Source organism: Gilliamella sp. WF3-4 (assembly GCF_001690275.1).
In the GTDB taxonomy this organism is placed as follows: Bacteria; Pseudomonadota; Gammaproteobacteria; order Enterobacterales; family Orbaceae; genus Gilliamella; species Gilliamella apicola_C.
Genome location: NZ_LZGW01000045.1, coordinates 288,358 through 345,860, shown reverse-complemented (window position 1 = coordinate 345,860; position 57,503 = coordinate 288,358). Strand labels below are relative to the sequence as shown.

The 57,503-nt window shown below is 35.2% G+C and carries 43 protein-coding genes, 1 tRNA gene, 1 other RNA gene and 1 pseudogene (1 of these 46 running past the window's edge); 13 read left to right on the top strand and 33 right to left on the bottom strand.

What is annotated here, in order from left to right; genetic code table 11:
• The 23 genes from A9G47_RS10745 to A9G47_RS10640 form a co-directional block, all read right to left on the bottom strand.
• Window positions 1-389, bottom strand: a 389-nt coding sequence (locus A9G47_RS10745; RefSeq protein WP_141674848.1) for a DUF6708 domain-containing protein, incomplete at its 3' end; no start/stop codon positions are given.
• 112 nt (window positions 390-501) lie between these two features.
• Entirely contained in the window at window positions 502-1,329 is an 828-nt protein-coding gene (locus A9G47_RS10740) for a DUF6708 domain-containing protein (protein WP_065642854.1), read from the bottom strand.
• Window positions 1,330-1,441: 112 nt separating this feature from the next.
• Window positions 1,442-2,281 (bottom strand): DUF6708 domain-containing protein, encoded by an 840-nt coding sequence (locus tag A9G47_RS10735; protein ID WP_065642853.1) that lies wholly within the window; start codon window positions 2,279-2,281, stop codon window positions 1,442-1,444.
• 260 nt (window positions 2,282-2,541) lie between these two features.
• Window positions 2,542-3,366, bottom strand: a complete 825-nt coding sequence (locus A9G47_RS10730) for a DUF6708 domain-containing protein (protein ID WP_065642852.1) — start codon at window positions 3,364-3,366, stop codon at window positions 2,542-2,544.
• Window positions 3,367-3,382: 16 nt separating this feature from the next.
• Entirely contained in the window at window positions 3,383-7,336 is a 3,954-nt protein-coding gene (locus A9G47_RS10725) for a toxin VasX (RefSeq protein WP_065642851.1), read from the bottom strand.
• 29 nt (window positions 7,337-7,365) lie between these two features.
• Window positions 7,366-8,295: a hypothetical protein gene (locus tag A9G47_RS10720; protein ID WP_065642850.1), complete on the bottom strand. Its 930-nt coding sequence runs from the start codon at window positions 8,293-8,295 to the stop codon at window positions 7,366-7,368.
• Window positions 8,296-8,297: 2 nt separating this feature from the next.
• A complete protein-coding gene (locus A9G47_RS10715) occupies window positions 8,298-10,790 on the bottom strand; it encodes a type VI secretion system Vgr family protein (protein ID WP_065642849.1) in 2,493 nt (830 codons plus the stop codon).
• Window positions 10,791-11,674: 884 nt separating this feature from the next.
• A complete protein-coding gene (gene recB / locus A9G47_RS10710) occupies window positions 11,675-15,151 on the bottom strand; it encodes an exodeoxyribonuclease V subunit beta (protein WP_065642848.1) in 3,477 nt (1,158 codons plus the stop codon).
• Complete coding sequence (sixA, locus tag A9G47_RS10705) at window positions 15,130-15,573, bottom strand: phosphohistidine phosphatase SixA (protein WP_218057048.1); 444 nt, start codon at window positions 15,571-15,573, stop codon at window positions 15,130-15,132. Before sixA ends, recB begins: the two co-directional genes overlap by 22 nt.
• A 42-nt stretch (window positions 15,574-15,615) precedes the next feature.
• Window positions 15,616-15,912, bottom strand: a complete 297-nt coding sequence (locus tag A9G47_RS10700; RefSeq protein WP_065567220.1) for a YfcZ/YiiS family protein — start codon at window positions 15,910-15,912, stop codon at window positions 15,616-15,618.
• Window positions 15,913-16,240: 328 nt separating this feature from the next.
• Entirely contained in the window at window positions 16,241-18,007 is a 1,767-nt protein-coding gene (locus A9G47_RS10695; RefSeq protein ID WP_081297840.1) for a DEAD/DEAH family ATP-dependent RNA helicase, read from the bottom strand.
• 354 nt (window positions 18,008-18,361) lie between these two features.
• Window positions 18,362-19,216, bottom strand: a complete 855-nt coding sequence (nlpI, locus tag A9G47_RS10690; protein WP_065567221.1) for a lipoprotein NlpI — start codon at window positions 19,214-19,216, stop codon at window positions 18,362-18,364.
• Between the two features lie 26 nt (window positions 19,217-19,242).
• Window positions 19,243-21,357 carry a polyribonucleotide nucleotidyltransferase gene (pnp, locus tag A9G47_RS10685; RefSeq protein ID WP_065567222.1) on the bottom strand — a complete coding sequence of 705 codons (2,115 nt, stop codon included), beginning with the start codon at window positions 21,355-21,357 and terminating at the stop codon, window positions 19,243-19,245.
• A 313-nt stretch (window positions 21,358-21,670) separates the two neighbouring features.
• The gene (gene rpsO, locus A9G47_RS10680; protein ID WP_065567223.1) at window positions 21,671-21,940 is read right to left on the bottom strand and encodes a 30S ribosomal protein S15; all 270 of its coding nucleotides are present in this window, start codon (window positions 21,938-21,940) and stop codon (window positions 21,671-21,673) included.
• Between the two features lie 159 nt (window positions 21,941-22,099).
• The gene (locus A9G47_RS10675; protein ID WP_065567224.1) at window positions 22,100-23,023 is read right to left on the bottom strand and encodes a LysR family transcriptional regulator; all 924 of its coding nucleotides are present in this window, start codon (window positions 23,021-23,023) and stop codon (window positions 22,100-22,102) included.
• A 276-nt stretch (window positions 23,024-23,299) separates the two neighbouring features.
• The gene (locus A9G47_RS10670; RefSeq protein ID WP_065567225.1) at window positions 23,300-24,052 is read right to left on the bottom strand and encodes a TSUP family transporter; all 753 of its coding nucleotides are present in this window, start codon (window positions 24,050-24,052) and stop codon (window positions 23,300-23,302) included.
• Window positions 24,049-25,122: a chorismate synthase gene (aroC, locus tag A9G47_RS10665; protein ID WP_065567226.1), complete on the bottom strand. Its 1,074-nt coding sequence runs from the start codon at window positions 25,120-25,122 to the stop codon at window positions 24,049-24,051. Before aroC ends, A9G47_RS10670 begins: the two co-directional genes overlap by 4 nt.
• Before the next feature lie 30 nt (window positions 25,123-25,152).
• Window positions 25,153-26,046: a 50S ribosomal protein L3 N(5)-glutamine methyltransferase gene (gene prmB / locus A9G47_RS10660; protein ID WP_065567227.1), complete on the bottom strand. Its 894-nt coding sequence runs from the start codon at window positions 26,044-26,046 to the stop codon at window positions 25,153-25,155.
• A 145-nt stretch (window positions 26,047-26,191) separates the two neighbouring features.
• Window positions 26,192-26,279: transfer RNA gene (locus tag A9G47_RS10655), tRNA-Ser, on the bottom strand.
• Between the two features lie 72 nt (window positions 26,280-26,351).
• A complete protein-coding gene (gene cydH / locus A9G47_RS15030) occupies window positions 26,352-26,441 on the bottom strand; it encodes a cytochrome bd-I oxidase subunit CydH (protein ID WP_141672040.1) in 90 nt (29 codons plus the stop codon).
• Between the two features lie 25 nt (window positions 26,442-26,466).
• Window positions 26,467-28,548: a carboxy terminal-processing peptidase gene (gene prc / locus A9G47_RS10650; protein WP_065642847.1), complete on the bottom strand. Its 2,082-nt coding sequence runs from the start codon at window positions 28,546-28,548 to the stop codon at window positions 26,467-26,469.
• 9 nt (window positions 28,549-28,557) lie between these two features.
• Window positions 28,558-29,106 carry an RNA chaperone ProQ gene (proQ, locus tag A9G47_RS10645; protein WP_065567229.1) on the bottom strand — a complete coding sequence of 183 codons (549 nt, stop codon included), beginning with the start codon at window positions 29,104-29,106 and terminating at the stop codon, window positions 28,558-28,560.
• Window positions 29,107-29,174: 68 nt separating this feature from the next.
• Window positions 29,175-29,531 (bottom strand): DNA-binding protein, encoded by a 357-nt coding sequence (locus A9G47_RS10640; RefSeq protein ID WP_065567230.1) that lies wholly within the window; start codon window positions 29,529-29,531, stop codon window positions 29,175-29,177.
• A 178-nt stretch (window positions 29,532-29,709) separates the two neighbouring features.
• On the opposite strand from A9G47_RS10640, the gene A9G47_RS10635 reads away from it, so the two are divergent.
• From A9G47_RS10635 to A9G47_RS14675, 3 genes and pseudogenes are all read left to right on the top strand, one after another.
• On the top strand, window positions 29,710-29,973 hold the full coding sequence (locus A9G47_RS10635; protein WP_065567231.1) for a helix-turn-helix domain-containing protein: 264 nt from the start codon (window positions 29,710-29,712) through the stop codon (window positions 29,971-29,973).
• Between the two features lie 220 nt (window positions 29,974-30,193).
• Window positions 30,194-30,556, top strand: a complete 363-nt coding sequence (bamE, locus tag A9G47_RS10630; RefSeq protein ID WP_065642846.1) for an outer membrane protein assembly factor BamE domain-containing protein — start codon at window positions 30,194-30,196, stop codon at window positions 30,554-30,556.
• A gap of 84 nt (window positions 30,557-30,640) precedes the next feature.
• Window positions 30,641-30,781, top strand: a pseudogene (locus A9G47_RS14675) (IS256 family transposase); the annotation flags it as partial.
• Between the two features lie 1,108 nt (window positions 30,782-31,889).
• Here A9G47_RS14675 and ssrA read toward each other — a convergent pair.
• Window positions 31,890-32,254, bottom strand: a transfer-messenger RNA (tmRNA) gene (ssrA, locus tag A9G47_RS10625).
• Between the two features lie 634 nt (window positions 32,255-32,888).
• On the opposite strand from ssrA, the gene A9G47_RS10620 reads away from it, so the two are divergent.
• On the top strand, window positions 32,889-33,785 hold the full coding sequence (locus A9G47_RS10620; protein WP_065566943.1) for a DMT family transporter: 897 nt from the start codon (window positions 32,889-32,891) through the stop codon (window positions 33,783-33,785).
• Window positions 33,786-34,058: 273 nt separating this feature from the next.
• Here A9G47_RS10620 and A9G47_RS14315 read toward each other — a convergent pair whose 3' ends face one another.
• Window positions 34,059-34,235: a hypothetical protein gene (locus tag A9G47_RS14315; RefSeq protein ID WP_176700698.1), complete on the bottom strand. Its 177-nt coding sequence runs from the start codon at window positions 34,233-34,235 to the stop codon at window positions 34,059-34,061.
• Window positions 34,236-34,973: 738 nt separating this feature from the next.
• On the opposite strand from A9G47_RS14315, the gene A9G47_RS10610 reads away from it, so the two are divergent.
• The 3 genes from A9G47_RS10610 to A9G47_RS10600 all read left to right on the top strand — a co-directional run bounded on the left by A9G47_RS10610 (window position 34,974) and on the right by A9G47_RS10600 (window position 38,665).
• Window positions 34,974-36,350, top strand: a complete 1,377-nt coding sequence (locus tag A9G47_RS10610) for a hypothetical protein (protein ID WP_065642844.1) — start codon at window positions 34,974-34,976, stop codon at window positions 36,348-36,350.
• Between the two features lie 108 nt (window positions 36,351-36,458).
• Window positions 36,459-37,979, top strand: coding sequence for a hypothetical protein (locus A9G47_RS10605; RefSeq protein ID WP_065642843.1), 1,521 nt, complete (start codon window positions 36,459-36,461; stop codon window positions 37,977-37,979).
• A gap of 17 nt (window positions 37,980-37,996) precedes the next feature.
• Window positions 37,997-38,665: an HD domain-containing protein gene (locus A9G47_RS10600; RefSeq protein WP_065642842.1), complete on the top strand. Its 669-nt coding sequence runs from the start codon at window positions 37,997-37,999 to the stop codon at window positions 38,663-38,665.
• Between the two features lie 139 nt (window positions 38,666-38,804).
• Here A9G47_RS10600 and A9G47_RS10595 read toward each other — a convergent pair whose 3' ends face one another.
• From A9G47_RS10595 to A9G47_RS10565, 7 genes are all read right to left on the bottom strand, one after another.
• A complete protein-coding gene (locus A9G47_RS10595) occupies window positions 38,805-39,728 on the bottom strand; it encodes an AEC family transporter (protein WP_065566946.1) in 924 nt (307 codons plus the stop codon).
• Between the two features lie 20 nt (window positions 39,729-39,748).
• Complete coding sequence (gene glnD / locus A9G47_RS10590; protein ID WP_065642841.1) at window positions 39,749-42,403, bottom strand: bifunctional uridylyltransferase/uridylyl-removing protein GlnD; 2,655 nt, start codon at window positions 42,401-42,403, stop codon at window positions 39,749-39,751.
• Window positions 42,404-42,582: 179 nt separating this feature from the next.
• Window positions 42,583-43,713, bottom strand: coding sequence for a class Ia ribonucleoside-diphosphate reductase subunit beta (nrdB, locus tag A9G47_RS10585; protein WP_065567545.1), 1,131 nt, complete (start codon window positions 43,711-43,713; stop codon window positions 42,583-42,585).
• A 121-nt stretch (window positions 43,714-43,834) separates the two neighbouring features.
• A complete protein-coding gene (gene nrdA, locus A9G47_RS10580; protein WP_065567543.1) occupies window positions 43,835-46,120 on the bottom strand; it encodes a class 1a ribonucleoside-diphosphate reductase subunit alpha in 2,286 nt (761 codons plus the stop codon).
• Window positions 46,121-47,110: 990 nt separating this feature from the next.
• A complete protein-coding gene (locus A9G47_RS10575; RefSeq protein ID WP_065567542.1) occupies window positions 47,111-48,466 on the bottom strand; it encodes a hypothetical protein in 1,356 nt (451 codons plus the stop codon).
• Window positions 48,467-48,841: 375 nt separating this feature from the next.
• Window positions 48,842-50,230, bottom strand: a complete 1,389-nt coding sequence (locus A9G47_RS10570; protein ID WP_065642840.1) for a hypothetical protein — start codon at window positions 50,228-50,230, stop codon at window positions 48,842-48,844.
• A gap of 265 nt (window positions 50,231-50,495) precedes the next feature.
• Entirely contained in the window at window positions 50,496-51,830 is a 1,335-nt protein-coding gene (locus tag A9G47_RS10565; RefSeq protein ID WP_141673706.1) for a replication-associated recombination protein A, read from the bottom strand.
• Window positions 51,831-52,019: 189 nt separating this feature from the next.
• Between A9G47_RS10565 and lolA the strand changes: the two genes are divergently transcribed.
• From lolA to A9G47_RS10545, 4 genes are all read left to right on the top strand, one after another.
• A complete protein-coding gene (gene lolA, locus A9G47_RS10560; RefSeq protein ID WP_065642839.1) occupies window positions 52,020-52,616 on the top strand; it encodes an outer membrane lipoprotein chaperone LolA in 597 nt (198 codons plus the stop codon).
• A 328-nt stretch (window positions 52,617-52,944) separates the two neighbouring features.
• Window positions 52,945-54,189 (top strand): oligosaccharide MFS transporter, encoded by a 1,245-nt coding sequence (locus A9G47_RS10555; RefSeq protein WP_065579607.1) that lies wholly within the window; start codon window positions 52,945-52,947, stop codon window positions 54,187-54,189.
• A gap of 52 nt (window positions 54,190-54,241) precedes the next feature.
• Window positions 54,242-55,360 carry a glycoside hydrolase family 172 protein gene (locus A9G47_RS10550; RefSeq protein WP_065567605.1) on the top strand — a complete coding sequence of 373 codons (1,119 nt, stop codon included), beginning with the start codon at window positions 54,242-54,244 and terminating at the stop codon, window positions 55,358-55,360.
• 20 nt (window positions 55,361-55,380) lie between these two features.
• Window positions 55,381-56,379, top strand: a complete 999-nt coding sequence (locus A9G47_RS10545) for a substrate-binding domain-containing protein (protein ID WP_065567606.1) — start codon at window positions 55,381-55,383, stop codon at window positions 56,377-56,379.
• A gap of 16 nt (window positions 56,380-56,395) precedes the next feature.
• On the opposite strand, the gene smpB is transcribed toward A9G47_RS10545, so the two are convergent.
• Window positions 56,396-56,878, bottom strand: coding sequence for an SsrA-binding protein SmpB (smpB, locus tag A9G47_RS10540; RefSeq protein WP_065567607.1), 483 nt, complete (start codon window positions 56,876-56,878; stop codon window positions 56,396-56,398).
• Window positions 56,879-56,945: 67 nt separating this feature from the next.
• Between smpB and A9G47_RS10535 the strand changes: the two genes are divergently transcribed.
• The gene (locus A9G47_RS10535) at window positions 56,946-57,374 is read left to right on the top strand and encodes a type II toxin-antitoxin system RatA family toxin (RefSeq protein WP_065567608.1); all 429 of its coding nucleotides are present in this window, start codon (window positions 56,946-56,948) and stop codon (window positions 57,372-57,374) included.
• 1 nt (window position 57,375) lies between these two features.
• On the top strand, window positions 57,376-57,503 hold the start of the coding sequence (locus A9G47_RS10530; protein ID WP_065567609.1) for an RnfH family protein. 175 nt of this gene lie beyond the right edge of the window; 128 of the gene's 303 nt are visible here — the first part of the coding sequence; it begins with the start codon at window positions 57,376-57,378; the stop codon falls past the right edge of the window.

Sequence of the window (57,503 nt, the reverse complement as noted above, 5' to 3'; positions counted from 1 at the left end):
TAGCTTTCATTGATATACACTTTACCTGTTTTGCGGTTAAAAATAATGGGGCTTCCTCGGCGTGTAAAAAGGTTTTGATAAAATTCCGGAATCATTAAATATTCGAGAATAATATAACAAAATAAACCAGGAGTTAAAAGATAGACAAGTGTATCACTATTGCACGTTATAATAGAATATATCAAAGATGGAATTAAAAAGATCCCCGAAATTGAGAAAAAAAAACCCATACATAAATAGAGTAACTGATCAGATTTTGTTTTACGAATAAAAGCACAGTAGTTATCATTGGCATAGAGCAAGCGATCATCGGCATCGGTTAGAGAGTTGCCGCCTTTTACTAAATCGCCTATCCAACCAAAAATTTGGGGTTGATATTGTGATGGCATTGTTCTGCTCCTTATTTTAAATTTTATTGTTTTTAGTCACAATTAATGGCACGCCTTCACGGTTATTGTAAAGTCGGCGGTGTTATCCTTTCCCGCCTTAAGCTATTGAAATTTATTGTTTTATATGATACCGTTGTTTAATTTCAGCGAGCTCTTCTTGCGATGTGGCATTAAATGCTTCTACCATCCATTCTGGCCAGCCTTGTCCTTTAATAATTTTGTCTTTAAATTGGGTTTCTTGTTCCCATTTGTATTTGCCGTCGTTTAGGCCGGCTAATTTGTTCGCGCACATAAAGTTATTGACCCAACCCCAAACCAGATAACTACCTATGCCGACACGTAATGGGTCTAATAATATATGGTCGATTGTTTTATGGCTATGGGGCTTGCATACCATTAAAATAGTGGTGTTGAGTGAGTAGCGTGAAAAGTTATGCACCACCACCCCTTGTAAATGGGCCCAATCATATTCTTTAATGCGTTTTTTATTGGGGTGCAAAAAGGTTAGTGGATTGCGTAAGACTTTAAAATTAAAAAAATAGCTTTCATTGATATACACTTTACCCGTTTTGCGATTAAAAATAATGGGGCTACCTCGGCGTGTAAACAGGTTTTGATAGAATTCAGGGATAATAAATATATATAAAGCAACTAAAGAAGCAATTAATATCACGATGAAATTAATCATCAAGAAAGTTTCTTTTCTTAATGCTAATTCTAAAATTAAATTTATAGATACGTAGATTAATGGTATTGAAAGGACAAAAAGAACAAAAAGCATGGATAAGTAAAATATTTGATCAGATGATATTTTGCGTATAAAAGCACAGTAGTTATCATTAGCATAGAGCAAGCGATCATCGGCACCCGTTAAATAGTTACCGCCTTTGTCTAAATCGCCTATCCAACCAAAAATTTGGGGTTGATATTGTGATGGCATTGTTTTGCTCCTTATTTTAAATTTTATTGTTTTTAGTCACAATTAATGGCACGACTTTACGGTTATTGTAAAGTAGGCGGTTTTATCCTTTCCCGCCTTGAGCTATTGAAATTTATTGTTTTATATGATGCCGTTGTTTAATTTCAGCGAGCTCCTCTTGCGATGTGGCATTAAACGCTTCTACCATCCATTCGGGCCAGCCTTGCCCTTTAATAATTTTGTCTTTAAATTGGGTTTCTTGTTCCCATTTGTATTTGCCATCGTTTAGGCCGGCTAATTTGTTCGCGCACATAAAGTTATTGACCCAACCCCAAACCAGATAACTACCTATGCCGACACGTAATGGATCTAATAATATATGGTCGATTGTTTTATGGCTATGGGGCTTGCATACCATTAAAATAGTGGTGTTGAGTGAGTAGCGGGAAAAGTTATGCACCACCACCCCTTGTAAATGGGCCCAATCATATTCTTTAATGCGTTTTTTATTAGGGTGCAAAAAGGTTAACGGATTGCGTAACACTTTAAAATTAAAAAAATAGCTTTCATTGATATACACTTTACCCGTTTTACGGTTAAAAATAATGGGGCTTCCTCGGCGTGTAAATAAGTTTTGATATAAACCTGGAACAACTGTTGAGTACATTGCAAAAATGCAAAGTATTGCACCTATTGCTATAATAATTAGCATAAACTCATCTTCTTTGTCTTTTAATTCTGAAAAAATAAGAATGCATAAATCAATACTAGCAATAGCTCCTACACTTCCAAGAAACATAGATATAATAAAAATAAATGAATAAAAAATCTGATCAGATTTTGTTTTACGAATAAAAGCACAGTAGTTATCATTGGCATAGAGCAAGCGATCATCGGCACCCGTTAAATAGTTCCCGCCTTTGTCTAAATCGCTTATCCAACCAAAAATTTGTGGACGGTATTTTGATGGCATTTTATTCTCCTTTTATTTATTCTTCCTGCTTCGGTTAATGATGAGCGGAATTTCGCCATCATCTTGTCCATTAGGGCAGATATTGATTTGATAGTTATTTATTAGATCATAAGCAAAGGTGCCCGCTACCCAGGTTATCAGCGTTAGATCACTATCTGGCTGGTTAGAATCAGTTTTTTTACTTCAATTTTTTCAATACCGGTAAAATTAGATTGCTATACCACTTTGCCCATGCTTGCCAAACTGCAACGGCTTTTGGGCTATTGCGTTATATTGTGCCGTTGTTTAATTTTAGCGAGCTCTTCTAATGATGTAGCATTAAATGCTTCTACCATCCATTCGGGCCAGCCTTGGCCGTCAATCCTATGTGCTTTAAATTCCGCCTCTTGATCTGACTTATATTCACCGTCATCAATATTGGCTGATTTATAATACACCATAAAACTATTAATCCATCCCCAAACAAATGTACTACCAGCGCCTGCTCGGGCAGGATCTAGCATAATATGATCAATCACTTGATGCGTACCGGGTTGGCATACCATTAACACGGTCGAGCTTAAAGCATTACGCGACATATTATGGATAATAACACCATGCAAATCATCCCAATCATACTCTTTTATTCGGCGTTTTTTGGGTTGTAAAAATACTACGGGATGGCGTAAAAACTTAAAGTTAAAAAAATCACTTTCATTAACATAGACTTTACTCGTTTTACGATTAAATATAATAGGGCTGCCACGATGGGAAAATAGATTATGATAGATTTCTGGAATAACAAAATACATAGCAATAAAGCATAAAATAACACCACTTAACGCAGCTAAAAACATGTTAGTTTCTAAAATTGGATCACATAAATAAGTCAATATAGATAATATAACCACTGCAGAGCATAAAAGAATAACAGCAATGATGTAAATACATAAATAAAAAACTTGATCAGAAGGAATCTTACGAATAAAGGCACAATAGTTATTATTGGCATAACTTAAGCGACGATCATGCAGGGGCACACTATAAGGACCTTTATCTAGATCACCAAACCAACCAAAAATTTGTGGACGGTATTTTGATGGCATTTTATTCTCCTTTTATTTATTCTTCATGAAATTGGTTACTGATTCGGTTAATGATGAGCGGAATTTCGCCATCATCTTGTCCATTAGGGCTGATATTGATTTGATAGTTATTTATTAGATCATAAGCAAAGGTGCCCGCTACCCAGGTTATCAGCGTTAGATCACTACCTGGCTGGTTAGAATCGGTTTGTTTTACTTCAATTTTTTCAATATCGGTAAAATTAGATTGCCATACCGCTTTACCCTGAGTGAGAGTTTTAAACGTTTTCGTTTCATAGCGGTTGATAAAGTAGTTTTTATCGGTGGTGACATACTCTGTGATTTTTAGGGTTTCTTTGGCTTTATCTTCGTTTAGGTGAATTGGGGGTTGCGCCTCTCCTGCGTTGTGATTTACCCCTGTTGAAAGGATATTAAAGCGAGATTCAATCATATCCTCATCACTTTGCCCATTTTTGCCAAATAATTTAACTGAAACCTGTAACGGCTTTTGGGTAATAGCAGCGCAGTTGGGGTATGTTAAATAAAAATAGAGGTGGCGATGATATAGCTTCATCCCACTAAATGAACTCGGTTTTTTAAAGATGATAAAAGTTTCAATACCTGACAAGGCAACTAAATAATCATTCACAGAATGACCAAAACCGACAAATGCCTCTTGCTCTTCGTGATAAGCATCGTACCCCAAATAGGCAAACTCTTTGTGCACCCCAAAATAACAGCGATTTAACCAGTGATCGATAGGGGTAAAATTATCATACTCTTTACTCAAAGCAATTAGGTATAACCCCACTAATGAGAATATAACGCCGAAGACTATCACAAAACCTGAACTGGCTAATAAAAATATAGCGCTAGCTCCTAATAATACAGCTCCACCAACTCTAGCCATGAAATATTTTTTATCCTCCATATCCCACATCCCCAAGGCACTTTTTAACTCACCTAAGGCGTCAAAAAGAGTTATGGCAGCAAAAGCTTTGGCTACGGTTTTAGAAATCAAAGTATTTAATGTCAGTTTCGCTTCGATTTCAGGTACTAATGTCGTTGCAACACGCGATCGCATGGCTTTAACTAATTGCATTTTTAATTTTATGTCACGGTATATGGCAACGCTATCAACACTTAATAATGCTAACGAACCTAAGTCGATCGCCAGTTGGCGCATTTTTTTAGCTTGGCTTTCGCCTTCTTTAACGGTGTTCCACTCTTTTAGGTTATCGTAAATATTTAACAGGGTGACAACGCCCGATATTGCATTAGCACCATAGCTAAGCTTAGCCGCTTTTGCACTTTGGCGGGTTGTTTTTACTTGTTCATGAGTTGATAGCTTTTCATCAATTTTCGCTTTTTCCATTTCGCGTTGATTCATTGCTTCGGTTTCACGGTTTATCTCGCGCTCTTTGATTTTATCTTCTCTTTTCTTTTCGTTCGATTCGTTAATCGCTTCGTCATTGCTGGATTTTTGTTGATTAACTTTGTCAATTTTGTCTTGTAATACGGTAGTACGGTTGATTAACGTGACATAATCCGCCATGTTGCTGGTTAAGAAGTTTTTAAAATCATTGGGATTGAGTATCTGTTTATTTTTTAGAAAATTGACAACTAGCGATTTACTTGCCTCGTCGGGAAAGCAAAGTGTAAATTTAAGCTTTTGGGTTGTTGGTTTTTTTGAGCCAACGTCATATTTTGGATCGGTGACATCAAATTTTGCTAAAAACGCTATTTCTTGGCTGGTTAAACTATTTTCACGAGAAAAACTCCCTTGTAATTGGGTTAATAGTGCATAAACCTGTCGAATTTTATCTTGCCTAACTTGCATAGAGAACTCAACGGGATGCCCACCTAAATCTCCCAAATAAGATAACGTATCAAGCATTTTTAAACGTGGTTTAATCGGTTGGTGTTGTTTATTGGTTTTTAATACGGTGTATTTTTTAAGTGCAAGTTGATGCAAGTATCGATTTTTGTCGACATGGGTCACAGCACTGGGGGTATTTGCCATTTCAGCAAGTTTGCGGTCAATCGATGCCAAAAACGATTTTAATTGGTTGAGCTCTTTAATTTTTTGATCTCTTATTTTTTGTAGCTTGCTATGCTCTTGTGGGTTATGTTGTCGATTTTTGTTTAACTCCTCTTGTTTGGCATTAATCTCTTGCTGTTTTTTTTCAATATCTAGCTCAACACGCTCTTTTTCTTTTTGCAGTTCTTTTTCTTTATCGGTTTGCTTGTTTTGGTTTTTTTGCTCTTGATGCGTATTATAAGCAGAAGCAAAACCCGTTGATTTGTCGATAATATCACGCCATTTTACTAGAGTATCGGTGTCTAAATCGATAAATGCCAGCGCATCAAGATCAATCCCTTGGTTATTTTTATGTTCTATTACATAAAAAATACTGGCAGGATTACTTAGTAGCTCGTCCCATAGGGCGTTATCTTCGTCAAGACGCACTTCTGCATGGGTTGAATCAATCAAGATTTGGATAATTTCTTTTATATGAATAAGCGAGCTTGTATCGTTTGAAAAATCAAACTCTCTTTGCCAAAAATGATTTTGATTAAAAGAAGTCGGTTTTATTTTGCTATATTGCGAGACAAATTTTGTATCGCCAAATAACCAACGAACATAGGTAAAATAGTCTTGCGACCACTCTTCATAATATCGAGTTATTTCTTTAAATTCGGTTTCTAATTCATTTTTAAATTTCTTAACTTCACCATGATTAATATGCTGGTTTATTTTTTCAATTTTTTTGGCTTTTTCTGACTCAGTGTCTTTAATCTCATTTTCTACTTTTCGTAAAAAGTCATCACCCGAATCATAGGCAGCATTAATATCTTTTAGGTATTCATAGTGTTCTTGTAACCGGGCAATTTCGGTGTCATAAGCGTCTTCAATTGAAGTTCGATAATTCTCTATCAACTGTAAAATTGTGCGTTTTTTAAACATATCAGGTTGATAATATTTAAACAGATTTTTCAACCGAGGATTAACACGGTTATACATCTGTTCACCACGCTGTTGATAGGCTTTGGTTTCGTCACCATTAAAAGGCAATAATGGTTCGGCTTGTTTTGGCGCATCACTACAAAAGATATGTAACTCTGATACCCGTTGTGAATTGAGCTCTTCAGCAATACCTAAGGTGTCTTCTAGCACTACGCCACACGATATTGGCCCACACCTCAGATAGAGAATATTTGCGTAATTTGCAAATTTTTGCCTTTGTTTTTTTAAACTGATAAAAGGATGTGCCGATTTAAAATTATCCAGACCTTGGTCACCAAAACGAAACTCTAGGACTTTGCTTTTATTATTATCATCATGTTCATGACTATAACCAAAAATATCTTTAAACGGCACCGCTCGCTTGCCCGTTGCATCAGACGGTGAGTCTTTGAGGTTTTGTATATCAATTTTGGTAAAACGCGATAACACTTGGCTATCTTGTTCTTTTAGGTAATCGTCGAGAGTCTTTTTGGGCCAAGGCTGTGAAGAATAAGCCACCCATGCTTGAGTAAAGTCCCTATTATTAAGGTTAATAAACGATGCAGGAATGTTGTGGCAAGCATTTTTACACGCTTTTGATATCGGTCTTGGCTCGGTATTAGTTAGTTCAAGGAAGTTTTTTAATCTTAGTGCGCCATCAATGCATTCATACACATGAAGTATTCGGCTCTCAATATTCTCACCTTGTTGTTGCATCACATAAACATAGCCGTTACGCAAAGTGCGAAGTACATAGTCATAATATTCTAATTCTTCATCTGGCATGCGGTGTTTAAAATCTAATGTTTTAGTATAATTCGCCAGTTCTTGATAAGTGGGGTTAACCTGTTCAATTTTATTGAATTTTGTTTTTATCACGGCTTGACGCAGTAAAAAGACGGGTAATCCTACTCGTTCACAGGCAAGGCAACTACCTGAAGCTTCATTTTTATTTTCTATCGCAATGTTTGCTGTTTTTTTCATCTTATGCTCTTTAATGCTTGTCTTATTTGTTATTCGTAAATAGAAAGTGATGGGCTTTCAAGCTGAATCTGGGCGTCAATAACGTGTTTTGAGAATGTGCCCGGCTCTTTTCGCGCTTTGGCAATTTGTTCAAGCACGTTAGGATGCTGAGTAAAAGCAGTTTGGTACCTTAAGCCATTTAATCCCCAAAATAAGATATCGGTAGCCTCAGTTAAACCTAATTGATACGCTTGCTCAACCAGTTGCGTTGAGTGCAAAATCACTTGGTTATGGAGTGGTAGTGATTTTTGATCATCAAATTGTGTTCGATTATTGGCCCATGCCTTAACAAGGGTTCGAATCATTTTGAAATGTTTTAAGCGTTGGCAATAATGGTGGCTCCAGCGGTCTTGCGTTTCAAGTTCACTATCGGCCGTAAAATGAATAAACTGCCCAGCATGAATTGATGGATAGTAATAGTTTTCAATTTGGGCAAATTGCGATTTTAGCCATGCGCTGTCTTCGTTGGAAGCCACTTCTTGCAAAAATTGCATGCGAAACGGTTCAAAGAAAGGATAATAAGGCTGTTGCAATATTTTAGCGATGTTATTACCAATAGTTATCAGCTGCTTTGCCAATATCGACGGTTTAAGGGGGCTAACAATATAAGCACAAATATAACGCTTTGACCAAAAACATTCGATTTCAGCTTGCTCACTGATGTCACCAAGGATCGGGCTGTCTAAAAATTCATTGGGCTCTGCCAGTTTAATCAGTGTTGGGCATATACTTGGATCATAATCTAAATCAGTGCGTAATACCTGAGTGAGTTTCTGTTCGCCAAATAGTTTATCTTCACCAAATTGATCCACTAATGAGTCGTGTGATAATGGGTTTATTGAATTAAGTGCCACTAAATTATCGACTAATAAATAGCGATATTTGTTAAAGTTATCTTGATTATTCAATTTAGTAATCATTTTCAATCCGTTTCTGCGCAGCGTTTTACATTCAGTTCACTTGAGTTTAATCTAATTGTTTGAGATTGGCTTGCTGGTCCCATCTTCTGCATGACATTACACTTAAAATAGGTATTATCTTGCGTGCCCAGTTCAATGCCTGCACTGCTGATTTTGATGTACGAACCGCCACAGATAAGCTTGATTTCATCGCTCGCGGTGATAGTGACCTCACCATCCACGCTATCCACTTTGATATCTTGCTTGGCTGCCATATTGAGGTTGGTATTTTGGGCTTGCACCTCAATATCGCTTTGGTTAGCAAATAGCTTCATACCTAATTTTTGGGCAAATAAGCCAATCGCTTCAGCCGACGATACGGTGATGTTTTTTAATGCGGTGATATCGGTTTGATTTTCGCTGGTTAGGGTTAAGCTGTTGTTTGTTGTCAATTGGATGTTTTCTGGGCTGGTTAAGGCAATGCCTTCTTGCGCATAGGCCAGTAGGCCACTTTGGGTTAGCTCGCTTAAGTTGGCTTTAAGTTGGTCTTGACTGTCGGTATCGGCACTGTGTGCGTCGGACTGGGTAGCGGCATTTTGTAGCGCTTTGGCAATCGATAAGGCATTTTCAAGTTGGCTTATTGCCGCTTGCATATCCAGTTGTTTGCCTTGGGCTTTCGGCTCGGTTTGGGTGGTTAAGTATAAGCCTTTGTTGGCAGCAATCGCCCCCCATTCATCCGTCCTCAGTTCAAAGCCTTCACCACGTTGTGCTTTTTTTTCGTTAACAAGGTGACCTAAGTTAAGTTGGCTTTTGCCATATTCGGTGGCGAGTTTGATATGCTCTTGCCCGCGTTTATCATCCATGCGCAGTTTGTTGTTGGCGGGGGTGCGAATGACATTGCGGTGTTTGTTTACCGTAGTCACATGGTCTGGGTGGGCGCTGTCGTGCATGGCATGGGCGATATACGGCCTATCTGGATTACCATTCATAAAGGCAATCGCCACTTCCGTGCCGTCAATTAACGGGAAGTGAAAACCATAAGTGTTACCCGAATAAGGTTTTGCTAAGCGTACCCATAAGCTTTCATTGCCCTTTTTCCATTCTTTTAAGTCAAAGTTGAATTTAACTCGGTAGCGCCCGTGAGTGTCAATATAGCCATAGGTGTCATTATCAGGGCTAGTGACCCGTGCGGGTAAGGTGCCACTGACTTGTGGCCAACGTATGGGCGCTGGGCGATAGGGTTTTAAGGCCTGATAGGGAATAGCGGTAAAGGTAAGTGCATAGGCATCAGTACGGTTACCTTGTCCTTGCACACTTAAAATAATCACCCCTTCTTCAATCGATTTTAACGGACTGCCCGTGATGTTAATAAGTTGCCCTGGGGCTAATTGATAGCGGTTGCTTTTACCCGTGAGGATTATTTGCTGACTAATCGCCTGCTCATGGTGAATACGGGCATACCACTGACCACTTTCAATCTGATTATCGTTTTGATTATCGTTATACTGGTTATTACCATTAGGATTACCATGGTTACCAACGCCATTGTTATTTGTGCTACTCGTTTGCGAGTTATCTTGTCCGTTGCTATTTAAGCCTTTATAGTGCTCGGCATAACGGTAATCCTTGCCATAGGTGGTGAGGACTTTGGGTTGGGTGTTTATTTCGCTCTGTAAGTCGGCTAGGGCATCACGGTAGTTATAGTCTTGAACGGTCACTGAGGCGGGTACCACTTCGCTATGTAAGGTGATATCCCAAACACTTTCCACACCCGTATCGGCCATGCCACTCGGCAGTTTATAGTCAATATCGGCCACTTGCGCATAGCCTTGTTCATAATCACTTAACACCATCACATCACAATCATGTTCGGCATGGGTTTCAAAGCGAAACCAGATACCGACATCGGCCAATAAGCGTTGAATAAATTCTAGGTCACTTTCTTGCCACTGGGTGATAAACTCCCGTTCAGGATAACTATCTTTGAGCGCTAACCGGTAATCAATGCCGGTAAAGCCGTGGCTGCGTAGCACTTCTTCAACCACACTGACCACGCTTTGATTTTGAAATAGGGCACTATTTTTCCCCACGGCCAACCGTGCTAAGCACGAAGATAACACGACTTGGTAATGGGCTTCATCTTTATTGACTGATAGCTGGCTAAATTCAGTGATGACCCCATGCAAGGTGCGTTTATTGGTGACGGCGGGCAAGTCACTTAATGAACGAATAGCGGAAGTTAATGGCTTGTTAATAACAGGATTAAAGAAGAAAGTCGATTTTTGATTAAGGAACGCATCGGGCGATAAGGTTTTGTCAGGGCTGGTAAAGGTAACCACATAATGCCAAGGTTGATTTAACTGCTCATCACCGTCAACATGCAAAACTGAAATTGGTGCGGTCAGCTCGTCAACGGTTAAGGTATAGCGGTTGTGACTAACACCCCCTAAGCCGTCTATTAAATGGCTAAACTCGCCACCGAGTTGACCCAAAAGGCGATTAAGTTCATTCGACATGTTTTCCTCTCCTATTATTTCTAATAATTTATCCCATCTATTTTTATTATATTATTGGTTTATCACTATATTATTGTTTTTACGCTGGTTATTTTTAGCATAAGCGATAATGCAAACAGAGTATAAACTATTTTAACGGAAAATTTAACTTTTTTAATGAATATCTTTGTTTAATATTAATAATTTCAATTAGTTAAACTAGTATGTTGGCGTTATTTAAAATCTTCATTGAATATACAATTTAAACTTTTTATTTAAACGTTTTGCAGCTTTATCAATTGGATCTATTAACTCATTAAATTTAAAATGATTTCATACTGAAACGGTATAGATTCCTGAATATTTTTTACAAAAATTGCGTCTTTTTTAATTTAAAAGGTCGTTCATGTTAATTAAAACAACTATTGGCGTTATTTAAAATCTTCATTGAAGAAGTAATTTAAACTTTTTATTTAAACGTTTTGCAACTTTATCAATTAGATTTATTAACTCATTAAATTTAAAATAATTTTATGTTGAAACGGTATAGATTCCTGAATATTTTTTACAAAAATTGTGTCTTTTTTAATTTAAAAGGTCGTTCATGTTAATTAAAACAACTATTGGCGTTATTTAAAATCTTCATTGAAGAAGTAATTTAAACTTTTTATTTAAACGTTTTGTAACTTTATCAATTAGATTTATTAACTCATTAAATTTAAAATAATTTTATGTTGAAACGGTATAGATTCCTGAATATTTTTTACAAAAATTGTGTCTTTTTTAATTTAAAAGGTCGTTCATGTTAATTAAACAACTAATGGTATAAAAAATAAGGCACTAATTATTTGTGCCTTATTTTTAGTTATTTAATCTATTTTTCAACACTGAGCATTTTTTACGGCTTATAGCTCATTTGGTATTCCACCTTCAAATAATTTATCAAGCTCTTCAATAAAGGCTTGTTCAGGTCGATGGTAAAAGACGCCATGTTCAGGCATGCCACGCAAAAACAGGTAATAAACACCGCCAAAATGCGTTTGGTATTGGTAATTTGTTAAGCGATTTTTTAAAAAACGATGCAATGCTAAACAATAAAGTTGATATTGCAAATCATAACGATGCTCACACATCACTTTTTCTAAAGCGGCTTGATGATAAGATTCAACGCACTTACCTAGCCAATTTGATTTGTAATCAACCACATAATATTTTCCTTCAAATTTAAAGACTAAATCAATAAATCCTTTTAACATGCCTTGTACAGCGTCAAAGTCTAACTTTGGGCATAATTTTGACAAATTATCATATCGTTTACATAAGCTATCTAATTGCTGGCTAGTTACCGTTTTGCGTATAGGGAGATAAAATTGCAATTCATTAATATGTTGATCCAATAATACTTTTGATAAGATTAAATTTGGCTTATGCAGTTGTGTACCCAATACTTGCTGCATCCATTTAGTTATTACGCTATGCCATGCTGGTTCTAAATTTAGCTTTGTCAACATGTTATTGCATAATGCATCAAGGTTATCTGGCGTGACCTCTTCCATAATGCTATGCATTAATGTACCGACATATGCCCCTTTAGGAAAATGATGAATATCATATTGAAAATCGGCTGGCAGGGAACTGTTTGTGTCAAGTTGTGGTTCGTCCCAGTCATTAATAATATCAGGATGGTAAGCCAATATTTGATCATTATGTTTTTGTAATTCCGTGTAACTTGTGACCCGCCAATCACTTGAGATATTGCGCGAAAATACGTTTGCTGACAAAACTTGGTTTGGCAAAATTTGGGGAATATACTGCTTACACTCTACGGGTAATTGTACATCGACTAAATTAGCCATACGTTCAATTGATCTTAATTCACTATTTAATAAATAATTAATAGCAGATTGATTGGCTTTCAATGAGGCAAGACCAATGTAACAATGGTAAACAGAGCGCGTCATTGCAACATATAATAATCGTAAATCTTCAGCAAGTCGTTCGTTTTCTATTTGTTGTTTAATCTCGTCAGTTAACCGCCATACATAATTTAGCTGATAGTCATCATTTTTATCATGATAAAATTGGCTATCTGATATTCGACACAATGAAATAAATGGTAACCAAACAATCGGGAACTCCAATCCCTTTGATTTATGAATAGTAATAATCTTAACAAGGTTTTCATCACTTTCGAGGCGTTGCTGATGATTTTCTAAGTTAAGATCAGGGCTAACTATTTGCTTTGTAAACCAACGAATTAACGCATGTGGGCTATCTAATTCATTTGATGCATCTTGTAGTAATTCCCCCAAATGCATTAAGTTGGTTAATGTTCGCTCGCCATCTTTGTGAGCTAATATGTTTTCAGCTAAATGACGTTTTTTCATCATTCGGCGTAACATAACTAACACACCATAATATTGCCAAATTGCTTGGTATTGTTTGAACTCTTCAACTAAACTTTCCCATTTGTCTTGATTGTCAGTGATTTGCTCTAGCTCAGTCATGGTTTGCCCTAGCAATGACGTCATCAACGCTAACCTTAGTGTTGCTTCGTTTTCAGGCATTAAAACGGCCTGTAGTAGGTTCAATACATCTTTTGCCTCATTTGAAGAAAAAACGCTACTATGGTTTGATAGGTAAACACTTTTAACACCACAATTAGCCAATTTTTGTTGAATAATTTCTGCTTCACGCCCAGTGCGTACTAAGATGGCAATATCAGCCGTTGTTACAGGGCGCTGTTGTTTTTCATTATCAATTAATATTGATGAATTAGATAACAAAGTCACAATTTGGTCAGCACAACAATTTGCCATGTGATTTTGATAATCTGTTTTAGTTGTAATTTCGTCAGGCAATAAATATGCTGTTAACGCACCTATTTCTTGGTTATTAATTTGCAAAGACTTTTGTTGATTCTGTTTTGCTACATCCATAGGTAAAAAAGGAATATCTTCAAATATGAATGGATTATCGCAATTAGCAAACAATTGGTTAACAGCGTTAACCATCGCTGCCGACGAACGATGGTTTACATCCATGGTAAAATAATTTTCTCCTGCCGATTGTTTAGCTTTTAAATAAGTGAATATATCAGCGCCCCGAAAACTGTAAATGGCTTGCTTAGGATCGCCAATAAACAGTAAGCCTCGATCGGTCTGCTTGTTATCATAAATATGGTTAAAAATTTGATATTGCGCAGGATCGGTATCTTGGAATTCATCAATCAAGGCAACACAGTATTTTGAAGCTATACTTTTCGCTAATCGTGCGCCTGTTTTTGCATGTAATGCGCGATTAAGTTGCCCAATAAGATCATCAAAGCTCATTTCGCCATTTTTAAGTTTCTCGTTGTAAAGATCTTTTTGAATCACACTGACGATATCTATTAAAATTTGGCTACGTAAATCAAACGATTGTTTGAATAAGTCGTCAATCTGATCAAAAACAAAATGGTATGGCGCATTCTTTCCTTCTTTCGTTTTTTCAATTAAAACCGATTGCTTAAACTTTTCGAGCTCATTAGGTAATTGGAAAGATTGAGTTGCATTATTTGCCCATGCTGAGACTTTAGTCACCCAATTAGGTAAATTTCGACGGCTATATGATTGTTTGCTGACACCTGATTGAGAAATGATATCGACTAACTCATCAACCGACGCTAGCCAAGACTGCTTAACATTTTCAATTTTCTCATAATTTATTTGATGAAACGCTTTAATTTTAGCTGTGATATCTGGATTTATCGGTTTATTGTCGTTTAGATCTAAGCCTAAATATGGGGTAATATCTTTCAATAATTCCGTTGGATCTTGCCATGTTGCAAGGACTAAATAGGCAAGCGATTTATCCAGTGGCGTAAAGTAGTGGCGCCAAAAGTCTTGTGTTACTCGCAATTTTAGTTGTGATTCATCTGAAACTAACTTTTGCTCAAATAACACGCCAGATTCAAACGCATGACTGGTGAGTATACGCTGGCAAAAACTATGGATAGTATAAATTGCCGCATCATCCATTGATTGTTGAGCAACGGTAAGTCGTTGCACCGCTAATTTTCGATCGTCAACTAATTCAATGAGTTGTTGATAAATAGGATCTTGATGTTGTCCTTCCAATAATCCAATTCGTAGTTCTTGTATATTTTTCCTTATTCGAGAACGTAGTTCTTGGGTCGCCGCTTTGGTAAAAGTAACTACCAGAATTTCGTTAACCTCTAAAGGTCTTGGGTAGCTATTTTGGCCAATGCCAAGTAATAACCTTAAGTAAATAAAGGTGAGTGAATAAGTTTTGCCTGTTCCAGCCGATGCTTCAATTAAAGCTCGACCAGTTAACGGCAAATCAAAAAGATTAAGTTTTTTTACTCCGCTTGATAAAACCATTCAAGTTTTCCTGCAGAGTCTAACGACAAATTAATACAAGCAATTGCCGCTGTAGGAAACATAGGAGGATTGATTTGCGGGCACAATTCATTAACTAAATATCCCACTAGAGGTAGATGTGATACCACTATTACATTTTCAGTGCCTTCAGCTAGCAACATCGTTAATATGCCAGCGGCATGTGATGAGTTACCACCGGGCACTAAAAACTGATCAGTTTCAATCTTTGCAACATTAACGTGTGATGATAATGCAGTAAATGTCTGTTGAGCACGTAAATAAGGGCTGACTAAACCAAGCTCAAATTGATAACCTTGCTCTTTAAGCCACATTCCAGCTTGATTCGACTGTTTTATGCCATAATTGGTTAAGGCTCTGCTAAAATCCGATGAAGCAGAAAACCCTGCTTCACCGTGTCTCATAATGCAAACTTTCATTTATAGTTAATTTTCATCTATAGTTAATTAACGTAATTTTAATTGAAAAATCATAGATTCTGCACCACAGCAAAAGGTAAATTTTACTGATAATTTAAATCCATCGTTAACTTTTTCAATATTGCTATCAATTTTGCATGGTTCTGTTTCAACATTTTTTGCAGCTTGTGTTAATGAAGCCAATTTAGCTTGAGCTTCTGATTCTGTTGCAAAAACGTGCTCATAACCAGCAGTACAATCTTCGTTGTCAATTATTGTACCAACATCCACACAACAACATGCTGCTGTTTCATTAGCTTTACATTTATTTAAGGAATTTGCCATGCTATACCTCTATTTACCGTTTAATATTAGCAACAGTATACTCTCAATCCTAACTTAGGGCAAAACACTAACATTGTTTTATTTTAGTTTCTTTCTCAGAAAAATTTATGACTAATTCATTATGTCTATATTACTTATTTGCAATAACTAGACCGCTAACCATACTTACCTCGTATTGATTAACTTTTGAAGTTATATCATTAATTTTCTAACTCAATCTTGCATGGCCTCAATATTGCATGGCATATAGGGCGAACGACTTTGCTAGTAGTTGTTCAAAATGAGAGGAGATAAATTTACCTCTGCCAGATGGCAGAGGTTAACATCATTAAAATTTAGGTGCTGAAGGGCGACCACGTTTTTTTGCAAATCCTTTATCAGATATATCAGATTTGCCACTTTTACGGCCTCGCTTTGCTTCAGCCGTTGTGCCAGTACATAGACTCATTTTCATTGGTTGATTAAGAACTCTTACTTTTTCAAAATGTTTCAACATGTCTTTCGGCATGCCTTTTGGTAATTCAACAGTTGAATAAGTATCATAAAGTTTAATATTACCAATGTACCGACTACTAATATCACCCTCATTGGCAATTGCTCCAACAATATGACGAACTTCAATACCGTTTTCTTTACCCACTTCAATGCGGTACATATCCATATCGCCAACATCTCGGCGCTCTCGACGTTTGGGTGATTCACGGTTATCACCACGCAACCGACGCTCGCCTCCTCGGCTATCACGATCTCGCATTTCTCGCGCAGGTTTAAATACTGGATCTGGTGGTAAAATTAGTGGGCGTTCACCTTGCGCTAATTTTAATAAAGCAGTTGCAATTGTTTCTAAATCAGCTCCGCTATCAGATTGTATTTGTGCTAATAGATTTTGGTATTGGTCTAAATCGCTACTTTCAAGTTGTTTTCGGACTTGTTCAGTAAATTTAACTAAACGACGTTTTTCAAGTAGCTCTTTAGATGGTAATCCAACTTCTGGAATCGGTTTTTTAATAGTTTGTTCGATATTCTTAAGTAAACGACGTTCACGGCTATCAACAAATAAAATAGCTCGACCTGCTCGACCTGCTCGACCTGTTCGTCCAATACGGTGAACATAAGATTCAGAATCTAATGTGATATCATAATTGATAACTAAACTAATACGCTCAACATCCAGCCCACGAGCAGCAACATCAGTTGCAATTAAAATATCAAGCCGACCGTTACGTAAGCGATCTAAGGTCTGTTCTCGTAATTGTTGTGTCATATCGCCATTTAAAGCAGCGCAACTATAACCATTTTTTTCAAGTACATCAGCTACATCTAAAGTGGCTGATTTTGTTCGAACAAATATGATAGCGGCATCAAAATCTTCTGCTTCTAAGAAGCGAACAATCGCTTCGTTTTTACGCATACCACGAACAAGCCAATAACTTTGATCAATGTCAGGTGCTGTTTGATTAGTCCCTTTAATTTGAACTTCCTTTGGATTATGCATAAATCGTTTAGTAATACGACGAATTGGTGCTGGCATTGTTGCCGAAAATAATGCTGTTTGATGATCTTCTGGGATCGTTGCCATGATGCTTTCTACATCATCAATAAATCCCATTCTTAGCATTTCATCTGCTTCATCAAGTACTAAACCTTTTAGATTGGAAAGATCCAATGTTTTGCGATTTAAATGATCAAGTAAACGTCCTGGTGTGCCAACCACAATTTGTGGACCTTGTTTTAAGGCACGTAACTGGACGTCGTAGCGTTGCCCACCATATAAAGCAAGAACTTTTACTCCTTTCATATATTTTGAATATTCAGAGCAAGCATCAGCAACTTGTATTGCTAATTCTCGCGTTGGTGCTAAAACTAAAAGTTGTGGTGCTTTTAAATTTGCATCAATATTCATTAAAAAAGGAATTGAAAACGCAGCTGTTTTACCGCTACCTGTTTGTGCCATACCCAATACATCATTACCATCTAATAATAGAGGAATACACTCAGATTGGATAGGTGATGGTTTGCTAAAACCAAGATCATTTAAGGCGTTAAGGATATCCTCGGATAAACCAAGGTCAATAAAAGAAACTTCTTTTGTCATGTAAACTCGCTTATAAATTTTGAATATATAAACTTGTTTATTTCGTTGGCAAAGATATTAATATTTATGAATAAACATCAATAGTTAACTATCTTATTTTGCCAAGCAAATAAACAAAGCAAATATAAATTTATGCCAGCTCACTAAATTGAAAATTTACAACTAACCCCAATAACTAACTGCCGATATTGACTTAACAACGATTCGATATAAAACAAAATAGATTTAAAACTAATTAACGTTTATATAATCGAAAATAAAGCTAACAGCACTATTCAATGTTAAGAATATATTACTGGCAAATCAGAATACGCTATAACGACATTTTCACTTTTAAAACTGGCATGACCCTTGTTACTTTTCTTCAAGTAACTTCATTTCATAGAGTGCCTGTTGATGTTCAACATAATTATAAATATTATTTGCTAAAGCATATTTAAATAACATTTTGGCACGCTCGTCGTCACCTTTACTTTGGTAATACTTACCTAAGTAAAAGTAGGCTTCACAAAGGCGTTCGGCTAACTGCCGATTACTCTCAACGCCTTCTTGAAGGTTTTGCATTAATTTAGGCTCACTTATTTTTCCTAAATAAAATGCAATAATACTACCACTGTAACTCGTTTTATCATTAATCAGCTCATAACGTTTTTGTAGCTCATTTTGCGCAGACTTATTGTCTGTTTCTTTTTCGATCAAATAAAGCCATAAAATCCTGATAGGTTCATTCACATCATATTGATAAAACTGCAATGCATCACGTTCTGCTGCTTGGTAATGCCCAGTGCGATACAAGGTAATTGCCCGATTTAAATAGGCATAAGCATAAGTAGGATCAAGCTCTAATGTAGTATTAAAGGACGTTAAAGCCTCATCAAAATTACCTTCTCGCAGAGCATAAGTTCCCAAAAAATTATAAACATCAGGAATTCCAGGGTTAAAATTTAACAAATAAGAAAAATCACTTTGTGCAAAAGCTTTAAACCCTAATGAATCGTAAACAATTCCACGCTGAAAAATGAGCTGCATACGCGTTGCAGTGTCAATATTTTTTTGAGATAGCTGTTGGCTGATCTGAGCAATTTTTAACTCATCATCATAAGAAACTTGCTCAGGAACAGCCAGCAAGAGCTGAGAGTTAGTACAACCCGACAAAAGAATAACAGCCAGTAAAAAGCAGTATACAGTCCTCAGGTTGAATAATCTCACTTTTATCCCCCTAGTGAATAATATGTTTATTCTGCAGTCGGAGCTATTTCTACCGCTGGCTCAACAGCATCTTTCATACTGAGACGGATTCTACCTTGGCGATCAATTTCAAGCACTTTGACATTGACTTCTTGGCCTACTTTTAGATAATCAGCCACTTTTTCGACTCGATGATCAGCTATTTGGGAAACGTGGACTAGCCCTTCCTTTCCACCGATAACAGAGACAAAAGCACCAAAGTCAACAATTCTAGTTACTTTTCCTGTATAAATTTTACCTATTTCAACATCAGCAACCAAGTTAGTAATGCGAGCCATAGCATCTTTAGCTTTATTTCCATCAGAGGCTGCAATCTTAACGGTACCATCATCTGCAATTTCAATGGTTGTACCTGTCTCTTCGGTTAAGGCACGAATTGTTGCACCACCTTTACCAATAATATCGCGGATCTTATCTGGATTAACATTCATCGTATAAATACGAGGAGCAAATTCAGAAATCTCTTGGCGAGGTTGATTAATTGCTTGCTCCATCACACCTAAAATATGCAAACGAGCACCTTTAGCTTGATTTAATGCAACTTGCATAATTTCTTTAGTGATACCTTCAATCTTGATATCCATTTGAAGCGCACTTACACCGTCACGGGTACCGGCTACTTTAAAATCCATATCACCAAGATGATCTTCATCACCTAAAATATCAGATAACACAACAAACTGATCGCCTTCTTTCACTAGCCCCATTGCAATACCAGCAACAGAAGACTTAATTGGCACACCGGCATCCATAAGCGCAAGCGAAGCGCCACAAACCGAAGCCATTGAAGACGAACCATTTGACTCAGTGATTTCAGAAACCACACGCACAGTGTATGGGAATTCTTCCTTACTTGGCATTACCGCAGCAACACCACGTTTAGCTAAACGACCATGACCGATTTCTCGACGTTTTGGAGAGCCGACCATACCTGTTTCACCAACAGAATATGGAGGAAAGTTATAATGAAGTAAGAAGCGCTCAGTATATTCGCCTGTTAACTCATCTATGATTTGTGCATCACGTTCAGTTCCTAAAGTCGCCGTAACTAATGCTTGCGTTTCGCCACGCGTAAACAATGCACTACCATGTGTTCTTGGTAAAACATTAGTACGAATATCAAGTGCACGAATCATATCTTTTTCACGACCATCAATACGTGGCTCACCGGCAATAACACGTTGGCGAACAATTTGGCTTTCTAAATCGACAATAATATTAATCGCTTCGTTTTCATCAAGCTCTTCATTTTGTTCTTTTAACGTAGCTAATACTTCTTCTTTGATTAAATCAATTTGTGCATAACGCGCTTGTTTTTCGGTAATACGATAAGCTTCACCTAAACGCTCTTTAGCTAGCTCAACAATCGCATTATATAATGCTTCGTTTTTAGCTGGAGCTACCCAATCCCATTTTTCACAATTGGCTTTTTCTACAAATTCATTGATATTATCGATAACAATTTGTTGTTGTTCATGACCAAATACCACTGCGGCTAACATTTGATCTTCAGTTAGTAGATCTGCTTCAGATTCAACCATCAATACTGCACTTTTGGTTCCTGCCACAACTAAATCTAAACGACTTGTTGCTAGTTCTTTTACTGATGGATTTAATACAAATTCATCATTAATAAAACCAACACGAGCCGCACCAATAGGACCATGGAATGGTACACCAGACAAACAAAGTGCGGCAGAAGCACCAATCATAGCAACTAAGTCAGGGCTTACATCAGGATTGACTGACACAACTGTTGCAATAATTTGGATTTCATTAACAAATCCTTCAGGAAATAATGGACGAAGTGGACGGTCGATTAAACGTGCAATTAAAGTCTCGCCTTCACTTGGTCGGCCTTCACGTTTGAAAAATCCACCTGGAATGCGTCCCGCTGCATAAGTACGTTCTTGATAATTAACCGTCAACGGAAAAAAGTCTTGACCCTCTTTTACTTTTTTATTGGCAACAACTGTAACAAACACAGCTGTATCATCCATATTGACCATAACAGCTGCCGTTGCTTGACGAGCCATAATACCAGTTTCTAAAGTTACTGTATGACGGCCATATTGAAATTTTTGAGATGTCGGGTTAAACAAAATAATGTCCTCTTGTTCTTTATTATGTTGAAGTTTGATATTTCGACTGGGAGTAACATTACATTACTCTTATTGATATTCTCTTCAACAATGTGGGGGATATTTTCAACAAAAAGATTATTTCACTGTCACGACTAATGACAAATCTATAAGTTATAGAGCTCTCATTAGTCGCGCGAAACATGAGATACAATCTTCACTTTGTTGAATTACATAAAATATTAATTTTTATTTTCGTGCTCTACATTATATCAGAGCGCTGTTTTTTCACAACGAAAAAGAGGCCTAAGCCTCTTTTCAAGTAGATTATGAATTAGCGACGTAAACCTAGTTTCTTAATCAATTGACTATAACGTTCAATATCTTTACGACGTAAATAATCTAATAATTTACGACGACTAGACACCATACGTAATAAACCACGACGACTATGATGATCTTTCTTGTGCTCAGAAAAATGACCTTGTAAATCATTGATACGTGCAGTCAAAAGAGCAACTTGAACTTCAGTTGAACCAGTGTCGTTAGTTCCTCGCCCATATTCGGCAACGATTTTCGCTTTAGCTTCTACAGTTAGAGACATAACAAACCTCTTAAAATCAAAATAAAATACGGAACGACCGATCTCTAATTCAGACATTCCTCGATATTCATATAGCTATATTAGTAGCTATATGAATTACGCGCAATTATACTAGAATTTATTAAAATAGCAATTCGATTTATTCTTAATTTAACAACCTTATTTCAACTTAAAACCATATTCTTCTTGAATGAGTTTTTTAAGCGCTTCAATATAATTTTGCGCTGATATACTTAATTGTGCTTTTTGTGAGGTGATCCAGCCAATTAGGATTTTTTCTTCTACATCTAACGGTATTGATAAAATATCAGATCCATTTAAATCGGTACTTAATACCCCAGTGCTAATAGTATAACCATTAAGCCCATGCAATAGATTAAACAACGTGGCTCTATCACTTACATGAATACTTTTTTTATGATAAACCGTACTTAAAATCTCTTCAGAAAAATAAAATGAGTTATACTCGCCTTGCTCAAAAGAGAGGTAAGGGTAATCTTCTAAATCATCTAACGTTAATGATTTCATTTCAGCTAATGGATGGTGAGTACTGATAAATACATGAGGATGCGCTTCGAAAAGTGGATAAAATGTTAATCGATGCTCTTTCAGTAAACGTAAAATGACCTTTTGATTGAAATCCGTTAGGTATAAAATGCCAACTTCACTGCGCAAATTAGCAACATCGGTGATAATATCATGGGTTTTTGTTTCTCTTAAAGTAAACTCGTACTCATCAGTATGGTTTTTTTTAATTAAATTAACAAAAGCATTAACCGCAAACGCATAATGCTGAGTAGATATGCTACACAACTGCTTAGAAGGCTCTTTTTTGGAATAGTGTTGTTCTAATAACTCGGCTTGATCTAATACTTGTTTAGCATATCCTAAAAACTCAACGCCATCTGGCGATAAAGAAACACCTTTAGAGCTACGCACAAAAATTTCAATACCAAATTCAGTTTCTAAATCTTTCACTGCCGTTGATAAACTTGGCTGAGTAATATACAGATTCTTAGCCGCTTCATTAATTGAACCCGAACGAGCGATTTCTAAAATATAGCGTAATTGTTGAAGTTTCATAATGTTAGTTAACAGTGTTATCACAAACTATCTTAATTAATACAAATATATACTAAATAATATTTAAGTGAAGTGAATAATTGTTTCCACTTTTATACTGAAACATATAATTTTCTAAAATTTTTTAACAATAGCTTACTTGCGATTAGTCGAGAAAAATGAAAAGAGATGAAACTGACCGAACGATAAAATCACTTTAATTATATTAGCCAAAGCCGCTAACGCACAATTAATATTAAAATAGAGCAAAGAACTAATTATTTAACTGGCGCTAAATTAAAAAAAGTTTTCATAAATCAATTTGATACTCATAAGCGTTGAAACGGTGATTAGCATGGGTCTGATTAATTTGCGACCTTTGGTAAGCGCCATCTTAGCGCCAATTCTAGCTCCTATACATTGGCCGACTAACATTACAAGCCCAAGCGACCATACCACTTCGCCGCCGACAATAAAAAATAGCAAGCCAGCTAAATTTGAGGTAAAGTTTAGCACTTTGGTATGCGCAGTTGCTTTGGTTAAATTAAAGCCTGCCAATGTAATATAGGCTAAAGCATAAAACGAACCAGCACCAGGTCCAAAAAAACCATCATAAAACCCAATACCCAAAGCAGGAACGAGAGCAAATTGGATAAGTGTAAGTTGGCTTTTTCGATCGTTTTCACCAATGGTTGGAGATAGTAAAAAATAAAGCCCAACGCCAATAGTTAAAATAGGCAATAATAGTTTCAAAAAGTCAACTTGGACATGCATCACTGATAATGAACCGATTGCAGAGCCAATAAAAGCAAAAGCAATTGCCCATTTTTGTTGTGTTAGATCCACCATGCGCTGACGAATAAAATATAAGCTAGCCGAAAATGATCCGCCACAACTTTGTAATTTATTTGTAGCCAATGCACTTGCGGGCGGTAAGCCAACTGCTAGTAAAGCTGGTACGGTTAGTAAACCACCACCACCCGCAATTGAATCAATAAATCCCGCTAAAGTAGCAATGACAAACAGTAAGATAAGTAATTCATAGCTCATAGCTGATTTACATCGTTACATTGAGCACGGTAACGAAGATAATGATCCATTAGCACAATAGCGACCATTGCTTCAGCTATGGGTACTGCACGTATTCCCACACATGGATCATGTCGACCATGGGTTGAAACTTCAACTTGTTCACCATAAATATTGATTGATTGACCAGCAATTTCAATACTTGGCGTCGGCTTTAAGGCTATACTTGCTAATATCGTTTGCCCTGAACTAATCCCCCCTAAAATACCGCCAGCATGGTTAGACAAAAAACCTTGCTTGGTGATCTCGTCTCGATTTTGGCTACCTCGTTTATTGACAACAGCATATCCATCGCCAATTTCAACGCCTTTTACTGCATTAATACTCATTAAAGCATGAGCAAGCTCAGCATCTAATTTATCAAACACAGGCTCGCCAAGTCCAACAGGAACGTTTTCGGCAACAATGCAAACTTTAGCTCCAATTGAGTCGCCTTCTTTTTTTAGCGTTCTAAGTAACTGATCAAGTTCTTCTAATTTACCTTCATCAGCGCAAAAAAATGGGTTTTGTTCAACTTGTTTCCAGTCTTTTAATTCACATTTTACATCACCCATTTGAGCTAAATAACCACGAATAGTTACGCCAAGCTTCTCTTGTAGATACTTTTTAGCAATAGCACCTGCAGCAACCCGCATAGCTGTTTCACGGGCAGAAGAGCGACCTCCACCACGATAATCGCGTATACCATATTTATTTTGATAGGTATAGTCAGCATGACTTGGTCTAAATACATCTTTTATTTTGCTATAATCTTGGGAGCGTTGATCAGTATTTTCAATAAGCAAACCAATACTTGTACCGGTTGTAACACCTTCAAACACGCCTGATAAAATCTTGACTTGATCTGCTTCACGGCGTTGAGTGGTATAACGAGATGAGCCAGGTCGACGACGGTCAAGATCATATTGCATATCCGATTCAGTTAAAGCAAGTCCAGGAGGAACACCGTCAACAACGCATCCTAATGCGATGCCATGCGACTCTCCAAAGGTGGTCACTTTAAATAATTTTCCAATTGAGTTTCCTGCCATAATAAATTTATTCCAATTATTAAAAACAGCTTATTTAAAACAGTAACGGTATTGAACCAGCGCTTCACGTGTGATTGAAAATACGCCCAGTCCACCATGCTTAGTTTCTATCCAATTAAAAGGTACATTGGGGTATTGTTGCTGTAGGCTAACCCAACTATTACCAACTTCACAAACTAATACGCCCTCTGGTGTTAAATAATCTATCGCGTCTCGTAAAATTCTTTTTACAAGATCTAAGCCATCAACGCCTGCCTCTAATGCTAATTTAGGTTCATATAAAAATTCGTCAGGCAAATCACTCATATCTTCACTATCGACATAAGGGGGGTTAGTGACAATAAGGTCATATTGTTTTATAGGAAGATCAATAAATAAATCCGACACAATAGGAGTAACTCGAAAATCCATTTCGTGCATTTCAATATTGGTTTGTGCTATATCTAATGCTTCTAATGAAATATCAGTTATATCCACTTGAGCATCAGTAAACTCATAAGCACAAGCAATGCCTATACAACCACTGCCCGTGCATAAATCTAAGATATTTTTAGGTTCAGCAGATATTATCTGTTTAAAATGGTTATCAATTAATTCACCAATAGGAGAACGAGGAATTAATACCCGCTCATCGACATAAAAAGCATGTCCACAAAACCAAGCTTGATTGGTTAAATAAGGCGTTGGCACACGATCTTTAATGCGTTTATGAATAATCTCCAACAGTTGATTTTTTTCTTCATCGGTCAGATTTGCGGAGTAAAATTCTGCAGGGACAAATAACGATAAGCCTAGCGTTGCCAAAATTAATTGTTTAGACTCATCAATAGGATTATCCGTACCGTGTCCTAAAAAGACATCTGATAGGCTAAGTTGTGATGCCGTCCAGCGTATAAAATCCTGAACTGTGCGTAAGTTTTCCATAGTAGCTCCAAATAATCTAGGAGAGGAAGGTATTACTTGTTATTGTAGCTAGTGACCCTCAATAAAGAGAATTTGTTAAAGCAAACTTAACGATTACTTCTAACAATATGTTGAACTAAGTGTTCTATCCTTCAATAACAAAATATGGCGGTGAGGAAGGGATTCGAACCCTTGATACGTTGCCGTATACACACTTTCCAGGCGTGCTCCTTCAACCACTCGGACACCTCACCTAACTATTAGAGCCAGCTTTTTTAAAGCAGGCTGCATACTATAATGATCACAAGATAATTAATCAAGCTTTTTTAATTCATACAAACAATAATACCAAATGTCGCTAGTACAGCTAGTATGCCAACTGTTGTGATCAATGCATATTTTAAATTTAAGCACATTCTTATTACCTCCACTTATTTATTATTAATTAGCCTGTTCGATCGGTGAATCAAACGAAATAATTTCGTTAATAGATTTATTACTTTCAATTTTCGGATATTTAGGCGCAAAATCAAGCAGTATCTCGATAGATTCATCTAAGTAAGCATCAGGTTGCTTATAATCTTTGGGTAAATCATCTAATTTATTAATTGATGGTAAACCGGCCTTCTTTAAACGCTCATTCATTCTTTTCAAATCGCGTTCATCATTTGTTTTTTGTTCTGCTTCTCGTTTATTTTTATTAAGCGAAACAATATATTGGCGATCTTTTTGATCATTGAACCTTTTAATATCTTCATCAATATAAATAAATTCAGGGTTTTTTGAAATTCTAGCCAAATGCAATGATTCAAGCTCAGGTAACAATAACTTGATATTGGCAAGAGTCAAATAATTAGCTGACGGTATTTTATCCCAAGGTAATGCATTATCTAAGAATCGTTCACCTGTCTTATCAACATACTTCATTTTGTTCATTTCAATATCTGGCTCAACACCTTTTAATTGAGTGCTTCCACCATTAATACGATAAAACTTCTGAATAGTGTATTGAGCCCCTCCCAATTCAGGCCAATTCGGGTGTAATCTCGCATCAACTGGGTAAGAAATGTTACGAGATGTTTGTACAGTTCCTTTACCATAAGTTGTTTCGCCAACAATTAACGCACGTCCATAATCTTGCATAGCTGCAGAAAATATCTCTGAAGCAGATGCGCTATAGCGATTAATCATGACAACAAGCGGCCCACTATACTCAATGCCTTTATTCTTGTCATCGTAAGTGATGACTTTTTGTAAATTATCACGAACCTGAACAACTGGTCCCCTATCAATAAATAAACCAGTCAAATTAATAACTTCGGTTAATGAACCGCCGCCATTATCACGTAAATCAATGACTAGGCCTTGCAAATTTTCTTTATTTGCTTTCAATAATAGTGAATCAACTTTTTCGGTTAGCCCCATATAGAAACTTGGTATTTCAATAACACCCACTTTACCTCGTGCATTATTAATGATCTTTAATTTAGCTTCACGATCTTCAAAATGAATTTTATCACGAGTAAGCTCAATGATTTTTGCCTTACTATTATTGCCTGCAGGTAAAATTTCTAATTTGACTACAGTGCCCTTTGGACCACGAATTTTATCAACGATATCATCTAAACGCCAACCAATAACATCTTCTATTGCAGAACGGCTTTGACCTACACCAATAATTTTATCGCCTACAGAAAGTAGCTTACTTTTTTCTGCAGGTCCACCTGTTACAAAAGACATAATTACTGTATAGTCATCTTGCTGGCTTAACGTTGCGCCAATACCTTCAAATGATAAACTCATTTCAGAGTCAAAATCTCGTTTTTTACGCGGTGCCAAGTAGCTAGTATGGGGATCGATTTCTCTTGCAAATGCATTCATAAATATCTGAAAAGCATCTTCATTATTTGATTGAACTATCGTCTTTAAAACACGATTATAACGTTTAGTCAAAACTTCGCGGATCTCTTTCTCATTTTTTCCTGATAAGGATAAACTTAATTCGTCATATTTAACACGCTTATTCCAATAAGTATTAAGTTCAGCTTCAGAAGTTGGCCAAGCAATGTCTTCACGATTAAAATCAACTTCATCATTGGTAGAAAAATCCATTGGGCGTTGTAAAACTTCAAGTGCATATTGATAACGGCTATAACGTTTTTGTAAAAAAAGATTATAAATGTCATAAGCTGTTTTTAAATTGCCATCAATTAATTCTTGCCCTAAAGATTCTTGCCTATTTCGAAAGCTATCAACATCGCTTTGTATAAATATAAACTTATTGCCATCTAATAATTTAAAATAACGGTCAAAAATCTGAGCAGAAAAAGCACCATCTAAAGCAAAATTACGATAATGTGATTGAGTAAAAAAATTAGTTACACGTTTAGCAACAACTTGGTGGATCTCATCTTGCTTCAAAACTGGGATTTGCTCTTTATTTTGTGGTTTTGCCTGAACATTTTGGCCAGCAACACTCAAAATAAGGCTAAGCGCAATAATACCTTTCAGTAATTTATTCATTCAAATTCTCTACTTATTGATAATATGTTCAGGTTTAACCGTTAATTCCATACCTGCCCCAATCTTTACTTTAATCTGCTCTTTTTCAATATTAATTATTTGCGCTTTTATAGGTTTTTTACCTATTAAAACTCTAATAAAATCACCATTTTTTAGAATTTTAGCCTTTTTAGAGGGAGCACGAGTAGTTTTACGTTTTTCTTTTGCTTGTTCTTTAAAACGCTCTTTTGCCTTTTCCTTACTCTCTTTCAACTGTTGTTGAGCATGTTCCATCTGTTCTTGGCTAATCACCTCATTTGGGTTTCCATCTAAATCAACACGATTAGCGCCTTCTTTTATACTATATAAGTAACGCCAACTCATTGTATATGCTCTTAGTGCAGCACGTAATTTAGTTTTACTCAACGCTTCATTCTCGTTTAAGCGAGAAAGTATATCTTGAAAAATTCCAATTTTTAATGGTTTTGCTTCACCTTCAAGGGTAAAGCAATTAGGAAATTGTTGAGATAAATAAACAATAATTTCTTTACTATTTGTTAATTGAAACTGACTTTCCATTGGTTATTCCATAGCTATTAAATTGAACTCTACATAGGTTAAAGTATATCGCAGCTTACACAATAACACTAATTATCTTTTTTCTGTTTGTTAATAAAAGTAATAAATTCTTTAATGCCATTTCGCATCAACCATGAAGCAACAATAGATTGCTCATCAACGGATAACTGTTCAAACGCAGTCATCCATAGTTGTAAAGGCTCGATCGGCGAAACGACATAACTAGCACTTTCTTCCTCAATATATAACGCTTTTTTAACATTAAGCGGTAAACTACCTATATGATATTCTACAGCCTTACCGCGAACACCAACTCTTTTTCGGGCTGTCCAATTTTCAGCTCTCGCTTTTCGATTAACCCCTTGTATCGTTGATGGCATCCCTGCAATATTTGATAGCTCTTTTGATGAGAACCACTCTTTCATTTTTACTATCCCACTTTAACAAAATAAGAAAAAGTTATAGAAATTAAAGAAACTTTGATACAATAAATAAGAAATAAAAAATTATTATTAGCTAAAGTCCAATTATAAACTTACACGTTTTAGTAACATAAGAGCATAACATAGATATACAAGGTTATAAACTAAGAGGAAATAAAAAATGAAAATAAAGTCTAATGATTGGCATCCTGCAGACATTATTGCCGCCTTAAAAAAGAAAGGTACAACACTTGCAAATCTATCACGCCAATCCGGTTTAAGCTCATCAACGCTTAGCAATGCATTAGTTCGCCCATGGACAAAAGGAGAGGTTATTATTGCTAAAGAATTAAATTTAGAACCTCACCAAATTTGGCCTAGCCGTTATATTGATCGAAAAACTAAGCAGCCAATAAAGCGAGTGTTGCGGCAGAGTAAGGAATAAACTTTCAACTAAACCATAATAAAAAATGAACATAAAAACACCATTAGGAAAATATGGAAACATAAAGAAACAAAATGGTTGTTTCCATATTTTTATTATTAACAGCCTATTCTAATTTAAATATTATTTGTTAATAATAAAAATACAAGCTCACCTTGAACGTTGCCCAACATGTGCTATTATTGGCAAACATCAAGGTATTAACATTAAACAACGATACATGAAAAATTTAAAAAAGTTTCTTATTGCATTTTTATCGATCATAATTTTATCAAGTTGCTCAAAAAAGAATTTTTTAGAACAAGGAACCATATTAAATAAAGAAAAAGTCAGCAAAATAGTCGAAGGTTCAACAACTGAATCACAAATGATTAAACTATTTGGTGAGCCAACAATTCGAAAAGAGATTAATTCAAATGAAATACAATGGACATATCAATATGTCAAAAAAAGTTCAACCAGTCATATGATTATCGGTGAAACCCAATACGATATTGTTGAAGGAACTCTTGATGTTATCGTGTCAAAAGGCTTAGTCATTTGGTTTAATTATAATGAAGAACACAAACAGAAAAAATGGTAATTAAAGGATAGTCCAATCCTAGATTTAGCCCTATAAATGATTTTGTGTATTTGCTTACTTTTAATACCTTGTAATATAAAATAAAATGGGAATTATCGCAGCAAGGCGGTTTATACCCTACTCGCCCTGAATTTAGCAGCGAAAAAGGAAGCATTAGATTTATATTTGTCTGAAAACGAAAGGGTGCATCTTTGGTTATCTATTTTGGCCGATTTGCAAAACAAATGAAAATAGCTTGCTCAAGCAGTGGTATTTGAGGTGGCAAATGCAAGAAAATACGGGCAATACTAACCCAAAATTTGAATTTAGCATTGTCACAGTTGATGATATTTTTCTCTAATCGTCTTGATAAGGTGCTCTCTTTGTGAATTAAACTGACACAGAATTATGAACAATCTCCACTCCTTCTATTGATTGCCAATGCAAAAAACATCATATTGATTTAATTATTTTCAACGTAAATCTCTATAATCAACTGTTATTTAACTTAGTCTTCCTGTAGCATGCTCCTCGCCAAAACTTGAGATGGATTTTTAGTCAAAGAATGAATATCATCACCCACTACCATAAAAAATTTAAATAAAATCAATTACTTTTCTGACTGATTTTTATCATGCCGATTTACCCTTCTTACTGTCTCATCACAGCCTTAGTCCATGATATCATGGACTAAGCTTGGCGCGCTTAAACATGCATTAAATAAAGCATAATCCACCGCCTATTATTTGAACACTATACTAAATTTTTACTTATATTGATTTAACATAGATATTGAGTAGATAATATACAGCATATAACCATAAGGATAAGTAATGCAGGTATTTATCAGCAAATGCGGAGGTATAAATCATATTGTATGCTTATTCGTTTTCTTGCTGAAAATTCAATATTGTTAGGTTTAAGCGACCTACCACGACTGAGGTTTATCTTTGAACCTCACTTACTGTAATGAAGCCTAAGGATAACTTCCACAGCTAATTAATGCGCCTTTTCTGGTATACACATGTGTATAATTATAAACGCCTGATTTTAGAATTATTCAATTTAACCAAGATATGTATACTACCAACATCAAATAAAGAGTAATTTTTATCTCTTGGCTTGACAGCTTTTATTTGAATGTCTGTTAATGGATGTGTTTTTCTTACCATAATTATTTTAGGTATACGAGATATAGATATATTGTGTTCGTATACCTAAGCATATACCTAAAAATTTTGGTTGTGAATGTACCTTACTGATACTTGCAGGGTAATAAAATTGCTTTTAAGATCTGTTGTTACTAGGTTTGGCAGGCTTTAAGCGCTTTAAAGAATGTTACTGTTTATTGAATTGGTGGAGCTGGCGGGAGTTGAACCCGCGTCCGAAATTTCTACATCCTTGGTACTACATGCGTAGTTTGTTTTTAAATTTCATCAACCCGCTGCGAACAAACACGCTACTGATTGACTAGCTTGATTAAGTTTAATGCTTCCGCCCCAAGCAAGGCTTCCACACGATCTCGTTTAGGTTTGACTCCTCTTGATCCCCGTCCTACGAGCGGAGGCTAGGGAGAGAAGGCTCTATGCAGGTTATTAAGCTGCTAGTGCGTAGTTTTCGTCGTTTGCGACTATTTTTTTGCGGTTTATTTACGAGGCCTACCGCACCTCGGCATGCACCTTGGGTTTCGCAAATCCCGTCGAATCCAGAATCAGCCCCAAATGTGGTTAGTATAAATATAATATCTAGGCATTATAGGCGAATTCAAGTACGAATACAAGTTAGCTTGCTTTGAGGTTAATTTTGCGTTGCTGTATATCGTTATTTCTATAATTATATTAAGCATTTGTAGCATTCTTTTATAAAAAATCTTCAGGGAAATAGATGTTTTAGTATAAGAATAAATTTTATGAACGTTAAAAGTAAGAATATCAACCAATCAATTATGTAACAGCTTAATAAAATAAATGGGGAATATTGTGAATAATTATTTTATTTCTAAAAATAATTATTATTAAATAACAAACAGTTATTTGTTATTTTGTTAAATATTAAAAAATATATGAAATTAATTTGAACTTTTTACTTTTTTAGTTGTCTATATTAACAGATTACGTTTTTCATTTTTTGCCCTCCACTCGATTTTTCGAGTGGATTTTTTTTGCCTAAAAACAAACTAAATACAAAAATGATACCTATTTTAAAATAAAAATAGAGTTATATTTTTTAATCAAATCCTTTCTTAATCTTTTTTAATTTAATATTGGCTACTAATTTTAGTAATAAATACCGTGCAATACGATATACTTTACTTTGATAACAATATTTATTAATGTGAACAAAGAGGATTATTATGTTATTTTCAAACAAAGCATCAGGGCACTTAATTGCATTAATGACCGTGTTTCTTTGGGGAACAACATTTATTGCGACTAAAGTTTTATTACTTGATTTCAAACCTGTGGAAATACTGTTTTTTCGATTCGGGCTTGGTTATTTATCCCTTTGGATACTATCACCACATTTTTTTTCTTGGCAGGGGATTCGGCAAGAAATAGTGTTTTTATTAGCTGGATTATGTGGCGTAACTTGTTATTTTTTATGTGAAAATATAGCCTTAACTTACACAACAGCTTCTAACGTTGGGATCATTACTACTTTAGCACCAATATTCACAGCGGTATTATCTATATTCTTTTTAAGAGCCGAAGTGCCACCTAAACGTTTTTATGTCGGTTGTTTATTTGCAATTATTGGTGTTGGATTAATTAGCTTTAATGGTAAATTTGTGCTGTCGTTAAATCCAATTGGCGATTTGCTGGCTATGTTGGCCTGCCTATTTTGGGCCTGCTATTCAATTTTAACAAAAAAAAGTAGTAACTATGGTTACAATATAATTTTATTAACAAGGCGATTCTTTTTTTACGGTTTGATATTGATGCTTCCCTTTTTATCTAGCTTTGATTTTGAATGGGGTTTATCACGGTTTACCAAGCCAGTTAATATTTTGAATATTTTATTTTTAGGCATTGGTGCTTCGGCTATTTGTTTTGCATCCTGGAATTATGCCGTTAAATTAGTGGGTGCGGTTAAAATTAGTATTTACTTATACTTAGTGCCAATTCTTACTATTATTACTGCAGTTGTTATTTTAAACGAGCCTTTTACTTGGGTTGCCGCCATTGGAACATTATTTACACTTTGTGGTGTGTTATTATCTGAAAGTAAAGCTAGAATAAGCAGAAAATAATTTGCTTAATTATTTGGTTAAATATGAGAAAGGAACATAAACTCCTTTTTTTGATAATATGTTGTGATTTTTAGCCTAACTTTGGGTAATTAATGGTAATACAAAAAAGCAAGCAGTAAAGCGTAATGACAAAATACAGTCCCCGCCGTCAACCATACACTATTTTTTGACATATGAAACACTAGCATTGTGTGTTGTGTATAAATTAATGTCGCAATTGTTGCAAATAATAGTAATGAACAACCTAACGATAATGTTACAAAAAGCGACATTCTAGGCTATATCGGCGGTGTTTAAACCTTGCTTAAGATAAAGGTGGCAACGCACTGCACCTCCAGATAACACAGACAAGCCTATCGCATTATCAATCGCTGAACCAAGAATCAAAATTGAGGGTTTCAATTTGCCCCCTGCATAACGAGTAGCTAACCATTCATAAAAGATCAACATTAAATAACTACCCAGAGCGGATAAACAAGCAAATTAAATGACATTAATGGAAAGATTATAAAAAGCTTGCTTTAGATTGTTTAGATTAATGACTTTTAATAAATGCCAACAAACAATCAATGCAATAAAAAAGATAGATAACCCTAACAATAAAGCGAAATATTAGCGGTAGCGAGTAAAAAGTTCAATGAACTGCCATGGCAAAACTTTGCGTGCAAATACTTTCATCACGTAAACGCCAAAATTTGCTTTAATAATGCCTGAAATTTGCGGATTTTACCTTTCCAATCTATTGAAAACAATCCACGGAAAACAAAAAAATATATAAAAAACATTAATTATTAAATTTTTTCTTATTAAAAGGGCGCATTTGCTTTGTATAAAAAAGATTATATTGCGATAAAAACAGTTTGTACTTTCTATTATCACGTTATTACATACATTTTTGAAGTAATTCGTTATTTGTTTTCATATTTTGTAGCAATACAATATGTTGAAATATTGTGCTAAAAATAAAGTTATATGCTACACTAAGTAGATAAATAATTAACCATTTGTGGTAATAAACAACTCTTTTAATCTAACGATGAATTACATAATAAGAATATGGAACAGGATAATATCACAATAAAAAATAAGAAAAAATGTAATAAAAAAAACAAAAATTCGTTATTTAAACAATGGGCATCAAGGTATCTTTCCCATTTTTATGAGGTTAGCATATATTGGTGTAATAATTTGTATTTAAAACTCACAAATAACCTAATCATCTTTAAATTAATTTTGCCTTTTTGTTGTTTAATGGGGGTTAGCATTCCTTTGTTGGCTGATTTGCCCCAAGTTGAGCCTGTGACAACGGCAAACATCATTCAGGGCTCAGCGCCTTATTTAACATTTGATGGTGGACAAACTCAATCGTGGGATACGGATAGATTTTTAAATATCGAGCTACCTGATGGTAAAGTGCTAACCCCAAAAAACAATCCCTCATCTATAGCTAATCCGATATCATTGCCACGTGATGGTATAAAACTTAGTGATATTAAAACGCTTATTCCATCGGGTCAAAACGCTATTTCAATGACCGATTTGCTGAATAATAATGGTTTTTGGGCGGATAAAGATGGCGATGGTGATATTACCGCAACGGGGAATTTAACCATTACAGGTCGAGATGCCAATGGTACTGAAATGGGATTAGATGATACCTTTCAGGATTGCTATGCGCCCTATAGTATAACAATGCAAAGTGATTATAGTATCTTATCAACGGCTTATGGCGAACCAAAGTCGACTCGGATAGGGGCTAATCGCGCCACTTATTATCTAAATCCGCCTAAAGGTGCTTGTACTTATTCTGTAAAACCTAACCTTTATCTGAGTAATAGTCATAAAGGTAATTGGGGTGGGTCGAATTATTCAGGGCCACCAAGCCAATGGGATGATGCCAAAGGCTTTAAACGTCAAGATCTGAATAACCCAGCATCAAACTTCCCTACAACTGGAATGAATGGGTTACTTTTTGAGATGGATATGGTTGATAGTTTAGGTAGTGAAATGGCGTTTGATAAGTCGCCGTCTACTTCTGGTATTGACTTAAATATAACGGGCAATGGCAGTATAGCTAAGATTCGATTAGTCGGTCCTAAAGATGGTGATAATGCAACCGAGGCTGCAACAGCCGTACCCACTACTTTTATATTATATTCTGATAGCGCCAAAACCAATAAAGTATACAGCTTTACGATTCAAAAATGGTTTATCGCAAGGAAAGATTATGCAGGTGTAAGTCAGTATGCTGACGCTAAACAATATTGCGAGCAGTTAGGGTATCAAGTACCTATCGTTAACCAACTGACTAATGCTAATTCCCGATATTGGAATCAAGGCTTAGCGGGTCAAGGTAACAACTACCAACGTCGTATTGGTGGTGGGCTTTTAGCTGAGTGGGGGGATATGCATGATTACCAATATCCTGGCAGCAATATGGAAAACTATGCTGTTTATTGGACTCAAAATACGTATCAAGCCGAACGACTCTATAACCTTGTGGTATATGCTAAGGATGGATCCACTGGTGTTAGAACGTATGGAAGAACAGTTTGTGTAAATTAGTGATATACAGTTATGAACAATTAAATAAACCAGCAATAGCGAGGTACCCTTTTACAAAAATAATTGCACTAGTGTTTTGTATTTATGTGGATTTAAAGGAATAGTAACATGAAATCAAAAAAGCAACTGACGCTAATAAAAAAGAATAAAATAAAACCTGCTAGACAGTTAACCTGTCGTTTTCCGTTTTTTTATGAGGATAAACCGTGCTTGCTTTGTGATTTATATTTAAAATTCACAAATAACCTAATCACCTTTAAATTAATTTTGCCTTTTTGTTGTTTAATGGGGGTTAGTTATCCTTTATTTGCTGTGTTACCTAATGTTGAACCTGCAAAAACTGCAAAAGCAATACAAGGTTCGGCGCCTTATTTAACATTTGATGGTGGGCAAACTCAATCGTGGGATACGGATAGATTTTTAAATATCGAGCTACCTGATGGTAAAGTGCTAACCCCAAAAAACAATCCCTCATCTATAGCTAATCCGATATCATTGCCACGTGATGGTATAAAACTTAGTGATATTAAAACGCTTATTCCATCGGGTCAAAGTGCTATTTCAATGACCGATTTGCTGAATAATAATGGCTTTTGGGCGGATAAAGATGGCGATGGTGATATTACCGCAACAGGGAATTTAACCATTACTGGTCGAGATGCCAATGGTACTGAAATAGGATTAGATGATACCTTTCAGGATTGCAATGCGCCCTATAGTATAACAATGCAAAGTGATTATAGTATCTTATCAACGGCTTATGGCGAACCAAATTCAACTCCGATAGGGGCTAATAGCGCCACTTATTATCTAAATCCGCCTAAAGGCGCTTGTACTTATTCTGCCAAGCCCAACTTATTTTTAAGTAATAGTCGCAAAAATAATTGGGGTGGGTCGAATTATTCAGGGCCACCGAGTGAATGGGACGATGCAAAAGGCTTTAAACGTCAAGATTTAAATAATCCAGCATCAAACTTTCCAACCATGGGGGCATATGGGCTATTTTTTACCATGGATATGGTTGATAGCTTAGGCAGTGAGATGACGTTTGATAAGTCACCGGCTACATCGGGCATTGATTTAAATATAACAGGCAATGGCAGCATTGCCAATATTCGGTTAGTTGGACCCAAAGAGGGGGCTAGCGCTGCCGAGGCAGCAACCGCAGTACCGACGACCTTTATCTTATATTCCGATAAAGCCAAAACGAATAAAGTATATAGTTTTACCATTAAAAAATGGTTTATCGTAAGAAAGAATGATAATGGTATTAGTCATAGTTATGCTCAGGCTGAACAATACTGTAATCAGTTAGGCTATCAAATACCTACAGTTGTACAACTAACTAATGCTAATTCTTTTTATTGGAATCAAGGCTTAGCGGGTCAAGGTAATAACTACCAACGCCGTATTGGTGGAGGGCTATTTTCAGAATGGGGAGAAACTTATGACTCTGTTAATATTAACTATGGCTACCCTGGTAGTAATTTCGCAGATCGTCGGGCTTATTGGACGCAAAATACATATAAACCTCCTTACGAACCCCTTATAAATCTTCAAGTATACTCTAATATGGGAATGGTTAGTACTTGGGGTGACACGAGTTATGGTACGATCTGTGTAAATTAAAATGTCCCTATAATATTATGAATAATAAAACAAATAAATATAAACAGGGCGTGATTCAAGCCATACAAGCTTTTGTTAAACAAAAATTAGCTAATGACTTTTCGGGGCATGATATGGCGCATATTGAGCGAGTAGTGAGATTGGCCGAGCAGATTTTACAGCATGAACCAAAAGCGAATGCGTTTATTGTGATTGTGAGTGCTTATTTGCATGACGTGATTGATGAAAAAGTCGTTGCTGATGTAAATCAAGCTGTAATTGAGTTGCGTGATTATTTAATATTACAGGCGTTAACCGATAACGAAATGAAAATGATCTTTGACATTATTGAAAATATGTCATATCGAAAAAATCTTAATCAAAAAAAAGAATTATCATTAGAAGGGCAAATTGTACAAGATGCCGATCGCTTAGACGCATTGGGTGCAATTGGCATTGGACGCACTTTTTATTATGGTGGTAATAAGCATAATATTATGTACGATCCAAATATTTCCCCCCGAATGGCGTTGGATGAAGATAATTATAAAAGACCTAATACAGTTATTAATCACTTTTATGAAAAACTTTTGTTGCTTAAAGATATGATGAATACCCAAACAGCTAAAAAATTAGCTGAGCCAAGGCATCAATTTTTAGTTCAGTTTATCGAACAATTCGAAAAAGAGTGGACAGGTAAGGAATAATTGCCCGCTATTCTATTGATTAAACAATAAGTAGGTTGTTGATAATGCTTTTAACTAGTCTAAAACCGCGTTTAGGCTTTTTTAAACTATTTAAAGGCTGGATTTACTAAGTTTGCTTGGTAAAGATTGGTAACGGCGCTTAAAAAGGTATTGGCGCGCCAACCAGTGTTAGTACAATAGGTAAAGTGATTAAGCTTAATAATGTGCTAACTAAGGTTGCGCTTGATACCAGTTCTGGGCGAGTATCAAATTGTACAGACATTAATGTGGTATTGGCAGCACTTGGCATTGCAGCTAATACAATTAATACTTGCTTATAAATTGGTAAAATAGGCATAAAATAAACTATACCACATGCAACCAAAGGTGAAATAACCATGCGGGTTAGCAATGAAAACAACAATTTTGGGTAATCAAGTTGTTTGATCTTTATTTTGGCTAGTTGCATTCCCAAAATAATCATAATCACAACAATTGAAGAATCACCAATCATAGCAATGGATGTCATTATTGATTTAGATAAAGGAATATGGCACAACTGAAAAATAATACCTAACAATGCCCCATAAGCAACTGGCATGCGAATAACTTTATTAATAACATCTTTTTGACTAACAATATCATTATGAGCACTGCCCTTTGCAGCGTAATAAATACCGACTGTGCTCATTACAAATTGTTGTAACACCATCATAATTACACCAAGATCAAATCCCACCGAACCAAAAAAAACCAAAAGTACAGGTGTACCGTAGTTGCCATTATTCATAAAGCATGCACTTAAAATCATAGCGCAACGCTCTTTAACTGAATATTTCATGAACAGCGACCAAATTGAGATGATAATGACTAATAAAAAACACAAGCCAAAAATATAACCAATATAAAATAGATAATCGGTAGTTAACGTATGGGTATAAAACGTTTTAAATGCCAAAAAGGGGGAAAGCACATAAAGTGACATTTTTGAAAGGTTGGCTACATCAAGTTTTAGTGCTTTTTGAGCGATGAACCCAACTATAAAAATACAAAAAATAGGAAATAAAATAATAAAAAATTGCATAAGCGATATCTTTAAGCTGATTAATTCATTGAATCAATAGTGGTTATTATTGATTCTCGTAATTGGTTACAAGTATTATCATCAAGCGCATTGTTATGTTTATCGGTTAAGATAAACAAATCTTCAATATGCTCACCAATAGTGGCAATTTTGGCACTCCTTAATGACAAATCTAAATTAGCAAATATTTCACCAACACAAGCAAGTAATCCTGGCATATCTAAGGCAATAAGTTCCATATAAGTTTGTCTTTCATTAAAGGCAGATAAGAAATTAACTTGTGTAGGTACAGAAAAAGATTGCAATCTTTTCTTTGGGGGTTTTATTTTCGCCTCTTGATAAACTGGTTGTTGTAGTGCTTTTTTTAGTGCGTTTATAATCCCTTGATGACGATCTTTTTGTATGGTTTGGCCATTAGGTTCTAATACAATAAACGTATCAAGAGCAAATCCTTTTTTATTTGTAATAATAAGTGCATCATGAATTGTTAAATTATGCATACTTAAAGTATTACAGACAGTGGCAAATAGATAAGGTCTATCGGGTGAATAAATAAAAACCTCACTACCACCATGATGTGAATTGAGATTAATTAACACTAGTGTTTGAGATAAATCATGATGTAATAGATGCTGAGCATGCCTTACAATTTGTTCTGTTGTATAACGTAAAAAATAATCTACCCGATAATCCAGCCAAAAATCGTTAATTTGCTGTTGATCATAATTTTCCGCAAGCAATATTGCTAGTGCTTCTTGTTTATGTTGGCGTGCAATACTGCGTTGTTCAGGAATTTGATGAATACCCGAGTCAAAGGAATGCATGGCAGTAAAATAAAGTTGGCGTATTAGGCTTTGCTTCCAGCTATTCCAAAGTGTTTCATTGGTTGCACAAACATCTGCTACTGTTAAACAAAGCAAATACTGTAAGCGACGTTTGCTTTTTACTTGTTGAATAAATCCTCGAATTACTGCTGGATCTTGTAAATCTTGGCTTTGAGCGGTAACAGACATCAGTAGGTGATAGCGTACTAACCAGCAAATTAAATCAATGTCTTTGGTTTCAAGTTCGTGCAACTGGCAAAATTTTTCAACAAGCTGTGCACCTATTTCAGAGTGATCGCCATGTCGGCCTTTACCGATATCATGAAATAAACCACTAATAATCAGTAGTTCCGGTTTAGATAATTTAGTAAACACAGTTGAACTATTAGGGTGCTTTCGCTTACCACTATCTGTTTTTAAGTTATCCAATTCAATTAGTAACCGAATCGTATGCTCATCAACCGTATAAGTATGAAAAAGATCAAACTGCATCATTCCAGCAATGTGCTTCCAATCTGGAATATAGGCGGCCAATATGCCATATTGATGCATGGGTAAAATAGCTTTTTTTATTGCATCGGGATGTTTGATAATCATCATAAATATTTGTCGAGATTTGGGATCTTCGCATAGCAAAGTACTTAATTTTCTTCTTGCCGAACGTAACTGCCTAATGGTATTTGAATAAAGCCCCGTGATTTGTGGATTAAGCAATATCGTATAAAAAAGCTGCATAATCATAACAGGATCTGTTTTAAAGAGATTATCATTTTTTATATCAATTAAGTTTTCTCTAATTTGGAAATGTTCATCAATATTATAAGGTTTATTTTTGGGGGGATGCTCAAGTATAGATTCATAAAACAGTTGTAATAACATCTGATTAAGTTCTGTAATATTGTGTGCAACTCGGTAATAGTCATGCATCATTTTTTCTACTGGCGTATTGCCCTCACCTTTGTAACCTAGCATGTTGGCAATACTAAGCTGGCGATCAAATAACAGACGATTATCATAACGTGAAATGACGCAATGAAGCGCAAAACGTATTCGCCATAAAAACTTACGACAAGTTTTAAAGTCTGCAATATCTTCATGGGTTAAATATTTGAAATCAGCCATTTTTTGTAAAAATTCACCACCAAAATGACGAATTGCTATCCATTGAATAGTTTGCATATCTCGCAAACCGCCAGGGCTATTTTTTAAATCAGGCTCAAGATTATAAGAGGTGCTATGATACTGTTTATGACGTTCTTGTTGCTCTTGGATTTTAGCCTTATAAAAAGCTCGAGAAGGCCAAATTTTATCGCTAAAAATTTGTTTGTGTAGCTCATCTAACAATAATTGATTGCCCGAAATAAGCCTTGATTCAATCAAATTGGTCATTATGGTAATGTCGTTTTTTGCTTCTTGTAAACAAATTCTTAATGTCCTAACACTATGTCCTATATCTAAATGTAAATCCCATAACAAACGAACTAAATCACTAATCTGTTTTTCAATCTCTTTTGCCAACGGATAATCACTTAAAATCAAAATATCAATATCCGATAAAGGATGTAATTCAGCGCGACCATAACCACCAACAGCGATTAAAGCAATACGATTACGTTTAAAAAAAGAAGATACATGTTTAGGAATTTGATAAAAACACCATAGGCGCTCAAGCAAACGATCAATAAATTGACTACGTAAATAGACTAATATATCAATATCAACTTGTTGCTCAAATTGAACCATAGACCATTGTTGAAAAGCTTCAAGTTGCTGTTTTAGATAGCTGATATTTATTTGGTCATCGCTAAAATTAAGAGGAGAGATAGGGTAACACAAATGTGTTTTAGTCATAGCTATATAATTAATATCAAGACAATTCAATAGCTATATCGTTACCTGATTTTAAATGTCTGTCAAGTGACAGTTGGAAGTAATCAATTCTTTAGCGACCGATATTATTTATAAAAAAGGAACAATAATTTGTTCCTTTTGTAAAAAGCTTTTAGGAGCTATACCATTTAGTATAAAAATTATAATTTGAAATCACTTAAATCATCTTCATTAATTTCAGAATCAATTTGTCCAACTAAATAAGAACTCATTTCCGCTTCTTGTGGAGCTACTTGGACATTATCAGATACGAGCCAGTTATTGATCCATGGAATTGGGTTTGATTTAGTATCAAATGGTAGTTTTAGCCCCACGGCTTGCATGCGAATATTAGTGATATATTCGACATATTGGCATAAGATATCTTTATTTAAACCGATCATTGAACCACCCTCAAACAGGTATTCGGCCCATTCTTTTTCTTGGTTAGCTGCTTGTAAAAATAGGTTATAACAATCTTGTTCGCACTCTTTGGCAATTTCGGCCATGTCAGGATCATCTTCACCACTGCGCAATGTGTTGATCATAAATTGTGTGCCGGTTAGATGTAGGGCTTCGTCACGTGCTATAAGTTTGATAATTTTTGCGTTGCCTTCCATTAGCTCACGTTCAGCAAAAGCAAATGAGCAAGCAAAACTGACATAAAAGCGGATGGCTTCAAGCGCATTTACACTCATTAAACAAAGATATAATTTCTTTTTGAGTTCTCGTAAGCTAATGGTGATGGTTTTATCATTAACATTGTGTTTACCTTCGCCAAGTAGATTGTAATAGCTGGCATAGCTGATAAGATCGTCATAATAACCTGCAATATCACCAGCACGTTTTTGAATTTCTTTATTCGTGACAATATCATCAAAAACAACAGAAGGATCGTTAACAATATTACGAATAATATGTGTGTATGATCGAGAATGTATCGTTTCTGAAAATGACCACGTTTCAACCCATGTTTCAAGCTCTGGAATTGAAATAAGTGGTAATAATGCAACATTGGGGCTACGTCCTTGAATGGAATCAAGCAACGTTTGATATTTTAAGTTACTAATAAAAATATGCTTTTCATGCTCTGGTAATGCAGCATAATCAATTCGGTCTTGAGAGATATCAACTTCTTCAGGGCGCCAAAAAAAGGACAGTTGTTTTTCAATTAATTTTTCAAACATTTCGTATTTTTGTTGATCATAACGAGCAACATTTACCGGTTGTCCAAGAAACATTGGCTCTTTTAGTTGATCATTGTGGACGTGTGAGAAGGTGCTGTAATTCATACTCATAATCGAACTCCTAACGAAATTGGGTAATTTTTCTTTAAACAAAAAGAAAAATAGGAATAGTATAGGATAACCGCTCAGTTATCCTATACTTTTATTTTAGTGCTGAATGAGGCAATTAGATTTTGCACGCTCCGCCTTCACAACCATCATCACTTGCTTTAAATTCAATATCGCCTTGAATATCTTCAGCGCCATCACGTGTATTATGATAATAAAGGGTTTTGACACCATATTTGTAAGCCGTGAGTAAATCAGCTAATAGTTGTTTCATCGGAACTTTATCATTCGGGAATTTGGTTGGATCATAATTAGTGTTCGCCGAAATAGATTGATCTATAAATTTCTGCATGATCCCCACTAATTGTAAATATCCAGTATTATTAGGGAGTTGCCAAAGTAGTTCGTAAAAGTTTTTTAGATTTTTATAGTCAGGTACCACTTGTTTTAAAATACCATCTTTAGAGGCTTTCACACTTATAAAACCACGTGGTGGTTCAATACCATTTGTTGCATTGGAAATTTGCGACGAGGTTTCAGATGGCATGAGTGCTGATAACGTGGAATTACGCAGTCCATAAGTTTTAATCGATTCTCGTAGTGATTCCCAATCATAGTGCAATGGTTCTTTAGTGATAGTATCTAAATCTTTTTTGTAAGTATCGATTGGTAAAATACCTTGAGCATAAGTTGTTTCGTTAAATAGTGGGCACGCCCCCTTTTCTTTAGCAAGGTTATTTGATGCTTTTAACAAATAATACTGCATGGCTTCAAAAGTACGATGAGTTAAGTTGTTGGCGCTGCCATCGGAATATTTCACCCCATGTTTTGCTAAATAATAAGCATAATTAATTACACCAATTCCTAATGTCCGACGGTTGATTGAAGAGTTTCGCGCAGCAGGAACTGGATAATTTTGGTAATCTAGTAGTGAATCAAGTGCGCGTACTGTTAAGTCAGCAAGTTCTTCAAAGTCATCTAATGATTCAATTTTGCCAAGGTTAAAGGCAGATAATGTGCAAAGCGCAATTTCACCTTTTTCATCATTGACATTATTAAGCGGTTTAGTTGGTAGCGCAATTTCCATACATAAATTAGACTGATGAACTGGCGCTACTTGAGCATTAAATGGGCTGTGCGTATTGCAATGATCAACGTTTTGAATATAAATTCGCCCTGTTGATGCGCGTTCTTGCATTAGTAATGCAAAGAGTTCAACGGATTTAACCACGCGTTTACGAATATTTACATCTTGTTCATATTGGTGATAAAGAGTTTCAAATTTATCTTGATCGGCAAAGAAAGCATCATAAAGCCCTGGTACGTCTGATGGGCTAAATAGTGTAATGTTTTCATTTTTAATTAAGCGTTGATACATTAGTTTGTTGATTTGTACGCCATAATCTAAATGGCGTACACGGTTTTCTTCAACACCACGATTATTACGTAAAACCAGTAAACTTTCGACTTCTAAATGCCAAATTGGGTAAAAAATGGTTGCTGCACCACCACGTACCCCGCCTTGTGAGCATGATTTAACAGCAGTTTGAAAATATTTATAAAATGGAATGCAACCAGTGTGGAAAGCTTCACCACCACGAATTGAACTGCCTAAAGCACGAATTCGCCCCGCATTTATGCCAATTCCAGCTCGTTGTGATACATATTTAACAATCGCACTTGCCGTTGCATTGATAGAATCTAAGCTATCATCACACTCAATTAATACACAAGAGCTAAATTGGCGAGTAGGTGTACGAACCCCTGCCATAATTGGTGTTGGCAATGAAATTTTAAAGGTAGATACCGCATCATAAAAGCGTTTAATATAGTTAAGGCGTGTTTCTTTCGGATAATTGGCAAATAAACAAGCCGCAACTAAAATATATAAAAATTGCGCGCTTTCATAAATCTCTCCAGTAACGCGATTTTGAACCAAATATTTACCTTCAAGCTGTTTAACCGCTGCATAGGAAAACGACATATCACGCCAGTGGTCAACAAACTTATCCATTTGTTCAAACTCCGCTTGCGTATAATCTTCAAGTAGATGCTTGTCGTAATGCTCACTACCAACCATTTTTTTCACGTGTTCGTAAAGTGCAGGTGGTGTAAATTGGTTATAAGCTTTTTTACGTAAATGAAAAATCGCTAAGCGTGCTGCTAAATACTGGTAATCAGGGGATTGTTGTGAAATCAGGTCAGCGGCTGCACGTATAATTGTTTCATGGATGTCTGATGTTCTAATTCCATCATAAAATTGGATATGAGAACGTAATTCAACTTGAGAAACGGAAACATTTTCTAGCCCTTCGGCTGCCCACGCAATGACTCGATGAATTTTGTCGAGATTGATTGGTTCTTTATTTCCATCTCGTTTGGTTACTAGTATTGATTTATTCATTCTTTCTATCCACTTAAATTGTAAAATTTATCGTAAGGTATAATAATTGATAATTATCAAAATATACAATATATAGTGCCTATTAATAAGTTTATTACTATATATAGTGTATTTATTAATCAACAACGTGGATTTTTTTAACTAAAATCAAGCGTGTTAGTTTTAAAATGTAAATTCAGCTTTTTGTTAAAAAAAGAGTAAAGATAGATATAAGTGGAAAAAGTGAAAATATCTCAACGATAAGAATTTCCTATGAATAGGTAGTTCTTGAATCTAGGAAAAACGATTAAGGTGTTACTATATAGCTATACATAATCCATTTTTGTTTTCAGATTCTCCTCTACAATAGTACTTAACATTATAGGTATGTCAATCACAATAATCATTGTTAGAGCCAACAATATATTGCCAAGCTTTTTTGGGTCAAGTGCATTTTTGGTATTGAATAACACTGTTACTACATCGTTGTTATTAGCGCTTGTAACCAGATCGTTACCTCGTTTTATTGATACAATATAGCTTTTAGCAAGCCCATTTTAAGCCAGAAGTAAGTCAAATTTAGTACTGTAAAAAGTTGTGGCTTGGAAGTTTTTGTTGAGTGTTTGTTCGATTGAATTAAAAAACCCTATTTATTATCCCATTAGTTTTCCTCACTATTTACTGCGCCAAGTGGTGCTAATTCTAGGCTAGCTTAACAAAAGGCGGTGTCTTTCAAGATGGTATACCTCTTTGCATGGTTGTATAATGATAGATTCGTTGGGATATTTATTATTATTTGGAAGTCCGTATTTTGAAAACAAAACTAAATCGGCAGATAACTTGATATTTATAAAGACTGTACATACCTTTTTGTGATAGTAAGCAGAATGTATCGGTCGATATTGGTGTAAACTCAACTAATTGTTTTTCTGCTTTGATAGAGAATGTTCAATATTTTCTGAATACTTGAATGTTATAAATTAAACCTTTTAGATGATTGAATTCAGGTATTTATTTAATAGCGGTGCAGATACCATTTTTGTATTCACTTTCTCCTCGGCAGTGATATATAGCATTGTAAGTATGTAGATCACAATATTCTTTTTCATTCGTATCATACAGCCAGATGCGCCTATAAATGTTACCTTGGTTTGGCGCTGCTGCCCAAGAATTAGGATAAGCATTTTGGTTTGGATCGCCCCATTCACCTAATAATGTGCCTATTTCTCGGGTAAATCTTGCATTTCTACCTTTTGGAGCATTGCTTACCTCATTTGCATAGCTTATGCGATAATTGCCGTTTAATTCTTTGCATCCTGAAACTATTTGTTCTGCACTTCCTCTATTGGCTCTTGGTTGGCCAATTAGGTTTTTATCCCAGCCACTGAACCATTTGGTAATAGTAAATGGGTACTCAATGGTCTTACCAGTAACTTTATTTTTTCCTTGAATGATAACGGTATATCCGTTATCAGAGTTCATAATAAGATCCCAGACCACTTTAGTGTTCATCACTTCTACAGTGTTAAATATGACCGTCACAGTATCAGCATTGCTAGAAATAGTCACAAGTTTATCTCCTTTTACGATCTTCCAAATGTAATGTTGAGCAAGCCCATTTTTTGCTAATAAGAGATCAAATTTTGCACCATAAAAAGCGGTTGTCGGGAAGTTCTTGCTTGCATCGATATTAGATTGAATTAAGAAGCCATAGTTTTTATTCCATTCATTTCTTGCACTAACTGCTGCTTGTGTGGGGGCAAGCTCAGGTTTTGCATAACATATACCTGTGTCTTCTAATATGGTATAAATTTTTGACGGGTGAGTGAGTATATTGCCATTTGGATATTCATTAGCCTTAGGTTCACCATACTTTGAAAATAATGTTAAATCAGCGGATATTTTTACTTTATAAGGCGCTAATTGTCCTTTCTGCGTTAATGAACAAAATGTCTCTTCGTCTGTTGGCGTAAATTCAGTTAATTGATTTGATGAATTTGTGTAATACCAGATCATTTTTACTTTTTCTTTTATGCCAAGATAATCTAGTTCATCACCATCAATATCTATATATTGCTCGTTATTTGGTTGTTTTAGTGGGGCTAGCTTTATGCGGTTTTTAAATGGATAGCTAATGGGTAATGTAGCACGGCTTATTTCATTGCCATAATAATTCTTGCTATCAATAGTTAAGCCAAAAAGGTCAAAATCATCAATATGCGCCTCAATTTTGTCAGTTAATCTCGGTTTGCTTCCTTCAATGGTCTGGGCTGTTTGAGCAGATAAAATAGCATAACTTACTGTTGTAAATTGCAATAGGTATATTGTACACACAATTGTTTTAAGATGCTTTTTAGCTATATTCATTATTATTTTTTCCATTATCTCTATTTAAAACAATCATTGTGGCTTTAATTTTAATTAAGATTTTTGGTTTAAAGTTCAGATAGGGAATGTTTAGCATAGGCGCTTTATTTTATATAAACAAATCGTTTAATACGATCAATTTAGGCCTTATAAATAGTTGATACCTATTTATAAATATTTTATTTATCGCTAAGATCTTTTATTTTCTGATGACAAATGTTTTTATAAAGATATCGTAACTATATAAAATCTGGTCTATTAGGTTGAAGAAAAGAAGGGGCTAAGCTGTTTTTTAGAAACTTTAAAAAAGCTTTTAAAAAACAGCTAGTATATAGATAAGTATATTTAACAAATTGGCATTTGATAAATGCTATATCATGGTTTGTTTACAGCAGTGCATACTCCATTTTTCTTCCCTGCTTCATCAATGCAATGATAGATAGCATCCCCATAAGTATGTAAATCACAGTACTTATTCACTTTAGTATCGTATAACCAAATACGTTTATAAGCAGCACCCTGAGCATTTTTTGCTGCCCATGAATTAGGGTAAGCTTCTTGTGAAGGTGTTCCCCACTCGCCAATTAAGGTGCCTATTTCACGAGTAAATTTGGTTTTGTTTTTGTTTTCACTTATTGCTGGAGCATTACTTAATTCGTTTGCATGACTAATACGATAATGCCCACCTAAGGATTCACATCCTTCTACAATTTCGGCTGCCGTACCGCTTAACGCAGCATTTGTGCCGACCTGTTTTTTGCTCCAACCAGCAAACCATTTAGTTAAGGTAAACTTGTATTCAATAATGTTATTTGTAGCAATATTCTTTCCTTCAATTATAACAGCATATCCTACACCAGAACCAATAACATGTTGCCAAGCTTTTTGAGGATTTTTAGCATCATTAGTATTAAATGAAATCGTTAATTTATCTTCTTTATTATTTGGTGTAATGGTAACAAGTTCTTTTCCTTTTACAATCTTCCATCTATAGTTCTTGATAAGGCCTTTTTGCGCTAATACCAGATCAAATTGTGCACCATAAAAAGCCGTTGTGGGAAAATTTTTAGCAGAATCAATATTAGATTGAATTAAAAAACCATTACTTTCATCCCATTGATTAGCAACACTCGCTTTTGCACCTTCAGGTTTTAGCTCTGGTTTTGCGTAACAGAACCCAGCATCAGAGCTTATCGTATAGGTTTTAGAGGGGTGTTTAGCCACTTTACTATTGGGATACTGGTTAGTAAATGGAGTTCCATATTTTGACGTTAATATTAAATCCCCTGATACTTTTATTTTATATGGACCAAATTTTCCTCCTTTTGCTAATGAGCAGAGCGTATCAGACTTTGTAGGTGTAAATTCTACTAGTTGTTTTTCTGTATCCGTATAATACCATATCATTTGCGGAGCGGATTGCGTTGCAAGATATCCTAATTCGTCACCATCAACATCAAGATATTCCTGCGTATCAGGTTGTCTTATTGGTGCTACTTTAATTTGATTTTTTAATGGATAAGCTGATGATATTGGAAGCCGTGTTACTTTGTTTCCATAATAATTTTCACCATCAACTGCTAACCCAAATAGCTCCAAATCTTCTATATTTTTTTCTATTTGTGGTGATAATGATGGTAAATCTCCCTCAATAACTTTACTCGTTTTGGCTGTTAGTTGAGCATAAATCTCTGCGCTAAAAAAGAAAGGGCTCAGCCCAAATACAATTTTATTAAAGTTTTTTTTATTGATTATTTTGCTCATATTGTTTTCTACTTATTATTTGGCCTATATTTAAAATTATCTTTTACCTATTTACCTTAAATTTTTATGAAAACTTTATTATTAATATTATTTATTTCTATAGTATATACAAATTAATAACAAGCAAAATAATTGTTATTTCCTATTTTATAATTAGTTAAGATCTTTCGAAAGATTTTTATATTTGTTTATAGGATAGAAGAGCTAATTAAATATTTAAGTAATTAGGGCTATAAGTGTGAGGCAATAAAAATAGAACACCAGATTAGCTATTTTGTTTAGATTTGTAGCGTTGTAAGGTGCTTGTGCGATTTTGTTCTTCTATCCATGCTAGTTTATTAGCATAATTTTTTTCCGCACCACGCATTGTTGGATGGTAATATTTTGTATCAGCCATTTCAGGGGGAAAATAGTTTTCTCCCGCAGCAAAGGCATTCGGCTCATTATGAGCATAACGATATTGCGCACCATAACCTAAATTTTTCATTAAATTAGTTGGTGCATTGCGTAAATGCTCAGGAACATCATAGTCTGCTTTAGATTGGGCATCATTCATTGCTTGATTAAAAGCAAGATAAACAGCATTGCTTTTAGGAGCACAAGCCAGATAGACGATGGCTTGTGCAATTGCGCGTTCCCCTTCGGCTGGGCCAACACGTGTAAAACAGTCCCATGCAGCGAGTGCTACTTGCATTGCTCTTGGGTCGGCATTACCGACATCCTCTGATGCAATAGCAAGTAATCGGCGTGCGACATAAAGGGGATCTCCTCCTGCTGAAATGATTCTTGCATACCAATAAAGTGCCGCATCAGGGGCCGATCCTCGAATAGATTTATGTACAGCTGAAATTAAATCGTAAAAACGATCACCTTGATTATCAAACCTAGCACTTCTTTCTCCCATTATTTCTTTTAGTAATTCGGAAGTAAGCGCTTTCCCATCAGACATATCAACCAACAATTCAAGCGTATTTAGTGCTCGCCGTGCATCACCATTCACAAATTCAGCGATTTGTTTTTGGGTTTCTTCTGGTAAAACAATATTTTGTTTACCATATCCACGATCATCATCATTTATTGCTTGCTGCAAAATATCAATAATATTTTGATTTGATAGCGATTTAAGTAGATAAATTCGTGCACGAGATAAAAGTGCTGAATTTAATTCAAATGAAGGGTTTTCAGTTGTAGCACCAATAAATGTCACAGTTCCATCTTCGACATAAGGTAAAAATGCATCTTGTTGGCTTTTATTAAAGCGATGGACTTCGTCAACAAATAAGATAGTGCGAATGCCTGACTGTTGGTTGATTTTAGCCCGCTCAATGGCTTGGCGAATATCTTTGATGCCAGAAGTTACAGCAGATAAACGTTCAACTTTTGCGTTCGCATGATGAGCAATAATTTCAGCAAGTGTGGTTTTACCTGTACCAGGTGGTCCCCATAAAATCATTGAATGTAAATTACCCGCTTCAATGGCTTTTGAAAGTGGTTTTTCTTTTCCTAATAAATGTGTTTGCCCAATGTATTGTGATAAGATCCGTGGGCGCATTCTTGCTGCTAAAGGCTTAAATTCATCAGTTGTAAATTCAAAAGACATACTAGGCATGATACACTGTATCCATTCTTCGCGATATTAAACGTATTATATACTTGTTAATCAATAAGTGAAAAAGAAAATAGCTTTCCGCATAAATCGAAAAAAGCTAATATTCTCACTTAAATTTAGTTTTTTAACAGTTTTTTTAGAATACAGTTATTTTCTAGGACTCAAACATAAGGATTTATCATGAAAAAATTTTTATTATTAATTGGGTTATTGGTTAGTATGTCGTCAGCATGGGCAAACGATAAAGAAGTATTACAACAACGCCTAGATAAAATTGATGGCTTTTATGCACAGTTTTCACAGGATGTAAAAACTGCCGATAATCAACTTGTTCAACAAGGAAAAGGCGATTTATGGGTAACAAGGCCTTATTATTTTAATTGGACAATGAATGACCCTGATGTAACATCAATTATCTCAGATGGTGAAAATCTTTGGGTTTATACGCCAGCAGTTGAACAAGTGAGTGTCATGAGTTTGAAAAAAGCCGTTGATAATCGTTTAATGTTACTTATTTCTGATAACCATAATCCGATTTGGAATGCTTATAATGTAACACGTAAGCAGAATTCATTTACACTTAAACCCACAGATGGTTCTAATCAAGACTTTGTCATTTCAGTTTTACCAACTGGCATGATCTCAAATTTTACGATAATTGAAGAAGATGGTCAGCGTAGTTTTTATGACTTGTCTCACCAAGTGTTAGGTAAAGTTGATTTAAATAAATTTAAATTTACCCCACCAACAGGGGTTACTATTGATGATCAACGTTAGCCTATTATGACATCACGGAATGTGTCAATGCGTAATATATTAGCGTTATTTTGTATATAAAATAACGCTAATAAGATCATAAAAATTTTTCCTATCGGCTTATATCAAAATTTAGTCAAATATAATGTTTTATTTCTTTCTATAAAATTTTTACTCCTTTTTTTTAACCTATTATTTTTTTACAAATAAAGTTGTCCACAATAATTTTTCTTATCTAAGTTAATAAAATAATTTTGATGTTGATCACATTTATCCAATAAACCTTTTAAAGCTAAATTTTTAGCTCTGCATACTCAATTGCAGTAGTTCACTCTTTATAGGATAAATTATGACAACTGCATTTTATAACAAGCCAACTTATTGGTTCGCTTCCTGTTACAGTTTTATGTATTACGCTGCAGGTAGTTTTGTTTTTTCTTTTTATGCCATATGGTTAAGCAAAGAAATTGGTTTAACCGCAAAACAAACTGGTATTATCTATTCATTTAACTATTTTATTTCACTAATTATTATGATTGTATATGGTGTTTATCAGGATAAATTAGTTCTGAAAAAACATCTTGTCTGGTTTCAAAGTATCATTATTACTTGTGCTGCTCCTGCATTAATTTATGTTTATGAACCTCTATTACGGCATAGTTTTTATATCGGCGTTATTTTTGGTAGTTTCTTTTTGGGGTTTGGTTGGGTTGCTGGAATGGGGTTAATTGACTCCTATTGTGAAAAAATTAGCCGAGCATTTGGATTTGAATTTGGTCAATGTCGCACTTGGGGGTGTATTGCTTATGCTGTAGGTACTTTTATTGCTGGTATTTTGATTAGCATAAATCCTCATTTGAATTTCTGGGCTGCATCAGTCGTAGGAATCTGTTTTATGATTCTAAATTTTAATTTTAAACCAGATTTAAGCAAATCATCAGAAGCGATTTTTCAGAAAAAGGACAAATTAAGTTTTAACGAAATTATGTCTGTCTTTGCGCTAAAAAAATTCTGGATATTTGTTGTTTATGTGCTTGGTACCTATAGTCTTTATAATATCTATGATCAGCAATTGTTTCCTGTTTATTTTACTCAGCAATTTGAAGATGTAAATGATGGCTATCGCTTATATGGTATCTTGAACTCGTTTCAAGTTTTTCTAGAAGCTGCTGTAATGTTTTGTGTGCCATTTGTTGTAAATCGTGTTGGGGCAAAAAATGCTTTGATTTTTGCGGCATTTATTTCAGCTTCTCGCATCTTCCTCACAGGGCATGTTAGTAGTATTGCCATTATTTCAATCATTAAGCTTATGCACTGTTTAGAAATTTCTACCATTTTAGTTTCCGTATTTAAATATATTGATATTAATTTTAATGCTCGTCTTTCAGCAACCGTCTTTTTAATCGGTTATCAGGTTGCAGGCTCTGTTGGTGTTATTTTGTTTTCTACTCTTGTCGGTGATTTTTACGATACCAATGGTGCATCAACAACATTTAATCATCTTGGGTTAGTCGTTTTAGGATTTATGATTTTTGCTATTTTCTTTTTATGCGGTGATAAAAAAGCAAAATACATAAATAAAAAAATTATTTAAATATAAATAGTTTTAACAAATTGCATTTTATAAACGTTAGTAAGGATTGATAATGAACATATATAATTCAGTAACACAATTTCACTTTGAACAGACTAGAACCATTTCGCCAGAAAATATGACAGGAGAAAAAGGTAAATCTTGCATGAAAGCAAGCATTTTAGGTCCAAGCCGTAAAGGACAGGGATGCATTTCAATTCCTGCTGGTAAAACAGTCACTATTGCCGAAATTTCAGGACCTGCAGAAATTCGTCATATGTGGTTTACCTTAACTGATAGAACACATTGCGGTAGTTTTGTGTTACGTGATGTTGTTATTCGCATTTACTGGGATGATGAATCAGTGCCATCAGTCGAAAGCCCGATTGGTGATTTCTTTTGTAATGGCTTTGGGGCAAGATGTGATATTAATTCAATGCCAATCGTAGTTAATCCTACAGGGGGATTTAATAGTTATTTTAGAATGCCATTTAATAAAAAAGCGAGAATTGAAATTCAAAATGAACATGAAGCTGATCTACAGCATTTCTTCTTTACTATTAATTATGCCTTAATGCCAAAACCATTTGAGGCTCCACTTTATTTTCATGCTCAATGGCGTAGGCAACGAGTAACTAATTATGCCGAAGATTATGTGCTATTAGATAATATCGAAGGACATGGTTATTATGTCGGTACTTACTTAGCTCTAACCGCTTTGGAACGTTACTGGTGGGGAGAAGGAGAGTTTAAGTTTTACCTTGATGATGATAGCGAATATCCAACTCAACATTCAACAGGATCTGAAGATTATTTTGGTGGAGCATGGGCATTTCATAATCGTGATAGCCAAGGTCGCCCATCAGCTAAGTGCTTCCAAACGTTATTTATGGGGTATCCTTATCAAACTAAACGTGATGCAACTCGTGACTTTTTTCAAACAGGGGACGCTAATCCTGTACACGGTTTTGGTGATGATGCTCTACCAATGCATGGGCTATATCGTTGGCATTTACCTGATCCCATTGCATTTCACAAAAATATTAAACTTGCATTTCAACAAATAGGTAACGATGATATAAGATTATATGAGCGTTGTGACGATATTGCTAGTGTTGCGTATTGGTACCAAAACCCTTCGGCTAATAGCAACCCAATATTTCCTAATAAACAACTACGCACTCCTCGTTAATATATAAAGGAGATAGTGCTATGGCGAGTAATAAATTAAAAATCAATGATATTGCTCGTTTGGCTGGCGTGTCGGCAACGACCGTCAGCCATATTTTTAATAAACGAGATAAAAAATATCGCATTTCAACACAAACACGGCAACGTGTTCTATCCATTGCAGAACAGTACAGTGATCAAGCCCATATTCGCCAATATCTGGTTAAAGCAAATAGTACGGATACCATAGGCGTGATAGTTCCAGACATGTCTAATTCTTTTTTTTCTATGTTTCTGCACTATTTAGAATCTTCATTTAGGCAAAAAAACATACAATTATTAATAACTTGTAGTCATTATAATAAAGAAATAGAAATTAAAGTGGCACAAAACTTAGTTGAACGAAAAGTTGATGCTATGATCGTTGTTACTTCATTAAATAGTGATGAGTTTTATGTTGATATTAATCAAAATACGCCAGTATTGTTTTTCGATCGTTATATTAAAGATACTTCATTGCCGTTTATCACGAGTGAATCATTACACTCTGTTGCAGAGTTAATTTATCCATATGCTAAACAATTAGACGAATTTTATTTCATTGGATGTGATACACAATTAACTTCAATAGAAGCCAGATTGCAAGGCTTTAAAAAAGGTCTTCAACAGGTTGGATTAAGCGTTAACTCACAATGGTTAGTGAGTGATGACTATTGTCCCAATAAAGGATATGAATTACTCAAACAGCTTCACAAAAAATTAGGACGACTGCCAAAGGCTATTTTTACTCCTTCATGTAATATATTACAAGAAGTGCTTAGCTATTTAGTGGAAGTGGAAGTTAAACCACAACAAATCTATTTATGTTCTTATGATTATAATATTTATCTGAATTATTCTTACTATCCAATTGATACTATTGCTCAAGATTTTCAAAGCATGGCTTACACTTGTGTCGATGTAATTGATGCTCTACTTAAATTCAAAGAATTAAAAAACAAAGCTTTTTTTATCAAACCACAAATTATACGCCACCGTTAGAGCGATGCTCATATTATTAACGGTTAGCGTTTTTCATAATCCGTGCTTTGTCAACTTGCCACTGACGCTCTTTAATATCTGTGCGTTTGTCGTACTCTTTTTTACCCTTGGCAACACCAATTTTTACTTTTGCCCAAGCGTTTTTCCAATAAAGCGAAAGGGCAACAACCGTATAACCTTGGCGATTAATTTGACCAAATAAGGAATTAAGCTCTCTTTCGTTTAATAATAATTTTCGATTACGCATAGGTTCGCATACAACATGAGTTGATGCGACATTAAGTGGTGTAATAGTAGCCCCAAATAACCATGCTTCACCGTCTTTAAGCAAAACATAACTATCACTAATATTTGCTTTTCCCGCACGTAGTGATTTCACTTCCCAACCTTGCAGAGATAAGCCCGCCTCAATTTCCTCTTCAATAAAGTACTCATGGCGTGCGCGTTTATTTAAAGCTATAGTTGCCGCACCCGGCTTGTGTAATTTTTTCTTAGTCATAATATGCTATATTATAGAGTTACATGATATTATATGCTACTAATTTTATTTTTTTATTTAATTTCTTATGGCACATGTTTTTCGTGAGGTTATTGAACCTTATTCTATAGAACAAATGTTTAGTTTAGTCAATGATATTACCAAATATCCCGAATTTGTTCCCGATTGTATCGCAACTGGTATTATTAGCAAACAAGATAATACGTTGACTGCGTTTATTGAAGTTGAAAAATTAGGCTTTAAAAAAGCTTTTACTACAATAAATTTAATTAATCAACCACATTCTATTGATATTAAATTGCTTGAAGGACCATTTAAATACCTGTCGGGAAAATGGCAATTTACTTCAATAAGTGAAAGTCAAAGTAAAATTAGTTTTAGCTTAGATTTTGAGTTTAAAAATAAGTTATTAGATATTGCTTTTACTCCCATATTTAAAGAGTTGATGACTAATATGGTCAATGCGTTTTCACAAAGAGCAAGGCAAATATATTAAAATGATAAATATTCAAATTGTTTATGCATTACCAAATAATGTAACAGTTATTGATTGTGAAGTTGACGAAAAAACAAACATCTTGCAAGCAATAAAAAAATCCAATATCTTATCAAAATGTCAAATTAA

Bases quoted from the DNA above. Each gene is read 5' to 3' on its own strand.
- lolA (WP_065642839.1), top strand. From the start codon at position 52,020: ATGAAAAAATTTTTATTATTAATTGGGTTATTGGTTAGTATGTCGTCA.
- prc (WP_065642847.1), bottom strand. From the start codon at position 28,548: ATGAATAAATTACTGAAAGGTATTATTGCGCTTAGCCTTATTTTGAGT.
- A9G47_RS10640 (WP_065567230.1), bottom strand. From the start codon at position 29,531: ATGAAAGAGTGGTTCTCATCAAAAGAGCTATCAAATATTGCAGGGATG.
- A9G47_RS10730 (WP_065642852.1), bottom strand. From the start codon at position 3,366: ATGCCATCAAAATACCGTCCACAAATTTTTGGTTGGTTTGGTGATCTA.
- rpsO (WP_065567223.1), bottom strand. From the start codon at position 21,940: ATGTCTCTAACTGTAGAAGCTAAAGCGAAAATCGTTGCCGAATATGGG.
- A9G47_RS10725 (WP_065642851.1), bottom strand. From the start codon at position 7,336: ATGAAAAAAACAGCAAACATTGCGATAGAAAATAAAAATGAAGCTTCA.
- aroC (WP_065567226.1), bottom strand. From the start codon at position 25,122: ATGGCAGGAAACTCAATTGGAAAATTATTTAAAGTGACCACCTTTGGA.
- A9G47_RS10670 (WP_065567225.1), bottom strand. From the start codon at position 24,052: ATGAGCTATGAATTACTTATCTTACTGTTTGTCATTGCTACTTTAGCG.
- A9G47_RS10740 (WP_065642854.1), bottom strand. From the start codon at position 1,329: ATGCCATCACAATATCAACCCCAAATTTTTGGTTGGATAGGCGATTTA.
- A9G47_RS10550 (WP_065567605.1), top strand. From the start codon at position 54,242: ATGAACATATATAATTCAGTAACACAATTTCACTTTGAACAGACTAGA.
- A9G47_RS14315 (WP_176700698.1), bottom strand. From the start codon at position 34,235: ATGTTGATCTTTTATGAATGGTTAGCTACTCGTTATGCAGGGGGCAAA.
- A9G47_RS10715 (WP_065642849.1), bottom strand. From the start codon at position 10,790: ATGTCGAATGAACTTAATCGCCTTTTGGGTCAACTCGGTGGCGAGTTT.
- nrdA (WP_065567543.1), bottom strand. From the start codon at position 46,120: ATGAATAAATCAATACTAGTAACCAAACGAGATGGAAATAAAGAACCA.
- A9G47_RS10720 (WP_065642850.1), bottom strand. From the start codon at position 8,295: ATGATTACTAAATTGAATAATCAAGATAACTTTAACAAATATCGCTAT.
- prmB (WP_065567227.1), bottom strand. From the start codon at position 26,046: ATGGAAAACTTACGCACAGTTCAGGATTTTATACGCTGGACGGCATCA.
- cydH (WP_141672040.1), bottom strand. From the start codon at position 26,441: ATGTGCTTAAATTTAAAATATGCATTGATCACAACAGTTGGCATACTA.
- A9G47_RS10620 (WP_065566943.1), top strand. From the start codon at position 32,889: ATGTTATTTTCAAACAAAGCATCAGGGCACTTAATTGCATTAATGACC.
- A9G47_RS10605 (WP_065642843.1), top strand. From the start codon at position 36,459: ATGAAATCAAAAAAGCAACTGACGCTAATAAAAAAGAATAAAATAAAA.
- A9G47_RS10735 (WP_065642853.1), bottom strand. From the start codon at position 2,281: ATGCCATCAAAATACCGTCCACAAATTTTTGGTTGGATAAGCGATTTA.
- A9G47_RS10595 (WP_065566946.1), bottom strand. From the start codon at position 39,728: ATGCAATTTTTTATTATTTTATTTCCTATTTTTTGTATTTTTATAGTT.
- sixA (WP_218057048.1), bottom strand. From the start codon at position 15,573: ATGAGACACGGTGAAGCAGGGTTTTCTGCTTCATCGGATTTTAGCAGA.
- proQ (WP_065567229.1), bottom strand. From the start codon at position 29,106: ATGGAAAGTCAGTTTCAATTAACAAATAGTAAAGAAATTATTGTTTAT.
- A9G47_RS10570 (WP_065642840.1), bottom strand. From the start codon at position 50,230: ATGAGCAAAATAATCAATAAAAAAAACTTTAATAAAATTGTATTTGGG.
- A9G47_RS10635 (WP_065567231.1), top strand. From the start codon at position 29,710: ATGAAAATAAAGTCTAATGATTGGCATCCTGCAGACATTATTGCCGCC.
- A9G47_RS10675 (WP_065567224.1), bottom strand. From the start codon at position 23,023: ATGAAACTTCAACAATTACGCTATATTTTAGAAATCGCTCGTTCGGGT.
- A9G47_RS10575 (WP_065567542.1), bottom strand. From the start codon at position 48,466: ATGAATATAGCTAAAAAGCATCTTAAAACAATTGTGTGTACAATATAC.
- A9G47_RS10695 (WP_081297840.1), bottom strand. From the start codon at position 18,007: ATGACAAAAGAAGTTTCTTTTATTGACCTTGGTTTATCCGAGGATATC.
- recB (WP_065642848.1), bottom strand. From the start codon at position 15,151: ATGGTTTTATCAAGCGGAGTAAAAAAACTTAATCTTTTTGATTTGCCG.
- glnD (WP_065642841.1), bottom strand. From the start codon at position 42,403: ATGACTAAAACACATTTGTGTTACCCTATCTCTCCTCTTAATTTTAGC.
- A9G47_RS10565 (WP_141673706.1), bottom strand. From the start codon at position 51,830: ATGTCTTTTGAATTTACAACTGATGAATTTAAGCCTTTAGCAGCAAGA.
- bamE (WP_065642846.1), top strand. From the start codon at position 30,194: ATGAAAAATTTAAAAAAGTTTCTTATTGCATTTTTATCGATCATAATT.
- A9G47_RS10600 (WP_065642842.1), top strand. From the start codon at position 37,997: ATGAATAATAAAACAAATAAATATAAACAGGGCGTGATTCAAGCCATA.
- A9G47_RS10535 (WP_065567608.1), top strand. From the start codon at position 56,946: ATGGCACATGTTTTTCGTGAGGTTATTGAACCTTATTCTATAGAACAA.
- A9G47_RS10700 (WP_065567220.1), bottom strand. From the start codon at position 15,912: ATGGCAAATTCCTTAAATAAATGTAAAGCTAATGAAACAGCAGCATGT.
- nrdB (WP_065567545.1), bottom strand. From the start codon at position 43,713: ATGAATTACAGCACCTTCTCACACGTCCACAATGATCAACTAAAAGAG.
- A9G47_RS10555 (WP_065579607.1), top strand. From the start codon at position 52,945: ATGACAACTGCATTTTATAACAAGCCAACTTATTGGTTCGCTTCCTGT.
- A9G47_RS10545 (WP_065567606.1), top strand. From the start codon at position 55,381: ATGGCGAGTAATAAATTAAAAATCAATGATATTGCTCGTTTGGCTGGC.
- smpB (WP_065567607.1), bottom strand. From the start codon at position 56,878: ATGACTAAGAAAAAATTACACAAGCCGGGTGCGGCAACTATAGCTTTA.